At 45.9% G+C, this 57,671-nt stretch carries 41 protein-coding genes (2 of these 41 cut by a window edge); 19 read left to right on the top strand and 22 right to left on the bottom strand.

Annotated elements, in window-relative coordinates; all coding sequences use genetic code 11:
• The 7 genes from H6F56_RS05105 to cbiE all read left to right on the top strand — a co-directional run.
• Positions 1-1,353: the 3' portion of an ABC transporter substrate-binding protein gene (locus H6F56_RS05105; protein WP_190665757.1), read on the top strand. It extends 291 nt beyond the left edge of the window; the window shows 1,353 of its 1,644 coding nt (coding positions 292-1,644); its start codon lies off the left edge, out of view; the stop codon is at positions 1,351-1,353.
• An 86-nt stretch (positions 1,354-1,439) separates the two neighbouring features.
• Positions 1,440-3,089 carry an ABC transporter substrate-binding protein gene (locus H6F56_RS05100; protein WP_190665841.1) on the top strand — a complete coding sequence of 550 codons (1,650 nt, stop codon included), beginning with the start codon at positions 1,440-1,442 and terminating at the stop codon, positions 3,087-3,089.
• Positions 3,090-3,212: 123 nt separating this feature from the next.
• Positions 3,213-4,238 (top strand): ABC transporter permease, encoded by a 1,026-nt coding sequence (locus tag H6F56_RS05095; RefSeq protein ID WP_190665756.1) that lies wholly within the window; start codon positions 3,213-3,215, stop codon positions 4,236-4,238.
• A gap of 4 nt (positions 4,239-4,242) precedes the next feature.
• Positions 4,243-4,938, top strand: coding sequence for a Uma2 family endonuclease (locus tag H6F56_RS05090; protein ID WP_255513683.1), 696 nt, complete (start codon positions 4,243-4,245; stop codon positions 4,936-4,938).
• 264 nt (positions 4,939-5,202) lie between these two features.
• On the top strand, positions 5,203-6,012 hold the full coding sequence (locus H6F56_RS05085; protein WP_190665755.1) for a hypothetical protein: 810 nt from the start codon (positions 5,203-5,205) through the stop codon (positions 6,010-6,012).
• A 177-nt stretch (positions 6,013-6,189) separates the two neighbouring features.
• A complete protein-coding gene (locus tag H6F56_RS05080) occupies positions 6,190-8,271 on the top strand; it encodes a thioredoxin domain-containing protein (RefSeq protein WP_190665754.1) in 2,082 nt (693 codons plus the stop codon).
• Positions 8,272-8,452: 181 nt separating this feature from the next.
• On the top strand, positions 8,453-9,793 hold the full coding sequence (gene cbiE / locus H6F56_RS05075; protein ID WP_190665753.1) for a precorrin-6y C5,15-methyltransferase (decarboxylating) subunit CbiE: 1,341 nt from the start codon (positions 8,453-8,455) through the stop codon (positions 9,791-9,793).
• Positions 9,794-9,916: 123 nt separating this feature from the next.
• Here the strand turns inward: cbiE and H6F56_RS05070 are convergent, their stop codons facing one another.
• The gene (locus H6F56_RS05070) at positions 9,917-10,696 is read right to left on the bottom strand and encodes a CPBP family intramembrane glutamic endopeptidase (RefSeq protein WP_190665839.1); all 780 of its coding nucleotides are present in this window, start codon (positions 10,694-10,696) and stop codon (positions 9,917-9,919) included.
• Between the two features lie 194 nt (positions 10,697-10,890).
• Entirely contained in the window at positions 10,891-11,316 is a 426-nt protein-coding gene (locus H6F56_RS05065; protein ID WP_190665752.1) for an AbrB family transcriptional regulator, read from the bottom strand.
• A 314-nt stretch (positions 11,317-11,630) separates the two neighbouring features.
• Here H6F56_RS05065 and H6F56_RS05060 point away from each other — a divergent pair, with 314 nt between their 5' ends.
• Positions 11,631-11,822, top strand: coding sequence for a hypothetical protein (locus tag H6F56_RS05060; protein ID WP_190665751.1), 192 nt, complete (start codon positions 11,631-11,633; stop codon positions 11,820-11,822).
• Positions 11,823-11,888: 66 nt separating this feature from the next.
• Here the strand turns inward: H6F56_RS05060 and lpxD are convergent, their stop codons facing one another.
• From lpxD to rlmD, 3 genes are all read right to left on the bottom strand, one after another.
• Positions 11,889-12,944 carry a UDP-3-O-(3-hydroxymyristoyl)glucosamine N-acyltransferase gene (lpxD, locus tag H6F56_RS05055; RefSeq protein ID WP_190665838.1) on the bottom strand — a complete coding sequence of 352 codons (1,056 nt, stop codon included), beginning with the start codon at positions 12,942-12,944 and terminating at the stop codon, positions 11,889-11,891.
• 723 nt (positions 12,945-13,667) lie between these two features.
• Positions 13,668-13,982, bottom strand: coding sequence for a YkvA family protein (locus tag H6F56_RS05050; RefSeq protein ID WP_190665750.1), 315 nt, complete (start codon positions 13,980-13,982; stop codon positions 13,668-13,670).
• Between the two features lie 305 nt (positions 13,983-14,287).
• Positions 14,288-15,667: a 23S rRNA (uracil(1939)-C(5))-methyltransferase RlmD gene (gene rlmD, locus H6F56_RS05045; protein ID WP_190665749.1), complete on the bottom strand. Its 1,380-nt coding sequence runs from the start codon at positions 15,665-15,667 to the stop codon at positions 14,288-14,290.
• 285 nt (positions 15,668-15,952) lie between these two features.
• On the opposite strand from rlmD, the gene apcD reads away from it, so the two are divergent.
• Positions 15,953-16,438: an allophycocyanin subunit alpha-B gene (gene apcD, locus H6F56_RS05040; protein WP_190665748.1), complete on the top strand. Its 486-nt coding sequence runs from the start codon at positions 15,953-15,955 to the stop codon at positions 16,436-16,438.
• Between the two features lie 134 nt (positions 16,439-16,572).
• On the opposite strand, the gene H6F56_RS05035 is transcribed toward apcD, so the two are convergent.
• From H6F56_RS05035 to nirB, 3 genes are all read right to left on the bottom strand, one after another.
• A complete protein-coding gene (locus tag H6F56_RS05035; RefSeq protein WP_190665747.1) occupies positions 16,573-17,178 on the bottom strand; it encodes a tetratricopeptide repeat protein in 606 nt (201 codons plus the stop codon).
• A 223-nt stretch (positions 17,179-17,401) separates the two neighbouring features.
• Positions 17,402-17,761 carry a nitrite reductase small subunit NirD gene (gene nirD, locus H6F56_RS05030; RefSeq protein ID WP_190665746.1) on the bottom strand — a complete coding sequence of 120 codons (360 nt, stop codon included), beginning with the start codon at positions 17,759-17,761 and terminating at the stop codon, positions 17,402-17,404.
• A gap of 76 nt (positions 17,762-17,837) precedes the next feature.
• Positions 17,838-20,381, bottom strand: a complete 2,544-nt coding sequence (gene nirB, locus H6F56_RS05025) for a nitrite reductase large subunit NirB (RefSeq protein WP_190665745.1) — start codon at positions 20,379-20,381, stop codon at positions 17,838-17,840.
• Positions 20,382-20,670: 289 nt separating this feature from the next.
• Between nirB and H6F56_RS05020 the strand changes: the two genes are divergently transcribed.
• Positions 20,671-21,537: a DUF4351 domain-containing protein gene (locus tag H6F56_RS05020; RefSeq protein WP_190665744.1), complete on the top strand. Its 867-nt coding sequence runs from the start codon at positions 20,671-20,673 to the stop codon at positions 21,535-21,537.
• A gap of 22 nt (positions 21,538-21,559) precedes the next feature.
• Here the strand turns inward: H6F56_RS05020 and H6F56_RS05015 are convergent, their stop codons facing one another.
• The 5 genes from H6F56_RS05015 to H6F56_RS04995 all read right to left on the bottom strand — a co-directional run bounded on the left by H6F56_RS05015 (position 21,560) and on the right by H6F56_RS04995 (position 26,021).
• On the bottom strand, positions 21,560-22,348 hold the full coding sequence (locus H6F56_RS05015) for an ABC transporter permease (RefSeq protein ID WP_190665743.1): 789 nt from the start codon (positions 22,346-22,348) through the stop codon (positions 21,560-21,562).
• 35 nt (positions 22,349-22,383) lie between these two features.
• Positions 22,384-23,385 carry an ABC transporter ATP-binding protein gene (locus tag H6F56_RS05010; protein ID WP_190665742.1) on the bottom strand — a complete coding sequence of 334 codons (1,002 nt, stop codon included), beginning with the start codon at positions 23,383-23,385 and terminating at the stop codon, positions 22,384-22,386.
• A gap of 202 nt (positions 23,386-23,587) precedes the next feature.
• Complete coding sequence (locus H6F56_RS05005) at positions 23,588-24,421, bottom strand: hypothetical protein (RefSeq protein ID WP_190665741.1); 834 nt, start codon at positions 24,419-24,421, stop codon at positions 23,588-23,590.
• A gap of 192 nt (positions 24,422-24,613) precedes the next feature.
• Positions 24,614-25,807: an anion transporter gene (locus H6F56_RS05000; protein ID WP_190665740.1), complete on the bottom strand. Its 1,194-nt coding sequence runs from the start codon at positions 25,805-25,807 to the stop codon at positions 24,614-24,616.
• A 76-nt stretch (positions 25,808-25,883) separates the two neighbouring features.
• Positions 25,884-26,021, bottom strand: coding sequence for a hypothetical protein (locus tag H6F56_RS04995; RefSeq protein WP_190665739.1), 138 nt, complete (start codon positions 26,019-26,021; stop codon positions 25,884-25,886).
• Between the two features lie 162 nt (positions 26,022-26,183).
• Here H6F56_RS04995 and H6F56_RS04990 point away from each other — a divergent pair, with 162 nt between their 5' ends.
• On the top strand, positions 26,184-26,894 hold the full coding sequence (locus H6F56_RS04990) for a PEP-CTERM sorting domain-containing protein (protein ID WP_190665738.1): 711 nt from the start codon (positions 26,184-26,186) through the stop codon (positions 26,892-26,894).
• Between the two features lie 293 nt (positions 26,895-27,187).
• Here H6F56_RS04990 and argJ read toward each other — a convergent pair whose 3' ends face one another.
• Both argJ and gatB read right to left on the bottom strand, forming a co-directional pair.
• The gene (argJ, locus tag H6F56_RS04985; RefSeq protein WP_190665737.1) at positions 27,188-28,429 is read right to left on the bottom strand and encodes a bifunctional ornithine acetyltransferase/N-acetylglutamate synthase; all 1,242 of its coding nucleotides are present in this window, start codon (positions 28,427-28,429) and stop codon (positions 27,188-27,190) included.
• A gap of 426 nt (positions 28,430-28,855) precedes the next feature.
• On the bottom strand, positions 28,856-30,340 hold the full coding sequence (gene gatB, locus H6F56_RS04980) for an Asp-tRNA(Asn)/Glu-tRNA(Gln) amidotransferase subunit GatB (protein WP_190665736.1): 1,485 nt from the start codon (positions 30,338-30,340) through the stop codon (positions 28,856-28,858).
• Positions 30,341-30,626: 286 nt separating this feature from the next.
• Between gatB and H6F56_RS04975 the strand changes: the two genes are divergently transcribed.
• The 5 genes from H6F56_RS04975 (at position 30,627) to H6F56_RS04955 (ending at position 42,545) form a co-directional block, all read left to right on the top strand.
• Entirely contained in the window at positions 30,627-31,235 is a 609-nt protein-coding gene (locus H6F56_RS04975; protein WP_190665735.1) for a hypothetical protein, read from the top strand.
• Positions 31,236-31,298: 63 nt separating this feature from the next.
• Positions 31,299-33,995: an OmpA family protein gene (locus tag H6F56_RS04970; protein WP_190665734.1), complete on the top strand. Its 2,697-nt coding sequence runs from the start codon at positions 31,299-31,301 to the stop codon at positions 33,993-33,995.
• A gap of 51 nt (positions 33,996-34,046) precedes the next feature.
• Positions 34,047-34,580: a Rab family GTPase gene (locus tag H6F56_RS04965; protein ID WP_309236439.1), complete on the top strand. Its 534-nt coding sequence runs from the start codon at positions 34,047-34,049 to the stop codon at positions 34,578-34,580.
• Between the two features lie 42 nt (positions 34,581-34,622).
• Entirely contained in the window at positions 34,623-40,970 is a 6,348-nt protein-coding gene (locus H6F56_RS04960; protein WP_190665733.1) for a PAS domain S-box protein, read from the top strand.
• Between the two features lie 246 nt (positions 40,971-41,216).
• A complete protein-coding gene (locus H6F56_RS04955; protein ID WP_190665732.1) occupies positions 41,217-42,545 on the top strand; it encodes a sensor histidine kinase in 1,329 nt (442 codons plus the stop codon).
• Between the two features lie 68 nt (positions 42,546-42,613).
• On the opposite strand, the gene H6F56_RS04950 is transcribed toward H6F56_RS04955, so the two are convergent.
• Complete coding sequence (locus H6F56_RS04950; protein WP_190665731.1) at positions 42,614-44,350, bottom strand: putative bifunctional diguanylate cyclase/phosphodiesterase; 1,737 nt, start codon at positions 44,348-44,350, stop codon at positions 42,614-42,616.
• Between the two features lie 872 nt (positions 44,351-45,222).
• On the opposite strand from H6F56_RS04950, the gene H6F56_RS04945 reads away from it, so the two are divergent.
• The 3 genes from H6F56_RS04945 to H6F56_RS04935 all read left to right on the top strand — a co-directional run bounded on the left by H6F56_RS04945 (position 45,223) and on the right by H6F56_RS04935 (position 51,196).
• Positions 45,223-46,767 carry a sensor histidine kinase gene (locus tag H6F56_RS04945; RefSeq protein WP_190665730.1) on the top strand — a complete coding sequence of 515 codons (1,545 nt, stop codon included), beginning with the start codon at positions 45,223-45,225 and terminating at the stop codon, positions 46,765-46,767.
• A 29-nt stretch (positions 46,768-46,796) separates the two neighbouring features.
• Positions 46,797-49,280, top strand: coding sequence for an adenylate/guanylate cyclase domain-containing protein (locus tag H6F56_RS04940; RefSeq protein ID WP_190665729.1), 2,484 nt, complete (start codon positions 46,797-46,799; stop codon positions 49,278-49,280).
• A gap of 287 nt (positions 49,281-49,567) precedes the next feature.
• Positions 49,568-51,196 (top strand): glycoside hydrolase family 10 protein, encoded by a 1,629-nt coding sequence (locus H6F56_RS04935; RefSeq protein ID WP_190665728.1) that lies wholly within the window; start codon positions 49,568-49,570, stop codon positions 51,194-51,196.
• A gap of 100 nt (positions 51,197-51,296) precedes the next feature.
• On the opposite strand, the gene H6F56_RS04930 is transcribed toward H6F56_RS04935, so the two are convergent.
• From H6F56_RS04930 to H6F56_RS04905, 6 genes are all read right to left on the bottom strand, one after another.
• On the bottom strand, positions 51,297-51,695 hold the full coding sequence (locus H6F56_RS04930; protein ID WP_190665727.1) for a VanZ family protein: 399 nt from the start codon (positions 51,693-51,695) through the stop codon (positions 51,297-51,299).
• A gap of 52 nt (positions 51,696-51,747) precedes the next feature.
• Positions 51,748-52,008 (bottom strand): hypothetical protein, encoded by a 261-nt coding sequence (locus H6F56_RS04925; RefSeq protein WP_190665726.1) that lies wholly within the window; start codon positions 52,006-52,008, stop codon positions 51,748-51,750.
• A gap of 66 nt (positions 52,009-52,074) precedes the next feature.
• Positions 52,075-52,512 carry a zf-TFIIB domain-containing protein gene (locus H6F56_RS04920; protein ID WP_190665725.1) on the bottom strand — a complete coding sequence of 146 codons (438 nt, stop codon included), beginning with the start codon at positions 52,510-52,512 and terminating at the stop codon, positions 52,075-52,077.
• A 168-nt stretch (positions 52,513-52,680) separates the two neighbouring features.
• Positions 52,681-53,635 (bottom strand): IS630 family transposase gene (locus tag H6F56_RS04915; protein ID WP_190665724.1). Its coding sequence is split into 2 segments (ribosomal slippage): positions 52,681-53,293 and positions 53,292-53,635, totalling 957 coding nucleotides; the frame shifts between segments, so codons are not numbered across the junction.
• Between the two features lie 132 nt (positions 53,636-53,767).
• Entirely contained in the window at positions 53,768-56,401 is a 2,634-nt protein-coding gene (gene alaS / locus H6F56_RS04910; RefSeq protein WP_190665723.1) for an alanine--tRNA ligase, read from the bottom strand.
• Between the two features lie 817 nt (positions 56,402-57,218).
• Positions 57,219-57,671 carry the 3' end of a bifunctional acetate--CoA ligase family protein/GNAT family N-acetyltransferase gene (locus H6F56_RS04905; RefSeq protein WP_190665722.1) on the bottom strand. The gene runs 2,310 nt beyond the window's last position, so only the last 453 of its 2,763 coding nucleotides appear in the window; its start codon lies off the right edge, out of view; the stop codon is at positions 57,219-57,221.

Raw genomic sequence — 57,671 nt, 5'->3', positions numbered from 1 at the left:
CCCAAAATTAGCAAAGACGGTTTAACCTATCGCGTGCCGGTGCGTAAAGGCGTTGTTTTCCACGATGGCACACCCTTCGACGCCAAAACAATGGCATTTTCCCTGCAACGGTTCATGGACAATCAGGGCAACCCCTCAGCCTTGCTTGCAGACATTGTAGACTCGGTGCGAGCCACCGGCGAGTATGAATTAACCATTCAACTGAAAAAACCGTTTGCCGCCTTTCCCTCACTCTTGACCTTTAGCGGACTTTGTGCTGTTTCCCCCAAAACTTATGAAATGGGTGCCGGCAAATTCAAGCCAGATACCTTTGCCGGCACCGGCCCTTATAAATTAGTTAATTATGGGACTGATTCCCTTAAATTAGATATTTTTGAGCAATATTGGGGAGAAAAACCGGCCAACCAAGGCGTTGACGTGCAATTTTTCACCAGTCCCGCCAATCTTTATAGTGCATTTACAACCGGCGCAGTCGATATCGCTTATCAAGAACTCGACAGCGAACAAATTCAAAGTTTAGAAAAGCAGTCGCCGGCTCAAGGTTGGCAGACGATCAGCGCCCCAGGAAATTATGTTAGCTACTGGGTACTCAACACCAGCAAACCGCCTTTAAATAACCCAGAAATCAGACAAGCGATCACTGCAATTGTTGACCGGCAATTACTGATTGATCGTGTCCGTTACGGACAGTCAGAACCGCTTTACAGTATGATTCCCACCACGTTTGACGTTCACAAACCAGCCTTTAAAGAACGCTACGGAGACACAGATAGCGCCAAAGCCAAACAACTGCTGCAAAAAGCCGGTTACACCCCAGAAAAACCCCTAAAACTTGAAATTTGGTATCCTTCTCAATCCAATATCAGAGCAAGGGTTGCCGGCACCCTGAAAGCAATTGCCCAACAACAACTTGGTGGACGGTTGCAACTAGAAATCAACAGCGTAGAATCTGCAACCGCTTTCAGTAACTTAGAAAAAGGTATCTACCAAACCTTTTTACTCGACTGGTTTCCAGATTTTTTTGACGCCGATAATTACATTCAGCCCTTTCTTTCCTGTAGCCAAGGCACACCCAAAGCCGGCTGCCGGTTAGGAAGCAGTCAAACCCTCGGTTCATTTTATTACAGCAACCGCATCAACCAGCTGATTGATCAAGAGCGAAAAGAACTTAACCCCCCAAGGCGCAAAGCAATTTTTAGCCAAATTCAGGACATCATCGCCCAAGATGTCCCGTACATCCCTCTCTGGCAGAACAAAGATTACGCCTTTGTCCAGAAAGGCATCACCGGCATCCATCTCGATCCCACTCAGCAGTTACCCCTGTGGACAATTCGCAAATCCTCAGCTAATTAGGAAAACTAAAAGCTGATAAGCTCAGAGATTGCTGAATGTCGTACTATCGACTAGACTTCAGACTCCAAGGCATAGGTTTTAGGGAAATGTCGCACAAATATCTCGCAAAGTTTGCCCAACGCCAGTGGCGGTTCATGGGAAAATTCCTTAGTTTATTCTGTATTTGCTGTTTTCTCGCCGTCAGTTGCGGACAAAAACAGTCAACAACCCCAGCAAACACCGGCACCAATACAGGTCGCATTAGCATTGGCACAACCGCCAAGATCCGCACGTTAGACCCCGCTGATGCCTATGAAGTTGCTGCCGCCACCTTGCTTCACAACCTTGGTGATCGCCTCTATACCTACGAGTCGGGAACCACCGATCTCAAACCTCAACTCGCCACAGAGTTGCCCAAAATTAGTAAAGATGGTTTAACCTACACCATTCCCCTGCGTCAGGGTGTCGTTTTCCACGATGGCGAACCCTTCAATGCCGCAGCGATGGAGTTTTCACTCAAGCGGTTTATTGAAAACCAAGGTAGCCCCTCCGTATTGCTATCAGATACGGTGGATTCTGTCGCGGCAACCGGCGAGTATGAATTAACCATCAAGTTGAAAAAACCCTTTGCCGCCTTTCCCGATTTATTAACATTTTTTGGAGCTTGTGCAGTATCGCCAAAAGCCTATGAAATTGGAGCGGGGAAATTTAGCGATAAATTTGTTGGCACCGGCCCTTACCAATTAGCCCTTAACTATAGTAATGAGACAATCAAATTAGACGCTTTTGATCGGTATTGGGGCGAGAAGCCGGCGAATAAAGGAATTGATATTCAACGCTATACAAGTCCATCAAATTTGTACAATGGATTTCGCACCCGCGCAGTGGATGTTGCCTTCCAATCGCTCGATCTCGATCAAATTGCCGATTTACAAAAGCAAGCCGGTTCTGGCGGTTGGCAGGTGCTAGAGGGACGCAGTAATGGGATTTATTACTTAACCCTTAACATCAAAGAAAAGCCATTAGACAATGTGGCAGTGCGGCAAGCACTCGCTGCAATTATTGACCGAACTCAGTTGCAAGAGCGAGTCTTTCGGGGTCAAGTCGAACCGCTTCACAGTTTAGTGCCTCTCACCTTACCAGATGCCTATAAGCCGGTTTTTAAAGACCAATATGGCGATGGCAATGCGGTTAAAGCTCACGAAGCTCTTACAAAAGCCGGTTACTCTAGAAGCAACCCACTAAGATTAGAGCTTTGGTATCGCTCTAACTTAACCACGGATGGATTAGCCGCCAGTACGATCAAAGCGGCAGTTCAGCAAAAATTAGGCGGCGTGATGGAAATTGATCTGAAAAGTGTTGAATCCACCACTGCCTACCAAAATCTAGATAAAGGCATCTATCCCATGTTTTTGCTAGATTGGAGTCCCGACTTTTTAGATCCTGATAACTACATTCAACCGTTCATGGATTGTGTGAAAGGGTCAGCAGCAACAGGTTGTGAGGACGGCTCAACGAAAGCTCAAGGCTCGTTCTACTACAACGAACGAGTTAACGAATTAATTGACAAGCAACGTCAGGAACAAAACCCACAAGCTCGTCAAAAAATCTTTAGCGAACTGCAAGATATTCTCGCCAAAGATGTACCTTTTATCCCCTTATGGGAAGGTAAAGAATACTTGTTTGCTCAAAAAGGCATTGAGGGACTTCGCTTAGAACCGACTCAAAGAGTTCCTTTCTGGACAATCAAGAAATAGTTTTTCCCCAGGTAGGGGCGGGTTTTGTCTAGAAAATATCTGCCGGCCTAAAAAGCATTTCTACTAAACCTGCCCCTACTATTGTCTGAATCATTAACCCCAATCTAAAATCAAAAATTCCCAATGTCCCGTTCCAAAGCACTGCAATACTACATCGTTACCCGCATCCTTTTAGCACCCTTGATGCTGTGGACAATTACCTCTCTAGTATTTTTGCTCCTACGTGCAACTCCCGGCGATCCAGTGGATGCTATTTTAGGCCCAAAAGCCCCACAAGCGGTCAAAGAGGCGATGCGAGAACAACTCGGTTTAGCCGGCCCTTTGTGGCAGCAATACCTAAATTACATGGGAAATCTGCTGCGGTTTGATTTGGGAACTTCTCTTACAAGTCGTGGACAAAAAGTGTGGGACATTATTCAATCTTACTTCCCAGCCACAGTAGAATTAGCCATTTTTAGTATGGCGATCGCACTCGTCGTGGGAATTGGAGTTGGGATGATATCAGCTTCGCGTCCCAACACCCCTCTCGATGCCGGTGGCCGACTGTTTGGCATCATTACCTACTCAGTTCCTGCCTTTTGGGTGGGGATGCTATTACAGCTCATTTTCGCCGTGCAATTGGGCTGGTTTCCCTTAGGAACGCGCTTTCCTTTAACAGTGCCGGTGCCGGCCGGTCCCACCGGCATTTACACAATTGACAGTCTCCTAAGTGGCAATCTCATTCAGTTTTTCACAGCCTTGCACTATCTCACCCTACCTTGCCTTACTTTAGGCATTCTCATCAGCGGCATTTTTGAGCGAATTGTGCGCGTCAACCTCAAGCAAACCCTGCGATCAGATTATGTAGAAGCAGCAAGAGCAAGAGGAATTCCAGAATTTCGCATCCTCGTTGCTCACGCCCTAAAAAATGCCCTAATTCCAGTTATTACAGTGTTGGGATTAACGTTAGCATCCCTATTAGGTGGGGCAATTTTGACCGAAGTTACTTTCTCTTGGCCGGGATTAGCAAACCGTCTTTATGAAGCAATTTCTTTGCGAGATTACCCCACTGTTCAAGGCGTTGTCGTGTTTTTTGCCGGCATTGTGGTAATTGCTAGCATTGTAATTGATATTCTCAACGCCTATATCGATCCACGAATTCGGTACTAAAACAATGCAGACAACAGAAACACCTTTAGCACTTCGTCTTTTTACAGTCCATGACTATCATCGCATGGCAGAAGTTGGAATTTTGCAGCCAGATGAACGCGTCGAACTGCTTGAAGGGCAAGTTTTACTGAAATATACAAATGCCGAACCTCGCCTTTGGACTGTTGCAGAATACTATCGCATGGCAGAAGTTGGAATTTTGCAACCCAATGAACGTGTCGAATTAATTGAAGGACAAATAATTACCAAGATGAGTCCACAGGGAACCGCCCACGCTACGGCAGTCACGCTAACAGAAAAGTTGCTGGAGAAGCGCTTAGAAGCGCAGGTTTTAGTAAGAGTGCAACTGCCTATACAGTTAAATGATTTATCCGAACCAGAACCAGATATTGCCGTCGTCGTTGGAGATGCGCTACGTTATGGCGATCATCATCCCACGCCCTCAGAAATTTATTTAATCGTTGAAATAGCAGATACTACTGTCAAATCAGATTGCGAGACGAAAGCCAAAAGCTATGCCAAGTCTGGTATTGCGGATTATTGGGTTTTAGATGTGAATAACCGGCAGCTTCATGTTTTTCGAGAGCCGGCTCAAGATGGTTATCAAAGCGAGGTAGTTTTACCGGAACATTCCACTATTTCATCGCTCGCATTTCCCGCTGATATCTTCACGATTTCTGAAATGTTGCGTCCGCTGTAACAATCGGCTAAATCTTTGTTGCACCTGCATCTGTGTATAAAATCTACTTCTTATGAGGGATGCTGATAAAAATTGATTTTACTAATAAAACCTGTGAAAGTTATCATTTATTTTTAAAGGCAGGCACTATATTTTCTCCATAAAATTAAACAGTCAGCCCCACTCAGCCCTGGGAACCGGAATCTTATAAAAATAGTCTATCATAGCTGAGGTAGCCGATCAGGGTGGATTTTATTGCACTCCTTTCTACACAAAGAATAAGCCGTGAAAAAAGTTAGCCTGATAATTTTATCTTTAAGTATTGGTGTCGTCGGCATCGTTTATTACCAGTGGCAGCAATTTACAAATCTTCCGGAATGGTACACGCAACAAGCCCAAGCTTCCCCGAATCTGATAAACTTCAAAAATCCAGAAGAAGTTAAAGAAGCAAAAACTCAACTGGAAGGAAAAATAGATGCTTATCTAGTTTCCAAAGAAAGTCAGCCGGTTCTTGAAGAACCTAAAAATGACTCGCCTTTTAATACGCAGCCCATTGTTGGAAGTGCAAATGCCGCTGCCGGCAAAACTTTCGATCCAGACAGCGTAGCAATTAATCTTGATGCAACCGAGTTTAATACGCTGGTTGTTTCTAATCTCGTCGAAAACGCTCGATCGAGTCCTTTGTTAGAATCCGCTGAAGGGTTTAAGACTACGATAAAAAATGGAGCAATCGAAGCCGGCGTTGTCCTAAATATTTCACAAATTCCGACTGATCAACTTGCTGCCGGTGAACGAACTGCCTTTAACAAGGCGATTCAAACATTTCCGTTTATGGAAAATCGGCAAGTTTATCTTGCACTTGAAGGAAAACCAAGCCTAGAGCAGGGAACGCTCAAGTTTGATGATAATACAAAAGTCAAAGTCGGAAACTTGAGCATGACGCTCTCAGAACTTTCTCAAAAGTTAGGAATTCCTCAAGAGCAACTCAATCAAAAAATCAACCTGGAACTTTCTCTAGGAAGATTAAAAATAAACGACATAAAATTTGAGGGGGATCGGGCTTTAATTCGAGGCGCAGTTCAAGAAAACCTCTAAAGCAGCCGACTAAAACAGACAGCAAGAAGACTGAAGCGAGGGCGTCCGTTCAGTCTTCTTGCTGTTTTAATGTATCAATGATTCATCCATCGCCGGCAGTAGGTGAGGGTGCCGGCACTCACGCTAGACTGACAAAATTGCAACCACGCATCTGTTGAGTTCTAGCCATTATTTACTATGTCAAATCGCCTCGCCCAAACCCAAAGCCTTTACCTCCGCAAACACGCTGAAAATCCAATCGATTGGTGGCCCTGGAGTGACGAAGCCCTAGAAACTGCCCGCCGCGACAATAAACCCGTTTTCCTATCCATTGGATACTCTAGCTGCCACTGGTGCACGGTCATGGAAGGAGAAGCCTTTTCAGACAATGCGATCGCACAGTACATGAATGCCAATTTCCTTCCGATTAAAGTTGATCGCGAAGAACGCCCAGATATCGACAGTTTGTATATGCAAGCGTTACAGATGATGTCGGGTCAAGGAGGTTGGCCCCTCAATGTCTTTCTCACCCCTGATGAACTCGTACCCTTTTACGGCGGCACCTACTTCCCCGTAGAACCCCGCTACGGACGCCCCGGATTTTTGCAAGTATTACAGGCAATTCGCCGGTTTTATGACGTAGATAAAGCCAAATTACGCTCAGTAAAAGAAGAGATGTTAGAGAACCTGCAACAGTCTGCTGTGTTGCCGGCATCTCAACTGAGTGAGGATTTGTTGCACAAGGGTTTAGAAACCAATACGGCTGTTATTGCTTCCAAACATCCTGGGCCAAGTTTCCCGATGATTCCTTACGCAGAGTTAGTGCTGCGAGGGGTTCGGTTTAATTTTGACTCCAAATCTGACGCCAAACAAGTTTGCACGCAACGCGGGCTAGATTTGGCTTTAGGAGGCATTTACGACCACGTTGCCGGCGGATTTCACCGCTATACCGTTGACCCGACTTGGACGGTGCCTCACTTCGAGAAAATGCTTTACGATAACGGTCAGATTGTGGAATATCTGGCGAATTTGTGGAGTGCGGGCATCCAAGAACCGGCCTTTGAACGTGCGATCGCCGGCACAGTGCAATGGCTGAAGCGAGAAATGACTGCGCCGGCAGGTTATTTCTATGCCGCCCAAGATGCCGACAGCTTTGCAGATCAAAATGCTGTAGAACCGGAGGAGGGCGACTTTTACGTTTGGAGTTTCAACGAACTCGAACAGTTGCTTACCCGCGAAGAACTCGCAGAACTACAACAGCACTTTACCGTAACTGCCGGCGGCAATTTTGAAGGGCGCAACGTCTTGCAAAGACGCGATGCCGGCAAACTGAGTCACACAGTCGAAACTGCCCTCGCAAAACTCTTTGCAGGCCGCTACGGCGGATCACCGGCTTCTCTGGAAACCTTTCCCCCAGCCCGGAATAACCTAGAAGCCAAAACCCTCAACTGGCCGGGTCGCATTCCGGCAGTTACCGATACCAAAATGATTGTCGCCTGGAACAGCCTAATGATTTCAGGTTTAGCCAGAGCCGGTGCCATCCTTCAACAGCCAGAATACCTACAACTCGCCATAAAAGCCACCCAATTCATCCTCGATCATCAATGGGTTGAGGGGCGCTTCTACCGGCTCAATTACGATGGCCAGTCGGCAGTCATGGCACAATCCGAAGATTACGCCCTGTTTATCAAAGCTTTGCTCGATCTGCATCAAGCTGCGCTGGGAATGGGGAATCGTGAAGAAGTCGCACAATTGCCGATTGCCAAGTTCTGGTTAGAAAACGCCCTCAAAGTTCAAGAAGAATTTGACGAATTTTTCTGGAGTATTGAACTGGGAGGTTATTACAATACACCGAACGATTCCAGTCAAGAATTATTGGTTCGTGAACGCAGTTATGCAGATAACGCAACACCGGCAGCCAACGGCATCGCCATTGCCAACTTAGTTCGCCTCTCCCTGCTGAGCGAAAACCTGGAATATCTCGACAAAGCCGAGCAAACGCTGCAGGCGTTTAGCAGCATCATGAACCGCTCACCCCAAGCGTGTCCCAGCTTATTTACGGCTCTCGACTGGTATCAAAATCACACCTTAATTCGCACAGCCGGTGACTCTATTGCGTCTCTAAACGCTCAGTATTTGCCTTGTGCCGTTTATCACCAACAGACTGATTTGCCGGCAGGCATCGCTGGACTTGTTTGCCAGGGCTTAACCTGTAAAGAGCCGGCGCGCAGCCAAGACCAACTGTGGGAACAGCTACAGCAAAGCCAAATTAGGGGCTAGGAGCTAAGGGCTAAGGGCTAGGTGCAAGAAATGCAGCGGTCACCTTCATCCCATGCCCCATGCCCCATGCCCCATTCCCCATGCCCAATGCGCCGGCAACTGGTAGGATAATGAGCATCCTTTCTCCCGCTCCCCACTCTCTCCTCTGACGCGGAAATTTTAATGCTTATTAGCTGATGTTATGGTGCTTGTACACGTTGTTGGAATTGGCTTGGATGGGGTAGCTGGACTGACTCTGTCAGTCCAGCATCTGGTGGAGAAGGCGACGCTGCTGGTGGGGAGTGAGCGGCACTTAGGTTATTTCCCAAACCATCAGGCAGAACGCCTGGTTATTGGAGATTTAAATCTGGTAATTCGTGATATTCGCAAACGGCTGTCTAGCGAACAACCAGAAAGTGTTGAGGAAAATATAACGGCTGACTTCTCTTCTGTAGTTTCCCCGCCTACACAAATCGTGGTGTTGGTTTCTGGCGATCCGCTCTTTTTTGGTTTGGGACGCTTACTGCTAGAAGAATTGCCGGCAGACAAGCTAATATTTCACCCACATTTAAGTTCTGTTCAGTTAGCTTTTAACCGGCTGAAGGTGCCGTGGCAGGATGCGCGTGTAATTAGTGCTCACGGGCGTTCTGTGGATGAATTGCTCGAAGCGCTGCGCCAAGGTGTTGAGAAAATTGCGGTGCTGACGGATGGAACTCACAACCCATCTGCTATTGCACGCCTGCTGCTATCTCTAGATTTGCCCAGCAGCTATGAGTTATGGGTGTGTGAAAATTTAGGGGGTGCAAACGAACGGGTTCAGGGTTGGCCGGCTCTAGATCCGGCAGAACTGGCGCGTTTGCAGCAACAGCATTTTGAACCGCTAAATGTGGTTGTCTTACTGCGCCGGCCTAATTTCGCTCAAGGGAAAGTGGACGTGAAAAGTCTGCCAATATTAGGCTTACCAGACCACACATTTGTCAGCTTTAATGATCGCCCAGGACTGATGACAAAGCGAGAAGTTCGCATTTTGGTACTGGGGGAATTAGCTCTACAATCGGCTCAAACGATTTGGGATGTGGGTGCCGGCACAGGTTCTGTGTCAATTGAAATGGCTCGTTTGTGCCCGAACACTCAAATTTATGCAATTGAAAAAACCGCTGTCGGCACCACTTTAATTGAGCAAAATTGCCGCCGGTTGGGTGTAACAAATGTTGTGTCTATTAACGGCAGCGCCCCAGAAATTCTCTATCGCCTGCCGGCACCTGACCGAATTTTTATCGGCGGCACAGGGGGCCAATTGCGTCAAATTCTAGGCGTTTGCGGGGGTCAGTTAAAGGCTGGTGGGGTGATGGTGCTGGCTTTAGCAACGCTAGAGCATCTTAACGACGCTTTAATTTGGGTGAATGAGCGGATGCGGCGCGAACGCGATTGGAGTCATCGGCTGCTACAAGTACAGCTATCCCGTTCGGTGCCAATTGGCGGCCAACTAACCCGCTTATCACCCCTCAATCCCGTGACGATTGTAACAGTGAGCCGACGTTGAATTTGGGCATGGGGCATGGGGAATTGGGCATGGGGCAAGGCTGTGCCAACCTAAAGGTATGGGCATGGCTGTGCCAACCTAAAGGTATGGGCATTGGGCACTGTCCGACTCTGCACTGAGCACTCACAACTCAGGACTCAGCACTAACCAAAGTAGTGAGCTGGTAGCTAATAACAAGAGGATGCCAACGCCACCGGCTAAGGGTTTTTTCCCTAAGCCGGTTATCCAGGCGGGTACGGTGCCAGTGTAGGTCATTAGCTCGGCTGTATCCAGGCTGGCAATCGCCCAGATCCAGCCGGCATGAAGTCCCCATGCTAAACCCAAGCTGCCGCCATCACAAGCGCGTGCTAGCACCAAAACCATCCCCAGCAGCCACAGTCCGGGCAGTTGGGGTAGAGTCTCTCGAACTTCCCAAACCAGGTGGAGGATGGCAAAAATCACGCTAGAAATTGCTGCCGCCACCCAGATTGAGTAGTCTTGTAGCAGCTGGTTTAGCAGGAATCCGCGAAAGATTAACTCTTCAGTTCCACCCACCCACAGTCCTAACAACAGGGTGGGCAGTAGTGCAGAAGCCAACTTAGAAATGTCTGCCGGTTGCCAAGAAATCCAGCCTAGCGCCCATTGCAAACCAAACAGAATAGCTAAGCTGAAAACTCCCAATCCAAAACCTAGCGCTAAGTGAACTAACACAGAAGGTTCCCAAGCTAGGCCGTAATTGGAAAATGGCACGTTTTCGATGCCGACAGCCCCCCACACAATTAGTGGAGCTATCAGGTAAAGCGAAGCCATTAAAGGCAGCTTTTGAGCGACCGACATTGGCTTTTGGGGGTGCCACTTCAAAACAATTGCCAGAGGAATGGCTATCGGCAACCAGAAGCCCGCCCAGGTGAAGAAAAAAGCCATCACCTTAATTAATGCAGTTGCCTCTTTTATTGGCACAAACATTTTGACAGCGAACCATAAAAGGAACGGGCTGGTTACTGGATCAGAAATTACCAGGAGTCAAGCATAAGCATGAGCTAGAAATGCAGATACTAGCTCATTGACGCTTGTTTTTTAGATCCTTATTCAGTTGTAGGGATCTTTGCCGGCCCGGCTTACTCCTCGTCGTCTTCATCCTCCTCATCGTCTTCATCTTTCAGGGAGCCATTCTTATTAGAATCCACCTGGATCAGATGAATATGTTTGTAGCCGAGCTTGATTTCAAATTCATCCCCAGGCTTTAATCCCATCGCTTCTGTGTAGGTAGAACCGATCACAATTTGTCCATTTTTGTGGACACTCACGCGATACGTCGGTTCGCGACCCCGGCCATCTTTAGCTCCTTCTGGGCTTAAAGGAATTCCCCTTGCGGCCAACACAGCGTCATAGAAATCTGTGAGATTGACGCGGGTTTGGCTATTTTTTGTGACGGTATAGTACCCGCAGCGCTTTGCGGTTTCTCGCCTCGGTAAATGTGAGAGTTCTTTTACCTTTTGAAGCAGTGCCTTTCCGGTAAGTGGAGCTGTTGCAGTTTCTGTCATCGCCTCGTAAATACCCTTTAATTTTTTGGCTAGCAAATCGAGTCTGAGGTTATCTGGACTCTATAAAAAATATATCCTTAAATCTCTCAATTGTAAAAATTATTTTTACCATCAGGTAGAAAGTGAACATCATGAGGGGGGTAGCAGAGATTACCCTGTTAAGGTTTAACCCTTCTATCAGCTAAAATTTAACCGTGTTCACATCCAGGTTCGATAACAAAAAACAGGTGAAAGCCGATCTGTAGAGTCATCTGTCCGAAGAAATAGAGAGTTGTCCTAAACAGATCGCCGACAACAGAGGGACAGATGAGGAGATGAGAAAGAATTCGTTTCACCTCAACCTTGAACCGGCAAGCGCCTCTTATGTAGTGTGCGCCTTCCTACAGCATTCACAGCGGATGATTGCGCTTACCAGTGGGCGAAATTTTCCGCACAAATGCAAGCGTTCTTGCTCAACTGGACGCGTGATTTTAAATACCGACGAACAATCTGCCGCTGGAATGTAGCACCCATAAATAAGCGTACTCAACGCGCCAGCAATTGCCGAAACATTAGAAATTTGCCAGCAGCGCTTAGAGATTGTTGCGGGAGTTTTTAAAGTAGCGCTGAATTTGCTTAATAGATTGATAAATTTCCGGCAGGCGAGCGGAAATAGCGGAAGCCTTCAAAAATAACTTATGAGGAACAGCCGGCGTCCCAGAGTATATCTCGCCGGCAGGAACATCGGTATGAATTCCTGATTGGGCTGATGCAATCGCCCCATCTCCTATTTTTACTTGATTCACTATCCCCACTTGGCCGGCCAAGATGACATTGTTGCCTAGTTTGACACCGCCGGCAAGCCCAACTTGACCGGATATTGCACAATTTGTGCCGACTTTACAGCCATGACCAATTTGTACCAAATTGTCAATTTTTGTGTTGCGACCAATCCGTGTTTCTCCGACAGCCGGTCGGTCAATATTAGAATTACACCCAACCTCTACACCATCTTCTAAGATTGTGCGGCCTGATTGCTCCATTTTGAACCAACCTGATGGTGTTGGCACAAAACCAAACCCCTCACTACCAATCACTGAACCACTGTGAATCACACAATTTGCGCCGATTAGCGTGCGTTCTTGAATGGTGCAGTTCGCGTGTAAAACTGTGCGATCACCGATTTGGACTTCGGGATAAATTACCACATTTGGATGAATGCACACGCCGTTGCCAATCTTCGCGCCGGCTTGAATAACTACATGAGCACCGATGTAGACTTTCGCGCCAATTTCGGCGGAAGGATGAATCACGGCAGTGGGATGAATTTCTGGTGCCGGCTGAAAAGGTTGGTAGAATAATGCGATCGTTTGGGCAAACAACAATCGCGGATTATGGCCGGCAATCCAAGCAATACCCCGTTGGTTTGCTTTGGCTTGTAGGGCATCATCCATCGATAAAATTACAGCACTCGCTGCTGTTTTTTCCAACTGGGAGGCATATTTTGCCCCTTCTATATAACTGATGGTACTGGCGGTTGCCTCCTCAATCTGTGCCACCCCTATAATTTCCAGATCGTCACTTGTAGACGTCAGGCTATTTTTACCGGCAGCTTCACCAAGTTTTTCTACCAGTTCGCTAAATTTCATAGATGGGTATTGAGGCATAGACAAACACCGAGAGGCTTAAGCTTGGAAGTAATACGGGCAATCCCGTCAAATCTCCGGCTAACATACTCTATTAAAATAATGGCAATTTTAAAAGTACCACCAAACTCGCCTCACAATAAGCTTGCACTCCACTAAATTTTTCTGCCCGGATTCAGGGAGAGAGTGGGCGAGGGGGAGAGAATTTTAATTTGTTCCCATAGAATCGCAAATGAGATGGGCTTTAGCCTAGCACCCAACTTTTCTCAGAGTGCTTCACACCCTTTAACAAACTTGGTGAGGGGGCGACTAGCTGAAGACGTGTAATTGCGGAAATTTATTGCAAATTAAATTAATATTTCTTTTATTTGATAACTTTTTGTAGCCAATGAAACAGGACGGCAGCCTAAAAATCTCTTCCTTAAGGGGGTTTTACTGGATATAAGCGCTTTAGAAATATCCCAGTTGCTACTGCTTGGCCTTCTTTTGAGGCAATGGGTGAAAAACTTCTGCCGGCTTGCCCTTATTGCTCCTGTTTAGTCACGGATGGATAATAAAACAATGGCTGCCGAAATAACGCCTTGCATAAATCCTCGTAAGATGGTACTCTTTTTCGTTAAATTTCCCATAAAAGAAACCCATTTCCGAGAAGAAAACGGGTTTCGACAGACTATGGTGATTTGACCCTTGTTAACAAACTTGCCGGCTTTGAAGTTTTGTTGCCAACTATTTAATGGTTGCAGCATCGACATCAATGGTGCCGGCACCGGCAGTTGAAGTTTCGCCGGCTGAAGCCGTTTCAGTCGGATTCTCGCCATTACGAGCTTTGTAGCGATCAATCAACAGTTGGGACACTTCGGAAACGAGCAACGTCACCAGGGCAAGATCGTCAATTTGTCCGACAATGGGCAGAAAATCTGGGGCAATATCAATCGGGCTGAATAAATAAGCGGCTGTGCCGAGAATAAGCCACCAGCGATACTTGGGATTGCGAATCGTGCTGCGATACCAGGTGTAGAGCGATTGAATTGAGAAGTTCATTTAGTTACCCTCCACTTACTCTTTAATAGTGACAAATTTGCCGGCAAACATCCGGTGCAGATAACCCCCCTAAAATTGTCGAGAGAATTCTACTCACTGAGGCATCCTCAGCTGATCCACATAAAAATTGTGAGGTAATGAGGGGAAAGAGGGGGAGAGGGAGAAGGATCAAGAACTTTTGTTGGCCACACAAATCAGCAAATAAGGGTGCTCATTTACTCATCGGGCCGTATTCAGCAATCCCCTAATCCCTTAATCCCGGCTGCCACTAAATCCGATTTGAGCGCAACTCAGTATCAACTGACTCAGCGCACTAAAAAAGCCGCACATTCAACGTGTGAGGTTTGGGGGAAAAAGTCTGCCGGCTGTACGCGGGTTAAACGATAGCCACCGGCATTGCAAAGAAACTTGAGATCACGCGCCAGAGTTGCCGGTTTGCAACTGACATAAACAATGCGTTCCGGTTGAATCTGTACCAGCGTTTCCAGAACAGTGCGATCACATCCCTTGCGCGGCGGGTCAATTAGAACAATATCGGGTTTGACTCCCAATTGGGGCAGTAAAGTCTCAACTTCTCCATCACGAAAACTTACATTTGTCAAGTTATTCAGTTGGGCATTAAGCTGGGCTTGCTCGACTGCCGCCGGCTGCATTTCCAAACCAATTGCTTCCCGCACTCGCTTCGCCAGGGGCAACGTAAAGGTGCCAATTCCGCAGTAAGCATCGACCACCACCTCATCGCCTTGTAAATCCAGCTGATTGACCATTGCCTCTAACAGCGCCTCTGCTGCCTCTGTATTCACCTGGAAGAAGGTATCCGCCCGCAGTTGGAACTGCAAACCAGCAAATTCCTCGTGTATATAAGGAAGGCCGGCGATACAGTGGGTTTCTTTGCCAAAAATAGCGTTGGTTTTGGCTGGGTTGATATTCAGGCAAACTCCCACCAGTTGCGGGTAACGCTTCAGCCACACCTGCGCTTGGGCCTCAATTTCCGCTAATTCGCCGGTTCTTGCCACCAAAGTCAGTAAAATCTCACCTGTCCGGCGACCGATCCGCAGCGAGAGGTGACGCACTTCTCCCCGGTGATACTTTTCGTCATACACCCGCCACCCTTGCCGCTGAATGTCCTGTTTGACTTCTGCGAGCAGTGGATCTAAGCGGTCATCTTGAATGGGACAGCGGTTGAGGTTAACCAGCCGGTGGCTATTTTTTTGGTAGTAGCCGGCCTGTACGTTACCAGTTGATGACATTCCCAAGGGATAGGTGGCTTTGTTGCGATACCCCAAGGCTGCCGGTGGGGCCAACACCGGCTCAACCGGCGGTAGAGAAATTCCCCCAATGCGTTCTAAAGCTTGAATAACCTGATTGCGTTTGGCTTCTAACTGGTACGAGTAATCGATATGCTGCCACTGACAGCCGCCGCATTTATCCGCCACAATGCAGCTAGGGCGAATCCGGTGGGGGGAAGATTCGAGAAGTTCGTGGGTTTTGCCGGTGGCATATTGGGGCTTGACTTGCACCAGTCGGGCGAGGAGGCGATCTCCGGGAACGGTATCGGGCACAAATACCACGCGCCCGTCAAATCGACCGACTCCTTCGCCGGTGTCACTTAAATCTGTGATGGCCACTTCTACCAATTCACCCTGTTGCCATCGTTTGTCAACGGTCTGCTCTAATTTGTCCATTGTCAGTTGCGAGTTGTTAATTGCGATCTGGCCGGTTCACGGTTCCCGCTTATCCTTACCCTATCCATGAACCCCGACAACTGACTACTCATAATTGACAACTGACCTCAAATTGCGGCTTTAACCGTAATTTTCCAATGCCCAATGCCCAATGCCCCATCCCCAATCCCAACCCCCAATGCCCAAACTTACGTTTCTAATTGCAACTTGTTATGAGCACTCTTTATTTGTGTCCCTCAGAATCGATAAACTACTTAATGATCTTCTGAGACTGCAGTAATAACCATGAGCGTAGTTAGCCAAGTTATTCTCCAAGCGGACGACGAGCTTCGTTATCCAAGCACCGGCGAACTTAAGAGCATTACACAATTCTTTCAAACCGGCGAACAGCGGGTTCGCATCGCCAGCACACTGGCAGAAAATGAAAAGAAAATTGTAGAACAAGCAAGTAAACGGCTTTGGCAGAAACGCCCAGACTTTATTTCTCCGGGCGGTAATGCTTACGGACAGCGTCAGCGGGCGCTTTGTTTGCGTGATTATGGCTGGTATCTGCGTCTAATTACCTACGGGATACTTGCCGGTGACCAAGAACCGATTGAAAAAATTGGGATCATTGGCGTGCGGGAAATGTACAACTCTCTGGGTGTTCCTGTGCCTGGTATGGCTGAATCCATCCGCTGCTTGAAAGAAGCAGCCCTAGCACTGCTTAGCCAAGAAGACGCCGCTGAAGCCGCCCCTTACTTCGACTACATCGCTCAGGCTATGTCATAACGGCAACCTGTTCACTGTTACTGAGTGCCCTCTGGCAGCGTTGCTAGAGGCTCTCACTTTGTTCAGCGATCAGTTGTCAGGTGCCGGCTGTGATGCGCGGCTGACGGCTGACGATTGATCGCTGACCATTTTATTTAGTCAACAAATAGCTGTTTTATTTGTTCAGGGGTGAAGGGGTTTTGACCCCGGCGCAGGGAATTGATCCAACTTTGGCGTTGGTATTTGCGACTTTGGTCTTCCGTCGTGTCTACAAATACCTGAAAATCTTCAATAGCACCCTCAATATCGCCGCTAAGCGCCCGTGCAAGACCCCGGCTGTCCCGGAACTCTTCTTGTTTGGGTGCAAGCTCTATAGCCTTGTTACAGGCATCTATCACATCCGCTGCTTGACCCCAGAGGCTGCCAAACCAGCACAGGGTGTTCCAGTCGCCGGCAGAAACCGGGAGTGGGGAGTTAAGTATTTCGGCTTCAGCATAAACGGAGAGTGCGCGTTTGACTTCTCCTCGCCTCACCAAGTTTTCTCCTTCTTTTAGTAGCGCCGAGCTTGTCTGTTGTCGCGCTTGCAGTGTGAGAGAGTGCACCGGCACTGTGGTTGCGCTTTGCCGGCTATTCGCGCCGGCTTTGTCAATAAAGGTGATAGCAGCTAATGTTACGACGGCGGTTGTTAGGCTTAAAAGTTTGAGCCGGCATTTGTTGGTTCTGCGTGCTGTCCAATTTGCTTTTGCTTGAGTCGTCGCCATTCTCTAATTTGCCTCTGTTGCACAAACCTCTTCCTAATCTAAGTTTAAACGGTGTTTTCCGGGTGATATTTAACGATTTTGAGGTTGTCGGTTTAAGGTTATAAGAATAACTCTCCGATTAAGCAAGGAAAGTCCATTTGTAGATTTGGATAGATACAAAAAAAACCGATTTCTTCAAGAAACCGGGCTTCTGGCTCTATGGCAACGATAAATCACCGCAACTTTAACCGATTGCTACCTGCACGCGCTCATCAACAACTCTGGCAGGGAAGGCCGGCACCTTCACCGTTTCATCATCTAAACATTGCCCTGTCGCTAAATTGAAGTTTTGCTTGTAAATCGGTGAAGCAACTTTTTTAACACCCTTACGATCACCTACAATTCCCCGCGATAAAACATGGGCTTTGCTAAACGGATCGTAGTTACCGAGTGCATAAACTTCCGAACCATTTCCTATCCGAAAAACCGCGACTTGTTTACCTTCAACTAGGGCACAAACTCCTGTATTGGGTATAATTGCTGACACTGGACAGACATCAATCCATTGGGTAACTTTCTCACGAACTGGTAAAGCTTGAACCACTTTCTTTTCTCCCTATTGATTTCTGGTTAACGATGTTTTTGTAATGCCGGCATCTTACCGGCACCACACGGGCAACTTATTCAGCAGCACCCACTAAAGTTTTCTCGTGTTCCTTAGCTGGGCGTTTTTGCCCGCGTTCATCTACATATTGCAGACTTGGATCTGGCTCATCCGTATTAACAAAATGCCGGAACCGCTGTACTTTTTCTGGATCTTCAATGGTTGCCTTCCACTCACATTGATAAGTGCTGACAAGGTGTTCCATCTGTTCTTCCAACTCAGCACCAATGCCAAGGGAATCTTCAATAATTACTTGTTTCAGGTATTCAATCCCGCCTTCAAGTTTGTTAAACCAAGTTGCCGTGCGTTCCAGTCGATCAGCAGTACGGATGTAGAAAACTAAGAAGCGATCCAGATACTTAATCAGCGTTTCTTTGTCAATATCCGCTGCTAGTAAAACGGCGTGTTGGGGCTTCATGCCACCATTGCCACACACGTACAAATTCCAACCATTTTCTGTTGCAATAATGCCAAAATCTTTGCTTTGCGCTTCTGCACATTCGCGGGTGCAACCGGAAACGGCAGATTTTAATTTGTGGGGGGCACGTAAACCTCGATAGCGCAATTCGACTTCAATCGCCAAACTTGTAGAATCCTGTACGCCAAACCGGCACCAGGTACTTCCCACGCAAGATTTTACGGTACGGAGTGCTTTTCCATAAGCGTGTCCTGATTCAAAGCCGGCATCTATCAATTGCTTCCAAATTTGGGGCAATTGATCCACACGCGCCCCGAATAAATCAATCCGCTGCCCGCCAGTAATCTTGGTATAAAGCCCAAATTCTTTGGCAACTTTTCCGATAACAATTAGCTGATCGGGTGTAATTTCCCCGCCGGGTACTCGCGGGACAACTGAATACGTTCCATCCCGCTGAATGTTAGCAAGATAGTAATCATTCGTATCTTGCAAACTGACGTGGGGAGTTTTTAAAATATGCTCATTCCAAGTAGAAGCAAGCATAGAAGAGACAGTCGGCTTACAAATCTCACATCCTAAACCGCTGCCGTGCTGTTGAATTAACTCATCAAAGGTTTGAATTTTATGAACTCGCACTAAATGATACAGTTCCTGGCGGGAATAGGCAAAATGTTCGCAGAGATGATTTTTGACAACCAAACCGGCTTTCTTCATCTCAGACTTGAGAATATCCGTTACCAATGGCACGCAACCGCCGCAGCCGGTGCCGGCTTTTGTGCATTTTTTCACAGTCGGCACATCGGTGAGGTTGCCCTCGCGGATGGCGCTACAAATCTGCCCTTTTGTAACATTATTGCAGGAGCAAATTTGCGCCGAATCCGGCAAACTTTCGACTCCCATTGCCGCAGATGCCGGCTTGCCTTCCCGTGGTGGCATTAACAAATCTTCGGGATAGGGAGGCAAGGCAATCCCATTTTGGACAAATTGCAGCAAAGTGCCATAGGCGGAAGCATCTCCAATGAGAATTCCCCCTAAAAGCCGGCTGCCATCCTCATTTAAAACCAGCTTTTTATAAACACCTTGAACCGTATCTGTGATGGCGATTTCTTTAGCACCGGCAGTTTTGGCAAAGGCATCCCCGAAACTTGCTACATCCACTCCCAATAACTTGAGTTTGGTGGACATATCCGCGCCGGTAAAGGTACTCGTCGCTGTATTGCTCAGGATATCCGCTGCGACGCCTGCCATCGTATAGCCGGGGGCGACTAATCCGTAAATTCGATTTTGATAAAGGGCGCATTCTCCTACCGCATAAATGTCTGGATCGGACGTTTGACAGTAATCATTGATAATAATCCCGCCACGTTCGCCCACGGCAATTCCGCAGTTTCTGGCAATGTCATCGCGGGGACGAATGCCGGCAGAAAAAACAATCATGTCGGTTTCTAACTCGCCGCCATCTGCAAACAGCATTTTAGAAACTTTGCCATTTTCATTGAGAATTTCTGTCGTGGCTTTGTTGGGGTGAACCGATACTTCTAACGCTTCGATTTTGCTGCGGAGAATTGCACCACCGGCTTCATCAATTTGCACCGGCATCAAGCGGGGCGCAAACTCAACAACATGGGTTTTTAACCCCATGTTTTTCAGGGCATTTGCACATTCCAATCCTAATAAACCGCCCCCAACGACTACGCCAACGGTGCAGTTTTTGGCGTATTCATACATTGCTTCCAGATCATCAATGGTCCGGTAAACAAATGTACCTTTCGCGTCATTACCTTTAATCGGCGGCACAAAAGGATAAGAGCCGGTGGCGAGAACGATTTTGTCGTAGGGAACTTCTAACCCATTAGCTGAAGAGACGGTTTTTTGTTCCCGATTAATCGCAACTGCTTTATCGCCAATGTGAATTTCAATTCCGTTTTCTTGATAAAACCCAGGTTCAACTAACGTTAAATCACCCGCAGTTTTCCCAGAGAAAAAGCCACTGAGGTTAACGCGATCGTAAGCAACACGAGGTTCTTCGCAGAATGTAATTATATTCCATTGCTGTGTCGCTCCTTTTGCAACCATCAGCTCTAGGAATTTGTGACCGACCATACCATTGCCGATAACAACGAGGTTCTTTTTGGCTGTCATTAAATTTTTCAACGCCTATATCTCAGTTATCCTAATTAGAGATATAAAGAATTCCCATGTTATTTTGTAGCTATTGTTACTAAATATAGATTGTTATGCAGTCTTGGAATGATCCCCATTTTGTTTTTGCATTTTGGGTTCAAAAATACCGCAAATTGACAAAATATCGCCATAGCTGAGGAATGCCAACTGAGTGAGATGTGAAACCCTGGGTGAGTTCTCCCTATCGTTCTAAGCTAGTCTAAACAACCTTTAGCCATCCTATTGAGGAACGCAATATAACGCGTCTATGACTGAGCCGGCAGATATTGGCAGCAAACGTTTAATTAGCCTCGCGCCTGAAAGTTGGGTGCGATGGGTGACACAGTTTCCCGATGTGGAAGTGCGAGATATCATTAGTTCAGACTTTCAGTGGGTTCGCCGCGAGAGTGATGTCTTGGTACGAGCTTACACTCCTGAACATGGGGAATTTCCGCTACTGAACGAATTACAATTGCGTTATAAGCCAGAAATGCCTAAGCGAGTGCGGGCTTATGCAGCACTGGCAGAGGAAAAATATAATCTGCCGGCTTATCCGGTATTAGTTAATATTTTACAAGAGAGGAATGTGGCAATTCCTACTCGTTATGAATCAGAGTTTGCCGGCTTACAGGCGCGTCAAGACTATCGCGTGATCAATCTTTGGGAAGTGGATGTTGAAATCGCCTTTCAACAATCTATTAAAACCCTGCTGCCATTTGTACCAGTGTTGCGCGGGGGTGCTGAGGAATCTACCGTGCGACGCGCTTTGCAAACCCTCCGCGCCGATGAGCAACTGAACCAGTTAGAAACGCTCCTGGCATTTTTTGCTACGTTTGTATTAGACAGCGCTTTAGTTCAACAAATAATGAGGTGGGATATGGCAATATTATCAGAATCTCCCTGGTATCACGAGATACTAGCACAAGGGCGAAAACAGGAAGCGTTAACTATGATTGTGCGCCAACTCACTCGCCGGTTTGGTTCCGTTTCTCGTGAGTTACAAGAGTCTTTGCACCGGCTTTCCTTGGAGCAATTAGAAGAATTGAGTGAGTTACTGTTAGATTTTGCTGCGATCACTGACTTAGAAACCTGGTTAGTTACGCAAGGTGAAAATCAACAAATTGTTGAGCCTTAGTTGGCAAATTTGGGGCAATTTTTTAAGCACCCATTCCCGAATAATGCTTCAAACCTCGACGCCATAACCAGCGGTTGCAGATAAAAAATACAATTGTCCAACCCAGCATCACTAACAACCCACCAACTACATCCACCGGCAACCCTACCAGTATCGCAGCGGGAAAATGCACCAAATAGGGAAAGGGCGTCCACTGCACAACTTGGCGCACCGATTCTGGAAACATTTCTAAAGGAGCAATCATGCCGGAAAAAAACAGGTAAAACAAATACCAGAATTGCTCAATTGCCGTTGCTCTCTCTATCCAAAAAGCAAATAAAGCAAAGGTGTATTGGATCAGAAAGCGCAAGATAAAGGCAAAAACAATAACGAGCCAGAATAGTAAAAATCGTCCAGGATTTGGTATCCAAAACGATTGTGGATAGAGGGCAAAAAACAGTAAGACTAGCCCAAAAATAAATGGCAAACGGGCAAATCGCTCAGAAATATGACCAGCAACGTGGTGCCAAACTGGATCAAGCGGTTGCAAAAGTCGCGGAGAAAGCTTTCCCTGCACGACTTCTTTCTCAAACTCAAAAATGACCCAAACTACATTTGTTTGCCGGACAATAAAAGCTGCTAGAAAGTAGCGAGCGAAATCCACCGGCTGTAACCCAAAGTTCCCACTCTGAGAAGCTTTCATCCAAATTCCCATTAGGATAAATGGCAAAGATCCAGATAGCGCCCATAAAAATAATTCTGCTCGATATTCGAGCATATAGGCGTAGTAGGAAACTAGCAAAGTTTTAGCAGTTCTGATGGCTTTATTCATGAGAAATGGGATGAGGGAAAAATTTGAATTAAAAATTAGGTGACTTTTCCGGTGCGAAAAACTCTGCCAATTACTTCTTCAATAGGTGGATCGGTAACGGTTAAATCTAGCACTTCTAACTCAGCTAAAATTCTGGCAACACTCGTTGTGAGTTCTTCGCGCTTTACTAGGAGACGCACGGACTGCCCTTCAACTGATTCCAATTCACCGTAGGAAGATAGCATAGAGGTTGCTTGCATGGTTTCCACCGGCAGCGGATGAGCAAGTTCTACCTGCACTTCCCGATACGGCGCAAAACGATCTAAAAGTCCATCGAGACTGCCATCATAAACCAGTTGCCCCTCGTGAATCAGCAAGACGCGCCGGCACAAGGCTGTGATATCTGCCATGTAATGACTTGTCAGCAGTATTGTTGCCTGATAACGCTGGTTATATTCGCGCAGGAATTGTCGCACACTGACTTGAGCGTTTACATCTAGTCCCAGCGTCGGTTCGTCTAAGAATAACACTTGAGGCCGGTGAAGCAGTGCCGCCATTAACTCAGCTTTCATCCGTTCCCCAAGAGAAAGTTTTCGCACCGGCTGGTTGAGTTTGCCTTGCAGGGAGAGCATTTCCGTAAGTTCTCCCAGACGCAAGCGGTATTCTTTATCAGAAATGCCATAGACTGCTGCGTTTATTTTCAGCGAGTCAAGTGCCGGCAGATCCCAGATCAACTGCTGCTTTTGCCCCATCACTAAGGTAATTTGTTGCAAAAAGGAGGCATCGCGTTGGAAAGGAACCATGCCGGCAACGTGCACTGTGCCGGCAGATGGATGAATTAAGCCGGTGAGCATTTTCAGCGTCGTGGTTTTACCGGCACCATTTGCCCCTAAAAATCCCACCACTTCGCCGGCTTCAATTTCAAATGAAACTTTCCGAACTGCCTCCACCATTCGGTAAGTGCGGCGCAGAAAGTGGTTCAGAGTTCCTTTTAATCCGGGTTCTTTCACTGCCACGGGGTAGACTTTGCTCAGGTCTTCAGCCACGATAATAGACATACCAATCTGTTACCCTATTTTTCTGTAGACTTGCATGAAATTGCTGATCAAACTTCTTACAAAAATGATTTCTATTCGCAGCTATTAATGATAGCCTGCCGTCAGGCATCCACAGATGAATTAATGGTCTATTGGATAAATAAATTAGTGATTATTGATTTTTACCTCAAATTTTAATATTTGAATAGACGATTGGAAACTCTTATTCTCCAGCAATTTCGATGCGACTATCTCCAATTCGCGGCCTAACATTATTGCCCCACCATTCCCTCCATTGACTTTTATCTATTGTAATTTGTCTTTCCGTTTCGACACTCTGATTATATAAATCTATCAGTTTCATCACCGAACTTGTATATTCCTTAAGTAAGGTTTGGCACTCCGACAGTAAATCCCCTCGAATAATACTAATTTCATGCCATTGCTTCGCTTCTCGAATGGATGAAATAAACCGAATAAAGCCGGCATCTGCCACTTCTTCCATTAAATCAACGATTTCTGAATCCAAGTAATAGGAGTATCTGTCTACGACTTTCCCTAAAGCTAAACTCAGACTGGTACACTCTGTATAAAGGTAATCCAGCCAGTCCATTTCTTCGCCACGCGATGTTAAAATAGGAGCCGGTTTCAGAAGGTCTAAAAATCCCAATTCATAGAAGTAGGTTTCATCAAATAAATTTTCCAATTTTTCGTAAGGTTTAGAAGGTTGCATCTCTATCGAGGCTTTAAACATATTAAAAAACAAAATAACTTGTTTATAAAAAACCCTTTTTAACGGCCTAAAAGCAATTTCTCTAAATTTCTTGCGTTCATTTTCTTTGTTAGCTTTTACCGTTCTATTCACTAAAAATAAAACTAATAATATTCCAATAATTTCAGCATTTATATTTAACAAAAAATCTCTAAGCCAGAGATCGCAAACATTTTTATTTATAAAACCAATTGTACAGCCATAAAACAAAGCGGTGCAAATTAATAAAGAAACAAATAATAATACATAATAACGCTTACCAAACTCTTTAATTGAATTCCACATCAAAATGCGCCCACTGAACTTTTCTAGAATTTAACACTGAACTCAAACCCAACTCCATAATTAAAAACTTAAACAAAATAATAATTGTGACATTCCATCCAAACCATTATGACTCGATCCATTCTCCCCTGCTAGAGGAAGCGCTCACCCTCTCTTCATTAATTCTGGGCAAGTCTAAATTGTACCTACAATTTAATTGAGCCAAAAATAAGCCAAAACCAATGTTAGCAGCGTTAGCGGCAAACCAAACCGCAAGTGATCCCAAAACGACAGCTGATAACCTTGCCGGCTAGCAACCTCAGCAACAATCAGATTCGCTACCGATCCCAACAAAGTTAGATTGCCGGCAAGCGTCGAGCCGGCAGCTAGCAACAACCAAGCAGACGTATCCTGCTGGGGGATAAGCGGTTGCAAAACCAGCACCGCCGGCACATTGGAAATCAGGTTCGACAACAGCACTGTCACGCCTAGCAAACCAGCCGGAGTATCGATAAAACCCGTAAACCAATTTAATAAACCCAGCCGCTGCGTTGCCTCAGTGATGATAAATAAACCGGCAAACATCACCAAGAGGTTCCAGTCTACCGCAGCCAAGAACCGCTGTGTCTTCACCCGGCGAGAGAGCAATAAGAGACTGCCGGCAACCCAGGCAGATTCGGCTAAGGGGAAGCCGGCAAGGAATGCTGTTAACAGTCCAACAGTTACCAAAAGGCTTTTTATCAATAAAGGTTTAAACAGCCGGTGCGTTATCGGCAAAGGGGATTCGTAAGGTTTAAGTGAACGCACTTCCGGGTAAAGCCACCATAACCAACCGATTTGAACAAGCAAACTGAGCAGTGCTACAGGAGTCAGCGCTTTGGCAAAAGCTAAATAACTGATGCCAGAAAAAGAACCGATTACCAAGTTTTGCGGGTTTCCACTGATGGTTGCCACAGAACCCAGGTTTGTTGCGCCGGCTAATGCGAGAAGATAGGGAATTGGGTTAAGTCCGAGCGATCTCGTCAGTGTCAAAGTTCGCGGCGTGAAGAGGATTGCAATCGTGTCATTGAGGAACAACGCAGATAGGAAACCGCTGCTGAAAGTGAGTGCGACTAATAGCGCAAAAGGACTGCCGGTGTGACGCGAGAGGAATACTAAAGCTAATTGAAAAAAACCCGATCCAGCCAGACCGGCATTCACAATCATCATGCTTAATAAGAAGATGATAATGCCGGGATCGATGGCAAGCCACGCTTCTTTAAGGTTCAAAACACCCAAAGCAACGGTAAAGCCGGCTCCGATTAAAGCAATGCCGGTGCGGTTCAGGCGTAGGCTAGGGATGTATCCTAATCCTAACCCCAAGTAAGTCAGCGCCAATACGGTAGATTGGAAGACTTTTAAATACATTGATTCAATAAAATTCTAAAAAACTGTTCAGCTATAGCATCGGCTATAACTTCGCCTCATTTTTCCACATGACCCGTTAGAAATTCGTTTTCGCCGGCACTTCTTGAATCGTCCAAATAACAATTTGCAACAAAACGCGTTTCTGTAGCCGGCAGTCAATATTTCCCTTGAAATTTTCCGCTACACCCACTCTAATAGCAGAGCTTGTTTGCACAAACTTTACATTTAGCCCCAAACTTTGTGAAGTTTTAATGAAACTTCCGTAAATATACAGGCATATATTGAGAGAATTAAGTTAAACTCGCTCGCTAGCGTAAAAACCCTTAGCCGTCAATAGACCTCAAACCCATCACCCTGCACCCTAAAGTAGAAAAAAATGTTTACGAACCTATACCAAAAATTAGCAATTGCCACCGCCGGCACCGCTTTGAGTTTATTTGCCCTCGAAGTTACCCCTGCCGAAGCCGCCATCATCACCTATGATTTCACTGTGGATATAACGAGTGGACACTTAAGCGGCAATCAGTACAATGGCTTTTTCAGCTACGATGACACAGCAACCTCAGCAGCCGGTGAACCACTAGAGCCTTATTTTGACGTGACCGAATTCAATTTTGACTTTGCCAATACAGCATTCCAACAACAAGGGCAGAATAGAACCTATACAAAGAGTGACGTTCGCTATGACGGACGGAGCCTTCCCTATTCGCTTCCTTTAGAATTTGACGGCGGTGAAGTGGTTGAAGATGAGTTTGGAAACATACAACTGACTCCGCGAGGAGGTGAGCTGGTTCGTTTTGCATTTTCTACTTTCGATGCGTTTAACTATGAGAATCAGGATGGTTGGTGGTCAATGTTTGCTAATAGACAAGGATCTTCATCATTTAACTACTATTTCGGTTGGGACGACTTGTTAGGTGATCCCGGGCTGAGCGGAGCGGGAAATGTGAGCTACGCATTGCGTTCCGTACCGGAACCGAATACTGTTTTTGCGCTGGGTCTTTTGGGTGCCGGCTGGCTGTTAAAGAGAAAGAACTTTTCTTCCCGTTCCTCTGGCTTAACCGCGCCGGCAAAGTCGAATTCCTAGAAAGAAGTTGGCGAGGGCAAAATGATCTTTAAAGATCATGAATATCCGATAAAGCCGATTGAAGAGAAAACTTTATAAGTCGGTAATTTCGGGCTACGCAATTTTGTTTGTCTAACAAACGTATAGATCGCAGCGCAAGGAGAATAATAATTGGGTTATTTAAAATCGCGGCTAGGCTGACAAAACCTGTTTCTGCCGGCTTAAGAGGTTGACTTAGTCCGCGCCGGCAGACTGGGTTTGTGTAGCCGCGATAGCGTAGCGCCAGCAATTTTCAATTGCTATTCGATTTCCGCTTAAGTCGTATATTCGGCGTTAATCTTCACATAGTCATAACTTAAATCACATCCCCAAGCAGTCCCAAAACCGGCTCCATTTCCCACATTCACGGAAATTAAAACCGTATCTTCTTTCAAATACGCCCCCGCAGCGGCTTGTTTCATATAATTACTCGCCGCCGCCCGATCAAATGGCAAAGGTTGACCGTTTTCCATTAATAAGAAATCCCCTAACTGAATGCGGAGATCTTCTTGCTCAAAGGGCACGCCGGCACGTCCTGCGGCTGCTGCAATTCGTCCCCAATTTGGATCGCGTCCAAAAATTGCAGACTTGACCAAAGAGGAACCGACAATCGTTTTGGCAATTTGACGTGCCGCCGCTTCATCTTTTGCACCGGAAACTTGCACTTCAACCAAGCAGGTTGCCCCCTCTCCATCCCGTGCAATTGCCTTGGCTAAATACTGACAAATTGCCGTCAGCATCGCCTCTAATTTGTCCGCCTCTGCACCGGGTTCTGTAATCGCCGGCGTCCGAGATTGCCCATTTGCGAAAGCGATTAACGTGTCATTTGTACTCGTATCACCATCAACGGTAATTTGATTAAAACTTTTATCTGCGGCACGGCTTAACATATCGTGCCAAAGATGAGACGAAACAGCGGCATCGCAAGTAATAAACGCCAGCAGCGTCGCCATGTTGGGATGAATCATGCCTGATCCTTTGCACATTCCACCCATTCGGACTGTGCGATCTCCAAACTGTGTCTCGAAGGCGATTGATTTTGGCACTAAATCCGTGGTGCAGATCGCCTTAGCCGCAGCATCGCCTCCATCTGTTGAAGCAGCCGCTACTAAGTTGGGAATTCCCGCCCGCAAGCCGTCCATTTTAATTCGTTGCCCGATCACGCCGGTGGATGCCAGCAAAATCGTGTCGGAGGCAATATTCAGTTCTTGTGCCAACAACATTGCACTTTCTATCGCATCCAGCCAACCTTGTTCGCCGGTGGCAGCGTTGGCTTGACCGGCATTACATAAAATTGCTCTAGCACTGGCTTTGGCTTGCAAACGTTGCCGGCAGTAATCCACACACGCCGCCCGCACTTGAGAAGTGGTAAACACCCCAGCCGCAATCGCATCTCCCTCAGACACAATTAACGCCAAATCCGGCGCACCCGAAGGCTTTAAGCCCGCTGCAATTCCTGCTGCCCGATACCCTCTAGGTGCCGTCACTCCACCGCTAATTTCCTGCCACTCTGCCATAGTTTCTCCCAACCCTCTTTAGCCCGACTGAGAGGCGATTATATCAGGCGAGTGGGAATTGAATGTGTGAGTGGAACTATCTTACCGGCAGCGCGTCCTCAAAAAAAATATCGCCGCATCCACAAAAAACAATTCGCCAGATATAAAATTTCGAGTTTCAATGAATTAAGGTACTAAAAAAATCCTTTTGCCGGCTTAGCAAAACTCTCCCCCATGCCCCATGCCCTATGCCCCATGCCCCATGCCCAAAACAAAAAAAAGGGAGAGCCTTGGGGGACTCTCCCTGCCATCAGGGTGCATCTACTTATCACAAGATAGCATCTTGAGGGTGAGGGGTCAAACCCCTCAAGAAAAGTTGTAAAGAAACTACAAAAAAAGGTGGTCATGAACCACCTTTTCCGATCACAGCGCTCAGTTTTTCAGTTCCTAAGCGTTCAACTTACGCGCCAGCAGTTGGTTGGTGAGCTTAGGATCGGCGCGTCCCCCAGTTTGTTTCATCACCTGTCCGACAAAAAAGCCCAGCAGTTTCGTTTTACCGGCACGATATTGTTCCAGTTCCTTGGGATTCGCCGCCAGCACTTCATCAATCATGGTTTCCAAAGCGCCGGTGTCGGAAATTTGGCTCATTCCCTTGCTTTCCACCAATTCCTTGGCAGATCCGCCGTTTGTTAGCAACTCTGGCAGCAGATCCTTCGCCATCTTGCCGCTAATCGTGCCAGCTTCGATCAGGGAAATCAGTTCGCCTAAACTTGCCGGTGTGAGGGGAATTTCTGCAATGCCGAGTTTTTCCGTTTTCAGGTAAGCGACAATATCCCCCATAATCCAGTTAGCCGCTTGCTTGGCATTCGCGCCGGCATCCACCGCCTGCTCAAAATATTCTGCCACCTGCCGGTCCTCCGTCAGCACCCGCGCATCGTAAGCAGAAAGCCCCAATTCAGTTTCGTAGTGGTGGCGTTTGTGCGCCGGCAACTGGGGCAACTCAGATTTCCACTGCTCTAACTGTTTCGTTGATACTTCAATCGGAGATAAATCCGGTTCTGGGAAATAGCGGTAATCGCTAGAACCTTCCTTCAAGCGCATACTAATTGTGCGCTGAGCGCCTTCTTCCCAAAGCCGCGTTTCTTGATAAATTCGCTCACCGGCTTCGACGGCTGCAATTTGCCGCTCAATTTCATAATCAATCGCCCGCGCAATTGCACTGAAGGAGTTCATATTTTTAATTTCCACCTTCGTGCCAAACTTCTCTTGTCCAACCGGACGAACAGAGATATTCACATCACAGCGCAGGGAACCTTCTTGCATATTGCCATCGCTGACGCCAAGATAGCGCACAATCCGCTGCAATTCTTGCGCGTATTCAGCCGCCTCTTGCCCAGAACGAATATCGGGTTCTGAGACAATTTCAACCAAAGGAATACCGGCTCGATTGTAATCCACCAACGAGTAAGTCGAACCCGACAGACGTTCGCTGCCGGCGTGCACTAACTTGCCGGCATCTTCTTCCATGTGCAGGCGCGTGATACCAATGCGCTTGCGTCTGCCATTGCCTTCCTCATCCACCAGCTCAATCTCTAACCAGCCATGCTCTGCAATCGGCAAGTCGTATTGAGATATCTGATAGTTCTTCGGCAAATCTGGGTAAAAATACTGCTTCCGGTCAAATTTGCTGTACTTAGCAATTTCGCAGTTAAGCGCCAAGCCGGTTTTCACGGCATATTCAAGCACCTTCTGATTCAGTACAGGCAACACCCCGGGCATTCCCATGCAAATTGGATCAATATTTGTGTTGGGAGGTGCTCCAAATTCCGTCGAGGAACTGGAAAAAATCTTAGTTTTGGTACTAAGCTGACAATGGGTTTCCAGCCCGATAATCGCTTCGTACTGAGTTTTAACCGATGCAGCTGTGGTCATGGGCGTTACAGATTGCTTCTCTCGCAACGATTTGCTCCTATTGTAGCCCTGTCTCTGTCCCCTCAGCGCTTAAATCACGATTGCCGGCACCGCCTTACCCACCCAAAAGGCGAGCCAATATTAAATTTCTCGTACTCGTTAACAAAAGTAACCTGCCGATTACCCTATCCTCCTTTCCTCCGGTTTTCTGTGGATCGATTGCCTCCCCAAACCGAGCTTTAACATCCAAACAGAAACGTGACACAATAGAATTAAGTGAGAATTTTTGCAATTAACAGAGGCAAACATGGCTGAAATTACAAAAGAGGAAATGCGTGAAAGGCTGGGGAATATCGATCAGATACGCGATATCATCTTCGGCGCTCAGTTGCGAGATTATAACAATCGCTTTGAAAAAATAGAAACTGAATTATCACTGCTCCAGCAAGAAATGCACGATTATGCTGAGCAGGTTAAAAGTGTTCTTTCCACAGAAGTTCGAGCGGCTGTTGATTCTTTTGAGAAAAAACTTAAGTCTGTTAATTTAAGCACCCAAGAAGAAAGCGCCGATCTTCGTCAGCAAATCGACCGGATTAATCGCAAGTTTTCCAATCACTTGGAAGCACTTGATGAATCGGTTGATAAACAAACAAGTTCCATGCGTGATGATCTTTCACAAACCAGAGACAGGCTTCAAGACGAAGTTCGCAATCTCAGAAATCAAGTTTTTGATGAGCTAGACAAACGTCTATCTTTGCTGCGAGATGTCAAGGTTTCCAGAGATGACATGGCAGAAGTTTTGTTTGAGCTGGGGATGCGGATAAAAGGTACAGAGTTTGTCCCTGAGCTTAAAGAAGCTGCTGATACGAATATGTATACGGATGTGCGGTTGATTGAACCAACCCATAACCAATAGAAAATTCCAAGACTTACTCAGAGTCAGCACTGAAAGTAGCTTGATTTTATGGATTAGCAGATCATGGCTTTATCGGAAGAAAATTTAGGAAGTAGGGAACAGCCGGATGGGTTGGTTTCTGAATCTGTTCAGTTACCAGAAGATTCAGAAGCTCAGCTTGAAGTGTTGCTGGATCTTTTGATGGAACTCAACATCATTGATTCAGATGAAAAACCCGTTGCTGAAACCCTTTCATCCCAAAATGATTCCAACGGTAAAGTTGCGGAGGCTGAGCCTTTGGCAAATGTCACCCCTCAGCCTCCACTGCTAGAAAACTTACCGGAAATGTCAGGTTTGCATCAGCCAGATGTAGCAGATTTAAATGGTAGTATCGAAGACTTAAAAAGTTGGTTGCTGCTGCCGGCATCAAAACCAGAAGCGCCGGCACAGCCAGAGCCAGAGAATTTAGAGAGCAACCACGAGGATAAAAATGTTGCTGAATTTTCAACACCGGCACAGGCAGATATCGCTGATCTAAATGCCACCATAGAAGGATTAAAAAGTTGGTTGCTGCCCTCAGTGGGACAAAAAGAACCAACAAAATCCGCAGCGCCGACAGAACCAGATATTCTAGATTTAGATGCCAACCAAGAAGATGATAATCCTGCCGAATCTTCAGTGCCGGTGTCACCGAATTTTGCCGCTTTAGACGCGACACTTGAAAAATGGCGAAATCGGCTAGATCAGCGTCAGCAGCTTGAACATACTCCTGAAGAATCTCTCCCCGCACAGGAATCAGAGGAGCCGGTTAATCCTGTTGAAAGTTTGCAAAATCTTCTATTCGGCTCCCAACTCACGGAAATAGAAGATTTTAAAAAGCTACTGACTGAATCAGAACTGCCGGGAGTTCACAATCAACTTTCAAAAATTAAAGATAAACTGGAAAATATTGAGCATCAGCTCTACGATCCTGAACAGCTAATGAAACTTTTGCTGCCTTGGATCGCTCACATTCTTAGCCTCAAAATTTCGGACTCTAAAGAGGAAGTTATTCAGGCAATTGTTCCAATTATTGATGAAGTCATTAAAAATAGAACCCAACAAAATAAGCTCGCAATGAGTGCGGCAATTGCCGATTTGTTACCGGGAGCAATTTCTCAACAAATTAAGAACTCTCCCGAAGAAATGGCTAATGCGATCGCTCCGGAAATTGCGATTGCGATTAAACAGCAAATTCGGCTAGATCGAGACGCAATTGCCGAAGCGTTAGCACCCGAAATGGGTAGAGCCATTAAAGAACAGATTAGGCTGGAACGCGATGTCATGGTAGATGCGCTTTATCCTGTTATTGGTAACACCATTACACGATACCTGGGAGAAGCCATTCGCTCTATCAATGAAAAAGTTTCAAACTCTTTTAGTGTGGAAGGAGTTCAGCGCAAAATCCGTGCCAAAGTGCAGGGAGTCTCCGAGGCAGAATTAATCCTCCGGGAAGCTTTGCCGTTTAGTGTGCCAGCCATTTTCTTGATTCACAAAACATCCGGACTGATTATTTCAGATGTTCAGCATTCTGGCAATCAAAGATTAGAATCTGAAATGGTGGCGGGGATGTTAACGGCTATCCGCAGTTTTGTGAATGAATGTATTATTCAGTCGGGAGAGATTTCTGAACTTAATGAAATTGAATATGGTGACTCTAAAATAATTTTAGAAGTAGCAGGATACTGCTATTTAGCCGTAGTTGTTAAAGGAGATCCTTCCAAAAAATATATAGAAAAAATCCGAAAAACCCTGAGCATTATCATTTTAGATTACGGTCAGCCTATCGAATTTTTTAATGGCGATCCGGCAACGATACCAGAACCAGTACCGGCACTATTAGAAACATTAATGAATTCTGCCGCAGAGAAGCTGCCGGCGAAACAACCCCGCGCCCTTCTAGGAATCGGTTTACTTGCTTTAAGCCTGATTTTAGTGCCTTGGGGAATTTCTTTTTACCGCAACAAAATTGAACGGAGCATTGAAGCAAAAGCCGGCTCAGCCTTAGCTTCCGCGCCACAATTAGCGGTTTATCGTTTGAGCGTCGATGCTGAGGGAAAAACTCTGAAATTGACAGGAAAACTGCCTAATCAAGAACTCCGGGAAAAAGCCGGTCAAATTGCCAAAGCAGCAGTTCCTACCTTGAGGTTAGATAATCAAATTATTGCCGTTGATGTACCTCCCGATCCAGTATTAGTCGTTGCCGAAGTGAAACGAGCAACAGATGTTTTAAATCAGATGGAGGGCATTTCTATTTCAACGAAATATGCCGAACGTAAAGTCACAGTAGAGGGAACGGTTAGGGAAAAAACAGACACCCAGAAAATCGTCCAAGCTCTCAAACAAATTCCGGGTGTTCAATCTGTTATCAGCACCATACAGCTCAATCCCCTCCAGATTACCAGCCGAATTTACTTTGAGCCTGGATCTGCCGCACTCAACCCAGCCTATCTCAAAACTATTATCCAGATTAAAAGTTTTTTACAGCAATACCCTCAGAAAAACCTTAGGATAATAGGTCATAGTGATACCCTTGGCAATCAAACCAAAAACCAGCAGTTAGCACGACAACGGGCGATAGCTGTGCGAGATGCGCTTGTGAGTCAAGGTGTCGATCCCAAGCGACTACAAGCGATAGGGAAACCAAAACCCCCTGCGGGTGTCGAGTCCAATCAACCGTTACTATTAAGCAGATGCGTGGTGTTTGAACCGGCAACACCGACAGAGATCAACAGTCAGTGATGGCTGCAAACGGAGCAACTACGTCAACGACAGTCGATAAATTAACTGAATGTGTCAATGATATCAAAAAAAATGTGCTTAATCGGCGATTTTGGCGTTGGAAAAACCAGCTTAATTCGTCGTTTTGTTGATCGCCAGTTTAGCGATCAGTACCTTTCAACCGTAGGCGTTAAAATTTCTCGAAAAAATATTGAACTGGTTGAGGTGAAGCAGCAGGAAAAGCTAGATTTACAGATGTTAATATGGGATTTAGAAGGGCATACTAAATTTAAGGCGATTGCTCCAAGTTACTTACAAGGATCTAGCGGTGCGGTAATCGTTGCCGATGTGAGCCGGCAAGAAACCATTGAGCGAATTCCAGAGCATCTTCAGCTCTTTGCATCCGTTAACCCCAAAAGCTCTGCCATCATCGCTTTAAATAAATCTGACCTCGTTGACGAAGACAAACTGGCTAAACTTTTTGAGCTTGTTCAGGATCTCCCTCAAGAGGAAATACTAGGCATCTATACTACTTCGGCAAAAACTGGCAAAGACGTAGATGCAATCTTTCAAAAATTAGCTTACAAAATGGTAGAGCCGGTGTAACTGAACTTTGATTTCCAACAAGCGCTAAAACTCCACGCCTTCATGAAATACCAAGTTTTAAATCAGATTTTCCATAAACCCTCAGCCATCAACCAGATGGAATACGTGGTAGTAGATGAACGCTTCAGCATCATAGAAATATCTGAGGGAGCCAAACACTTTTCTGATCGTCCCGATGAAGCCATCCTCGGAAACGATGTTCGCGCCGGCTTTCCCGAACTGATTGGCATAGAAGATTATCTGAGTGCCATCCTTCAAGGGCAGCAAGAGCTTTTTGAACTCAAAGGCATTGATCGCTCTGTTGAAGCGAGTTCTCCATTATATATAGATGTTTTCGTTATTAGGGATGAAGACGAGAAATTTTCAAAAAATCGATTGCTCGTCCTCATGGAAAACTCTACAGAAAGGATGGTCTTAAAACAAACATTAGTTCAGCGAGAGAACGAATCTTATCTTTTATTGAGTCAACTGTCAGCCTCCAAATCTTATCTAGAAAAAATCTTATTAGCCACGGCTGATGCTTTATTTGTTGTGAATCAAAGTGGGATTATAAAAAAAGTTAATCGAGCTACCGTAGAGTTGTTTGGCTATAGAGAAGAAGACTTAATAGGTCAGCCGCTTGCGATGATTCTAGCTGAACAGCAAAGCGAGAATGAAGCAACATCAGTTAGAGAATTTTTACAGCCGGCAACAACCCTATCTAGAGGGGAATTTTTGCAGAATGTAGAAGTCACTTGTCAGACCAAAGCAGGGGAAGAAATTTTTATCTCCTTTTCGGGTTCAGCCATCCAAACAGACTTAGAAATCTTGGAAGATTTTGTCTATGTCGGTCGTGATATAACCGAGCGCAAGCGCACAGAAGCTGCCGTAGCCAAAATGAACGCAGCCCTCGCTCAAAAAGTTAGCGAACGAACCGTCGAATTAAGGCAAACTATCCAGCAACTAGAAACCCAAATTGCCGAGCGCCAGCACATAGAAACAGCCCTGCGAGAGAGCAAATTGCGCCTCAGCAGCCTGATGAACTCGCTTCAAGATGTGGTGTGGTCAATTTCAGCAACAACCTTTGAACTGCTTTACCTTAACCCAGCCACAGAGACACTTTACAACCGGCCCGTGGGGGAATTTTATAACAATCGTCAACTCTGGCTTGAAGTAATTCACCCAGAAGACAGTGAGCGAGTTTCTAACTATGTTCCCACAATTTTAAAAACCGGCAGCGCCGAAATAGAATACCGCATCATCCGTGGCAACTCAGAAATGCGTTGGGTTTATGATCGAGGTCAGTTAATTAAAGATGCCAAAGGCAACAGCGTCCGAATTGAAGGCATCATCACCGACATTACCGAACGCAAACAAGCCGAAGCCATCCTACAACAAACTAATGAAGAATTAGAACGCCGAGTCGATGAACGCACCGCCGAATTAAAAGCAACCAACGAACAATTACTCAGCGAAGTTTGGGCACGGCAGCAAACAGAAGAAGCACTCCGCCAAGCTCACGATGAATTAGAAATTCGCGTGCAAGAACGCACCGTCGAACTTGCTACAGCCAACGCAGCATTACAGGCAGAAATTAGCGAACGCCAGCGAGCCGAAGAAACCCTACAAAATATCGTTGCCGGCACAGCTTCCGTCACCGGAGAAGAATTCTTTCCCGCACTGGTGCGCCATTTGGCAGCCGCACTCGACGTTCGCTACGCCCTCGTCTCACAAGCCAAAGGCGACCCAATTGAAAAATTGCAAACCCTCGCCTTTTGGGCCGGCGATCAACTGGAGGAAAACTTCGATTACAACCTAGCCGACACTCCTTGTGAAGTCGTTACCAACGAAGCCCATCTCTGTCACTTTGCCGATCATTTGCTAGAACGCTTTCCCAAAGCACCGGCACTCATTTCGCTCCGTGCCCAAGGTTACTTAGGCGTTCCCCTATTTGACAGAGCACACAAAGTCATTGGCACTCTGTGCATTATCCATGACAAACCCTTGCTAGAAGACCCGCGAGGCGTCATGCTAATCAATGTTTTTGCCGCTCGCGCAGCAGCAGAACTCGAACGCCAGCAAGCACAAGAAGCACTGCTAAAATCTCATGAGGAATTAGAAGTTCGAGTCCAAGAACGAACCGTTGAATTAATAGAAACCAACGAATTTCTTCAAGAAGAAATAGCCGAGCGCAAACAGGCCGAAGAAGCGCTACAAAGCTATACAGATGAACTTCAAGACTTGTATAACAACGCTCCCTGCGGCTATCACTCCCTCGATTCAGAAGGAACATTCATCCGCATTAACGAGACCGAACTCAATTGGTTTGGTTATACACTCGATGAAATTCTCGGAAAAAAGAAGTTTTCTGATATCCTGACCCTTGAAAGTTCGCGAACTTTCCAAGAAAACTTTTTCCACTACAAAGAGCAAGGGTGGGTGAGCGATCTTGAGTTCGACATCATCCGTAAAGATGGCACAATTCTGCCTATCCTCTTGAGTTCAACAGCAGTCAGAGATAGCGCCGGCAACTATCTAATGAGCCGATCCTCGGTTTTTGATATCACTGCTCGCAAGCAGGCAGAACAAGCACTGCGCGAAAGCGAAATTCGGCTCAGAAGACAACAAGCAGGACTGATGGCACTCGCCAAGTGCCAGCCCCTGTACAGTGGCGACGTAGAGGCAGCCTTGCAAGAACTCACCCAAATTGCAGCCGGCACTCTCAACTTAGCGCGAGTTAGCGTGTGGTTCTACAACGAAGATCACACGAAAATTCACGCCCGCGACCTATACGAAATGAACGAGAATCGGCATTCCAGCGGCTTAGAACTTTCTGCCCAGGACTTTCCCGGTTATTTCCAAGCTCTAGAAGCAGACCGCATGATTGCCGCAGATGACGCTCACACCAACCCCCACACTCAAGAGTTTAGCGAGTGTTATCTCACACCCCTAGGCATTACCTCCATGCTGGATGTGCCCATTCGTCTAGGTGGGCGAACAGTCGGAGTACTTTGTCACGAACACATCGGAACGGCGCGCCGTTGGGCATTAGAAGAACAAAACTTCGCGAATTACTTGGCCTATATGGCATCTCTGGCAATGGAAGCCGGTGATCGCAAACGAGCAGAAGAAGAACGGCAAAAATTTGTTTCCCTCGTCGAAAACAGCAGCGACTTCATTGGCATGGCGACACTAGAAGGCCAAGTCTTTTATCTCAATGAAGCGGGGCGTCAGCTGGTGGGACTCGACAGTCACGAACAAACCTTGGCTCCTAAAATATCCGACTATCTTTCTCAAGACACTTGGGTGCAATACCAAAAGACGTTGTTCCCCACCATCGAAAAAAACGGTCACTGGGAAGGAGAAGGCACACTGCGCCACTTTAAAACCGGCCAGCTCATCGACACCCAAATGACCATGTTTATCGTCAAGCACTTAGAAACTGGCAAACCTATGTGCTTTGCCACGGTTCAGCGCGATATTACTGACCGCAAGCTAGCAGAAGCTGCACTTTTAGAAAGCGAGAACAAATATCGTTCGGTTGTTAACAGTTTACATGAAGTTATTTTCCAAAAAGACGCAAATGGCTTGTGGACATTTCTCAACCCAGCGTGGACAGAAATCACCGGCTTCACTGTTGAAGAAAGCCTAGGCAAAAACTTTATAGAATTCATTCATCCCGATGACCGCCAAATAAATTTAGGGCATTTTGAAAGCCTGATTACTCTTCAAAAAGAAGTCATCCGGCACGAGATTCGTTACTTAACAAAAAATGGTGGCTGCCGCTGGATTGAGGTTCAAAAACGCTTGAACTTGACATCAGACGGCACAGTGCTCGGCGTTTCTGGCACCCTCAACGACATTACCGACCGCAAGCTAATAGAACAAGCCCTAGAGCAAGAGCGTCAGCAGCTGCGGCAAATTATTACCAATGCGCCGGTAGCAATGGCGATGTTTGATACCGAGATGCGCTATCTCGCCCACAGCAATCAGTGGGTGACAGATTACCAACTAGAGGGGCATTCTTTGATGGGACGTTCCCACTATGAAGTTCTGCCGCATCTCTCATTGTCTCAAATAGACATTTATCAGCGGGCGCTGCAAGGGCAGGTCATTTCCAAACCAGAGGAAATGTTTGAGCGTTTAGATGGCTCCCAAATGTATCTGCGCTGGGCTGTTCAACCTTGGTACAGCTCAGAGGGAAAAGTTGGGGGAATTGTCATCGTTACTCAAGTGATTGATGAATTAGTAGAAGCGCGAGAATCTGCCCTGGAAGCCTCGCGGATGAAATCACAATTCCTCGCCAACATGAGTCACGAAATCCGCACCCCGATGAATGGCGTCCTGGGGATGACCGATTTGCTTTTGTCAACGCCGCTTAATGCGGAACAGCAAGACTTTGTACGAACCCTGCGCGTCAGCGGCCAAAACCTGCTAACCCTGATTAATGATATTCTCGACTTCTCCAAGCTTGAAGCCGGTGAAATGCGGCTGGAAACCCTGGACTTTGACTTGAATACCTGTGTGGAAGAAGTCACAGATTTGTTAGCAGCACAGGCTAATGCCAAAGGACTGGAACTGTTTACTTTAGTGGAAAGTGATGTGCCGGCAGCCCTATCAGGAGATGCCAGCCGGCTGCGTCAGGTGTTGATTAATTTGGCCGGCAACGCGCTCAAATTCACCTCCCAAGGGGAAGTAGTGATTCATGTCCAGAGGTGGGGGAAAGAACAGGAAAATGAAGAAACCTTCTCATCCTCTCCTGAAAACGTAAAGCTACGATTTACCGTCAAGGACACCGGCATTGGTATCGCACCGGCAGACTTAGACAAACTCTTCCAATCTTTTTCGCAAGTGGACGCCTCCACTACACGCAAATATGGCGGCACCGGCTTAGGGCTGGTGATCTGCAAGCAGCTGGTAGAGCTGATGGGAGGTGAAATTGGTGTTGAAAGTGTAGAGGGAGGAGGTTCAACTTTCTGGTTCACCGCCACCTTAGAAAAACAAGCCGCCAGCGGAATTTCACAGCCAGTTCAGCATCCAGAAATTAAAATCCAACATCGCCGGATGTTAATCGTGGATGATAACTCCACCAATCGCCAAATATTGCGCTCTTATGCCAACTCTTTTGGCATTGAGGTGAGTGAAGCCGAAACCGGCACCACTGCTCTGACGATTCTGCGCCAAGCTGTAGCCAGTGGTAACCCCTATGATGTAGCTTTGATTAGCTTGGATATCCTGGGGATGAATGGAGAAGTGTTCGGACAACTGATCCGCTTCGATCCCGCCCTCGTTCAAACCAGGTGGATTTCGATCACTTCAATGCACCAGCGGGATCGCGCCATTCGCCTGCTGGATCTAGGGTTCTCTTGCTATTTAATCAAGCCGATAAAAGCATCCAAGCTGTTAAATTGCCTAAAGCAAGCCATAAGAGGTAACAACATCTCTCCCTCAACAGAGGAAGCACTCGCTGCCGGCTGGGGGCTGCCGGCACGTGTTCCGCCATTGGCGCTCAAACAACCAACACAGGACAATCCACAGCCGGTAATCACCTCCACCGACGCTTCTGTCAAGCAGCCAGCACCCACTAATCATGCCCAGGATCTACAGCCACCAGAAACGCCGGCGCAACCCCCGGCAACCCTGAAAATTCTGCTGGTGGAAGATACCCCCATTAACCAAAAGGTTGCCCTGAGTCAACTCAAGGTACTGGGTTATCAGGCTGATTGTGTCAGCGATGGGCAGCAAGCCCTTGACCGGCTCGCCCAAACAGATTACGACATTATTTTAATGGATTGTCAGATGCCGGTTCTCGACGGCTATAAAACGACACAAGCGCTTCGCCTCCGGGAAGGTGAATCTCGCCATACGATTGTGATTGCCTTGACGGCTAATGCCTTAAAAGGAGATCGAGAAAAGTGTTTGGCAGCCGGCATGGATGACTACATCAGCAAACCCATCGATCTCAAATCCTTGGCGGCTATTCTCAATCGCTATAAACCTGTAAAAGAACAGCATCAGGAGGAAATAACGCCGGTTCTCTCTTCTAGCAGCCCTGTGTCTGCAACGCCTCTTGAGGTGCCGGTGGATCTGGAGCGACTGCGCGAACTCAGCAGAGGAGATACAGCATTTGAGTTGGAATTGCTAGAAACCTTTATGGAGGATGCTCCCACTTATGTGGAAGAAATTAAGCAAGCTGCTGAAACTCGCGATGTCGCCACTCTTTGCCGGCGTGCTCACCAGCTCAAAGGTGCAAGCGGGATGGTTGCGATCCGCAAGATGCCGGCTCTGGCAGCTCAATTAGAGAGTGTGGCTCAAGAAAATCACCTTGAAGGAGCGGCGGAGTTAGTCACTGAACTAGAAGCAATTCTACAGCAGGTAAAAGCTTTGATTGCTAACTGGCCAGCTCATTAAAAATGGCCCTGCCAATTTCATCTGGAAAAGTTAATCATTTCAGGTTGAGCTTGGGAATATTAACAAAGCGACGGTCGTCTTATCAGTCTTGGGTGCAATAGTATAACATTAGAATTTTCCCGTTTTTGGCGCGTTCAGACATTAGGATGCTGCGATTGTGTGAAGCTAAAAACAGAAAATCATCATTGTTAAGGTGCAAACTATTGGTTCTCCCTATCCTTTGCTGTGTCTGGTGATTAACTTTTTATGTCAAAAATTCTTGTCGTCGAAGATGATGCGGCAACTCGGTTATTTCTCAAAAGAGACCTCCAACTAGAGGGGTATGATGTCACCGTGGCAAAGGATGGTGCCGAAGGACTTCTGCAAGCAAAGCAGTTACAACCGGCTCTAATTATTTGCGATTGGATTATGCCGCTGATGGATGGGGTGGAGGTGTGCCGGCAGATTAAGGCAGATCCCCTTTTGGCGACCACTTTTTTTATTTTACTCACCTCCCGTGAGTCTGTGGCTCACCGAGTCGAGGGACTGGATGCTGGGGCGGATGAGTTTCTTTCTAAACCGATCGATCCGAATGAATTGTTGGCACGAGTACGAGCCGGTTTGCGCCAGTACCAATTAACTCAAGAATTGAGTCAGTCTAACCAGCAGCTTAACCGAGCGATGCAAGAGTTGCAACACACCCAGATGCAACTGATTCAAAGTGAAAAAATGTCTGGTTTGGGGCAAATGGTGGCCGGCATTGCTCATGAAATTAATAACCCAGTTACGTTTATTGATGGCAATCTCGCCCATGCCGGCCACTATCTCCAAGATTTACTAAGGTTAGTAAAGCTCTATCAGAAACACTACCCCAACCCGGTTACAGAGCTTCAAGAGGAAATTGAAGCGATTGATTTTCAATTTCTGGCAATGGATTTGCCCAAAATTTTATCTTCGATGAAAATGGGTGCACAACGCATTCGCCAAATTGTGCTGTCATTGCGTAATTTCTCCCGCCTGGATGAAGCTGAAAAGAAGAAAGTTGATCTGCACGAGGGACTTGATAATACTTTATTAATTTTGCAGCATCGTTTGCAACCGAGTGACAGTTATTCTGGGATTCAGATTTTAAAAGAGTATGGAGAATTGCCCTTGGTTGAGTGTTATGCCGGCCAGCTCAACCAGGTATTTTTAAATATTATTAGCAATGCAATTGATGTGCTAGAGGAAGCGAAAAACCATCCTTTAGAGGCGGCTGAGTGTCTCTTGCCGGTGATCCGAATTCACACAGAAGTGAAGAATCATCGCTGGGTGGTAATCCGAATTGCGGATAATGGATTAGGGATGACAAAGGAAGTTGAACGGAAATTGTTTGACCCTTTTTTCACAACTAAACCAGTCGGTAAAGGCACTGGAATGGGTTTATCTATCAGCTATCAAATTGTGGTAGAAAAGCATGGTGGCACGTTAACTTGCATTTCTGAACCCGGACAGGGTGCTGAGTTTATTATTGAAATTCCGCTACAGCAATCCAAATCATTACTTGCTTCCCATCAGGAGCATACTTCTGATGTAGCAGGGCTGCGTCCTAGTTAAGGTATTTAAGCTGTTAGGTATTTAATTTTTCTAGGGAAATTGAGGGTGAGAGGGAGATGAATTTAAAATTAACCCGTGTCTGTTGAGTACAGATTGCGGGCTTGTTCTTTGAGCATTTTTTCTAAGGCTGTAGCCGGCACCGGCGGACTGAATCCATAGCCTTGCATAAAATCACAGCGATAGTGGCGCAGCAGGGCCTCTTGCGCCTTCGTCTCAACGCCCTCCGCAACCACTTTCAAATTCAAACTGTGCGCCAGTTTAATGATGCCAATGATAATGGCGGAATTTTTATCTTCATGACTGAGTTCGCTGACAAAGAAACGGTCTATTTTCAAAGTGTCAAACGGAAATTGTTGTAGGTAACTTAAGGAAGAGTAGCCGGTGCCGAAATCATCTAAGGACAGATGAATTCCTAAAGCTTTAAGTTCTTTTAGCGTAGCAATCGCTCTTGTTGGGTTCTGCACCACCGCACTTTCTGTCAGTTCTAACTCTAAAAAACGAGGCTCTAGCCCTGTCGCCTCTAAGATTTGAGCAACCCGATCGCTTAAACCCGGTTCATTGAATTGAACGGCTGACAAGTTCACCGCAACGGGTAAGAAAAATCCCGTTTCTTGCCAGTCTTTTGCTTGCCGGCAAACCGTCCGCAGCACCCATTCATCGATGGGGACAATTAAGCCGGTGGCTTCGGCTAGGGGAATAAATTCTGCCGGCGAGACTGAACCCCGTTTTGGGTGGTGCCACCGAATCAATGCTTCGGCAGCCACAATTTTTCCGCTCTGGAGGTCAACTTGGGGCTGATAATGTATTTGAAACTCAGACCGTTCTAAAGCATGGCGCAAGTCGAGTTCTAGCATCAACCGCTCATAAGATTTCTCCTGCATTGCTGCGGTGTAAAGCTGATAGCAATTACCACTCTGTTCTTGCGCCTCATGCATGGCAGCTTTGGCATTTTTCAGCAGACTATCGAGGTCTTCGCCATCATTCGGATACAGCGCTATGCCAATACTGCTGGTGATAAAAATTTTATATCCAAGCAAGGTAAAGGGTTGAGATAATTCATTAATAATTGTTTGAGCCATCTGGGTTGCTTTTTGCCCTTCTCCAACAGGGGGCAAAATTAAAGCGAGTTGCTGGCTGTTTAATCGGGCCACTGTGCCGATTTCGCTCACATAAGGAACAACCCGTTCACTAATTTCTTGTAGTAATAAGTCTGTATAGTCGGTTCCCAAACTGTGGCTGAAACGGTCGAGCTGATCTAGACTGAGCACTGCGACCGGAATGATTTGGTTTGGGAACAGTTGAAGACTAAGAGCCTGGTGAAATCGCTCGCGTAATAAAAGTCGATTGGGAAGATTTGTCAGGCTATCGTAATAAACTAAGTCATTGAGCTGGGAGATCGCTTGTTGAAGGGCTGTATTCTGCTGCTGCTTGAGCATTTCTTGCTTGCTCAACTGCGTTTTAATGGCACCGAGAAGTTCGCTTCTAGTGAAGGGCTTTGTCAGAAAATCATTGGCTCCTAGTTCCATTGTCTGACGCTGTGCAGCTCGATCTCCTCTAGCCGTGAGGCAAATAACCGGAATCATGGCAGTGGCTGGATTTTGTTGCAATGCAGCCAGTACGCCGTAACCGTCGAGTTCTGGCATCATAATATCGCACAGAATTAAATCGGGGAATTCTGTGCGTGCCAACTGCACTCCGATGCTGCCATTTTCGGCTCCTATGACGTTGAACTCCTCAGCCGTCAAGAGTGCCAGCAGGTTCTTGCGTATGGAGCGCTCATCTTCTATGACTAGAATTTTTTTCATCACTATTTACAGCCCGACTTAACAGTTTGGCACCCCAATCTCATGGCCTAATCGTAGCGAAATGCGCCGAAAACTGTTAAATCGACGCGATTTCTTAACGTTAATTTGCGAAATCCTAACTGGAAGGATTGACAAGGGTCTATGATGTTTAATTATGTTAAGTTTAAAGTATTCTGCAACCTATGCTACCAACACTCTCGCCCTCACTCCACGCCTCTCGCTACCTGACCTCTATCATTCTCACGATGGAGTGGCACCTTGCTTAAACTTCTATTTCTTAGGCAACTTAAATCCAAGTAGTTTAAAATTTGATATTACCATATATTAGTACATTTTTCTCTTATGATTAAACAAATATCTGCAATTTAAGCCAATTCTACAGGAGGCAAAAGGCAAAATCATGTATGCCATCTCACACCAATTATGCCGGCTCCTACCTTTGGACAAACCCAACCTGTTTAGTTGCTTAGGAAACGGTAAGTTTAGTCACCCGTATTCACTAAAAGTCGGTATTTTATTCTTTCAAAGCTATTCATCACTTAAGTTATATATTTTAAGTAATCTGATTTTATCGTTTGTTCTTTGGGTGATTAGACAGAAAAAACTGCAAATTCGTGACACCAGCCTCCATAAAAATTGCATTTTGCTTGTTCAATACCGGCTACCGCTATGGCGTTTTCAAGGAATTGCTGAGAATATAATTTTTTTTTTACATTGGTCAATGAACATTTTTTAGAATATTTTTGAATGAGAGATATCTATGAAATAATTACAGCTCAAAAAAAATCCGTTTTTAGCAAAAATGATAGTTTTGCTCGGACAACAATAATTTGTTTGATTTTTCTAAACTTATTTTACGGATAGGAGCCGATATGAACACCCTTTTAAAAAAACTATTAGGCCCACGCCGTATGGAGTATCTAACAATGGATCAAGACTTGATTGTTTTAGAAACTTCTGCCGGTGTCAAACGGTTTGCTGATCGTCCCGATGAAGTGGTTCCTGGCAATGATGTCCGCGCCGGCTTTCCTGAACTGATAGGAGTTGAACATATTTTATCAGAAGTTTTACAAGGCAAACAGGCGGGCTTTGAATTCAAGGGCATCGCTCGGTTCTCAGATCGGGAATCTCCTTTATATATCGATCTTTTCGTAAGTGAGTTTCAACATGATGAAACGCTAGAAAATCAGTTAGTCGTGTTCTTTGAAGATGTTACGGAAATGATGGTTTTGAAACAAACATTAGTTCAAAGAGCGAATGAATCTGGTTTATTACTCAGTGCGCTGGTTAGTTCAAAAGATTATATAGATAAAATCATTAAATCGATGGCCGATGCTTTATTGGTGACAACTTCTTCCGGCCAGATTAAAACGATCAATCAATCAAGTCAAGAATTATTTCAATATAGCGAAGAAGAATTAATTGGCCAGCCCATTTCGTTGATTATACCTGAGAAAAAACTTCTTTCTCCAATCATGGAGCCATCAGATTTATGCTTTCAATCTGAATTGTTGCAAAATATAGAAGTCGATTGCTATACGAAAGCCGGCGAAAAAATTTCTGTTGCGTTTTCCTGTTCAGTCATTCAGACAGATATAGAAGGCGTGCAAGATTTTGTTTATATCGGTCGGGATATCACCGAAAGTAAGCGTGCTGAAGCGGAAATTCGTTCTGCTCTGGAAAAAGAAAAAGAACTTAATGAAATGAAATCTAATTTTGTCTCGATGGCATCTCATGAGTTTCGGACGCCACTCACGATTATCCTAACTTCAGTAGAATTATTAGAAGATCACTATTATAGTCCTAAAAGATGCGAAAAAAAGACTCAACAATATTTTCAGATGATTCACTCAGCCGTCAAACAAATGACAAACTTATTAGATGATGTGCTGACGCTCGGAAAATCTGAAGCCGGGAGATTAGAATTCGATCCCAATTTCATTGACTTAGGAAAATTTTGTGGCGATCTGGTAGAAGAGATGCAACTCAGTGCCGGCAAAAAGCACGCCCTTACCTTTGTTAATGAGTGCGAAAATATTAATGCTTGTATGGATGAAAAACTCCTGCGCCATATTCTCACTAACTTGCTTTCCAACGCGCTCAAGTTTTCACCGCCAGGGAAGCCAGTTGTTTTGAACCTCATGTGTAAAGATAAAGAGGTAATTTTTGAGATTCAAGATCAAGGGATTGGTATTCCTTTAGAAGATCAAAAACGATTGTTTGAATTATTTCATCGGGCCAGAAATGCCCGAAATATTTCTGGCACCGGCTTAGGATTGGCGATTGTCCACAAGTCTGTAGAATTACACGGTGGCAAAATTATGGTAGCAAGTGAAGTTGGAGCCGGCACAACCTTTAGAGTCATGATTCCCTGGAATAACTCTCCCTTTTCAAATGAATATGAAAAGAAAAGTTAACCCAATAAATTTAAATTAAGAGAGTTGATATGAATAAGCATTTCAAAAAACTCTTAGTCCCGCGTCACCTGGAGTATCTGATCATAGGCGGGAACTGGATTATCTTAGATATATCCCCCGGTGTAGGAAGATTTGCGGATTGTCCTGATGAAGTGGAACCGGGAAAGGATGTCCGCACCGGCTTTCCTGAATTGATAGGAACTGAAGAGATTTTAACGGCAGTCTTGCAAGCACATCAGGAAAGCTTTGAGCTAAAAGGTATTGGGCGATTTTCCGAATTGACTTCTCCTTTTTATCTCGATTTTTATGTTAATGAATATACAGCCGATGAAGAAAGTTTTGAAAAAAAGTTGATTATTTTTTTTGAAGATGTCACAGAAAAAATGCTCTTAGAGCAAAGATTAGTACAAAGTACAAATGAATCAAATCTTTTAGTCAGCGCCCTCTCTCATTCAAAAAAATATAACAAACAAATTATCACATCAATGGCAGATGCCTTGATAGTTACTACATTTTCTGGCGCTATAAAAATAATTAACAAAGCCGCTCAAAATTTATTCAAATATGGGGAAGAAGAATTAATCGGACAGCCAATTTCAAGAATAATTGCTGATCGAAATTTTTTAAACTTAGTTTTTCAGGAGAAGCTTTTATCAAATGGTGAACTTCTGAAAGATATAGAAGTTGTTTGTCATACCAAAGCCGGTCAAAAAATTTTTGTTGAATTTTCTTGTTCGGGCCTCCAAACTGATATAGAAAACTTGAAAGATTTCCTTTATATCGGTCGCGATATTACGGAACGTCAACGCACCCAACAACGCTGGGGGGCGCAGTATGCTACAGCCCGGGTTTTATCTGAATCTGCGACATTAGAGCAGGCGATCCCTAAAATTTTGCTAGCAATTTGTGAAAGCGTGGGATGGACAGTTGGGGAACTTTGGATGGTAGAGAATGAAGAAATGAGAATGAAGCATGAAGAAAAAATTCTCACTTCTCATTTAGTTGGTGTACGCTCTCAATTGCTACGATGTGTGGAAATTTGGTCAAGACCGGCAGCAGTCAGCACAGAATTTATCGAAGTCTCCAAACAAACTACGTTTGCCTTTGGCGTTGGTTTACCCGGTCGTGTGTGGGCAAATCGTTCCCCGCACTGGATGAGCGATGTCGCTAAAGATGTTAACTTCTTGCGATCACAACTTGCCGCCCGATCTGGATTGCATGGAGGGTTTGGTTTCCCCATCCTCAGCAACGCTGAAGTGCTAGGCGTGATGGCATTCTTTAGCCGAGAAGTGCAGCAACCCGATGAAGACTTATTACAGACAATGGCTGCGATTGGCAGTCAACTGGGTCAGTTTATTAAGCGTAAACGAGCGGAAGCTGCGCTTTTTGAAAGTGAAGAAAGATATCGAGAATTGTTTGAAAATGCGAGCGATTTAATTCAATCTGTTACTGCCGGCGGTCATTTTATTTATGTCAATCGAGCTTGGCAAGAAACCTTGGGATATATAGCAGAAATTTCAGAATTAACCGTTTTTGATATCATTCATCCCGATTGTAAAGCTCAATGGTTACAGATATTTAACAGAGTAATATCTGGTGAAAAAATAGAGCGGTTTCAAGCTGCATTTCTTAGCAAAGAGGGTAAAAAAATTTCAGTAGAAGGAAATGTAAACTGTAAATTTGTAGAAGGAAAGCCCGTGGCCATTCGGGCAATCTTTCGAGATATCACCGAGCGATTGCAGGCGGAAGCGGAACTACGCCAAGAAAGGGAACAAACTGAACGCTTGTTGCTCAATATATTACCAGCACCCATTGCCGAGCGCCTGAAACAGGGGGCAAGTACGATTGCGGAAAACTTTGCCGAAGTGACGGTTATGTTTGCAGATATCGTAGGCTTTACGCAGATAGCTTCTTATCTGTCACCGATTGAATTGGTAGACTTGCTGAATCAAATTTTCTCAGCCTTTGATCGGCTGAGTGAACAGCACGGTTTGGAGAAAATTAAGACGATTGGGGATGCTTATATGGTGGTTGGCGGACTCCCCAATCGGCGGGCAGATCATGCTCAAACAATTGCTGCAATGGCCCTTGATATGCAAAGCGCAGTGGCCACATTTAATCAAGAGAATAATCAAGCATTTAGCATCCGGATCGGAATTCATAGCGGGCCGGTTGTGGCAGGAGTCATTGGCATCAAAAAATTTATTTATGATCTGTGGGGCGACACGGTGAATATCGCTAGCCGTATGGAATCACACGGTTTAGCAGGGCGAATTCAAGTGTCTGATGCCAGCTACCAACTCTTGCAGGAGTGTTATTTGTTTGAAGAACGGGGAACAATCTCAGTGAAAGGCAAAGGAGAAATGAAAACTTATTTTCTCTTAGGCAGAAAAGATCAGGACTGTGGCGAAATCGCGCAAATCCAAGGCCAAAATTCTGTATTGGGTGTGCGCGAGGTAACTCAGCGCCTAGTAGAACAGATTGAAGATAAACTGAGAGAAACTTTTGAGTAAATCCTCTGGATGCCGGTCAGGACGTGAGCGAGATTGTCAAAAATATTCACGATGAGCGAGAAGCGGTTTTTAACCGAATGAAAGGTAATTTAAAAGAAGCGAGAACGCTGTTATTTTTCCGGTTGGTCTGGAGCAAGCTTAGAAAATGACAAACAGCATTAAGAGACAGCCTGTTAGGGAGTCGTAAGGAACAAGCAACCGATGTACAGGAACTTTCCAGATATCGATTGCCTTGCTATCATTGGCATTGCTGTTTAGGGCTATATAAATCCAGGCGCAAAAATAACATGAATTTGATGGCTATTATTGTTCGAGTGCTAAGCCGGCTACGGCTTGCAGTTAGTAATTTCAGTGCGAAAGAGCAGAAAAGCTCACGCGCTGCCGAGTCCCCTCCATCTGCCGGTAAAGCAATCCGGCAAAAAAGCAAGTTATTAATATTTGTTTTGTCCCTACTATTCGGACTGAGTGTGACTCAGGTTTACGCCGCTTACCCACCCAGGCGCGTTGTCCAACAATCTCAAACACCTTCTGAAATGGTTACGGTTGGCCATACGCGAGAGTTTCGCGGCGTGTGGACAGCAACGGTAGCCAATATTGATTGGCCTTCAAAACCCGGAATGCCGGTGGAACAGCAAAAAGCAGAATTGCTGTCAATTTTGAACCGGATGCAGGCGTTAAACCTGAATGCTTTAGTATTGCAAGTCAGACCGGCAGGCGATGCTTTATACGCCTCTCAATTAGAACCTTGGAGTTATTGGCTAACCGGCACCCAAGGCAAAGCGCCGACACCCTATTATGACCCGCTAGAGTTTGCGATTGCAGAAAGCCACAAGCGCAATATCGAACTTCATGCCTGGTTCAACCCCTACCGTGCCAAGACACCGGATAAATTCTCGCTTGCCGGTAATCACATGGCAAAAGTTTATCCACAATACGCTTACCAATATGGCGATTTGCTGTGGATGGACCCAGGTGCGAAGCCAGTTCAGGATCGGACGTATGACGTGATCATGGACGTTGTGCGTCGCTATGACGTGGATGGGATTCACCTCGATGATTATTTCTATCCCTATCCGAAAAGCGGCATTTCCTTCCCCGACTCCAGAACTTACGGCGCTTACAAAGCAGCCGGTGGCACCTTTTCTCTTGCTGACTGGCGCAGAGACAATGTCAATCAATTGATGCAGCGTCTTGCTAAGGGAATTCGCGCCGAGAAACCTCACGTTAAATTTGGCATTAGTCCCTTTGGAATTTACCGGCCCGGACAGCCTGCCGGTATTGTCGGACTCGACCAGTACAATGAACTGTATGCCGATGCCAAGAAATGGTTAGAAGAAGGTTGGGTGGATTATTTAGCCCCACAACTTTACTGGCGCATCGATCCACCCCAGCAGAGTTATCCGGCATTGCTGACTTGGTGGACGCAACATAACCCCAAACGCCGCCACATTTACGCCGGTAACTATCTCAGCCAACTCAACGGCGGTAGCTGGACAGTTTCTGAGTTTAAACGACAAGTTGAAATTACCCGCAAGATGGCACCGCAACTTTCTTTAGGGAATATCTTTTTCAGCATGAAGGTATTCAAAGAAAATCGTTTGGGTGTAAATGAAGCTTTCCGATCCGCGCTTTATCCTTCGCCGGCATTGCCACCCGCCATGCCTTGGTTAGATAACGAACCACCGGCACCCCCAAGTGGAATAACGGTGACTTCTAACTACGTGACATGGGACAAGCCGGCTGCCAATGATGTTCGTTCTTGGACGCTTTATACCAAGGCCGGTAATACTTGGAAACTGCTGCGAGTGATACCCTCGAGCATAACGGCTTTTAAAGTTGAGCGCGGAACTTATGCCCTATCCGCCGTCGATGATACCGCCAACGAAAGTCAGGCAGTTGTCGTCTCCATACGGTAAAAACTAGGGGCATGGGGCATGGGGAGAGCATTCTCTATTATTCATTAACCATGCCCCTACCTTTAGGTTGGCGCAGCCTTGCCCCATGCCCGATTCCCCTCTATTTCTGCCTTTTCCGATCCCAAATTTCCCCAACCCAATAAAAAACTATAATGCCGGCCATGCTAGCAGCAAAATCCAAAAAACTCGCGCTGCGATTCGGTAAAGTTGCTTGCAGCATCTCTTCAAAAGCTGTAAATAAACTAAAGATAAATGGCCCTAGCGGAATTGGGTAATTAAAAATTGCCATCATGCGCCGGTTTATCGCACGATGGCTAAGAAAAGAAGCAATCCCGTACAAGAAAAAATGCCCAACCTTGTCAAAAGGCTCCTGCTGAAATAGTGGCAGAGGTAGCCTTCCTAAGTCCGCAAGCAGCATGATTAACAGCAGCAGGGCGAAAAAGCCAAAAAAGGCAATAATCCAGCCAAGATTTGATTTTTTGATTCCGCGAACTTTCATAGGTGCTTAGCCGGCTCACAATAGGGAAAAACAATCTAAACCTGTAGCCGGTTTAGGCATGACTATTTAATTCTTTTTGCAACCATTCATCCACCGGCTGTCCATCTTTCCGACGCAATTCAATATCAACTGCTATGACTTCCTTTGAACCCGGAGGTGCCGGCTTTTGATGAAAAATAATCTCGTAGTCTGCCGGCTCGTGATTCCGTTCCCGCAGCCAATCTTGCACCTTCATCGTGGCAAAAAATGACTGCCCTTCGGCAAACATCCGGTTAATTTGCATGTGGATAGTAAAGCGTTCAAATCTCGGCATAATCTACTCCTTTTAATTAATTTTAATTACCAAGGGTTGTCTTGTAACGAAAAATAAGCTAACGCATTAACCTTGGCGTCGCATTAACCTTGTTGCCAAATAGCTATCAAAAACATCAGATAAATATTCCTCCGCAACAGCTTCTTTGACTTCGTCTGAACTAAATTGTTGTCGGATAGCCGCTAATTCACCGGCATCTAACCAAAAACCCCCGCATTTTGGACATTCATCAACTAATACTTGCCGTTTCACGCTGAAAAAATGTCGCATCATTATGATAGTTTCACAGCGAGGGCAGTGTCGCTTCTTATTTTGATCAACCTCAATTGCTTTCGTTCTATCAATCGCTAAAAGAACTTCGCCGGCTGCCTCATCTGGCTCATCGACTTTTTTTAGCTCAAAGTTATCGAACCAAATTCCGCCGCACCCACCTTCGCAGGCATCTACTGTAATATTTCCTGCTACTTTTTGGCTTAAAGTTTTATCGCAAGCTGGGCATTTCATGTTTTTAACTCCTGATGTTTTGGTTAAGTTGAATTTTTAACTTTTGGCAGTGTTTTTTTTAACTCCAGATTAACGCCGATGAGTTTAACGGTTGGATGCAGTTATAATTTAATTTTAAAATTTTGGCAAGGGGTTGATTTTGTTAAAATAGAAAAATTATAGCATTTCTCATACCCGTGAGGTATGATAGCAACAATGAGTAAACCAGTGACGAATATCCTTCTTAGTTACCTGAAGCATAGCGCTAATAATGGAGTTGATTAAATCTTTATAGGTTCTGGCTGCTGTCTTTTTCAAGAGGGCTTTAACTTTTGACCAAAAATTTTCAATTGGGGAGAACTCTGGGGAGTAAGGAGGTAAATAAATCAGTCTAGCTCCCGCTGCTTCAATAAGTTCTCTGACCATTTCACCTTTGTGAATTTTGGCATTATCCATGACAACACACGCATTTTTCCAAAGTTTAGGGATTAACTTTTTGACAAGGAAAGCTTCAAACGTCGCTCCGTCTACTGCGCCATAAATATTGGATGAGGCCAAGACTTCTTTCAGCGACAGCGCAGAAAGCAAAGAAATGTTTCTGCCTCTTTTTTGGATTTTTTTACCTCTCGCTCTTTGGCCTTTTAAAGCTCTGGCATATAGCCTAACCATTGCGAGGTTAACTCCGGCTTCATCTATGAAAATCAGGTCTTCAACTCGGATATTTCTGATATTTAACCAAAAATCGACTCGCTGCTTTTGGACTTTCTCTCGCTCTTTTTCGGCAGCATAAAGAGTTTTTTTTTACGCTATAGTTGAGTTTTTGCGTGAGTCTCCCCATTGTGGCTCGACTGACTCTAACGTGAACCTTCTGTTCAAGCAAGTCACAAAGTTCTGCCAGAGTGGCATCATTATGAGTTTCGATGATTTCTATTAAATCAATTAATTGCTCGGCCTTGAGTTTAGGTTGAGGACTGCCTCCTTGAGGACGAGGATGAAGATTGCCAGTGTCTTTATATTGTTTGAGTAATTTTTGAACAAAGCTTGGGGCCACGTAAAAACGTTGAGCAAGCTGACGAATGGAGAGATTTTCTTTGTTATAGACTTCAATGATTTTTTGCCGAAACTCAATTGGGTAAGGCTTCATAGCTAATTTTTATAATTGATAGACTTGCCTCCGATTGTATCTCATAGCTGCGAGAAGTGCTATAATATTTCAATGCTTGTAAGGTGGGCAATCTGTGGTATATCACCAGGAGAAATTGCCCACCCTATAAGACTATTGCAAACCTTCAAGCAATTGAGTTCGAGCGCTTTCTAAGGCTGCTTTTAATTGGCTCGGATCGCGTCCACCGGCTTGTGCCAAATTCGGACGTCCCCCACCGCCACCGCCGCAAATTTTGGCAATTGTGCCGATAAATTTGCCGGCTTGTAAGCCTTTTTTATTAACATCTGCACCAAAGGCTGAGACTAAACTGACTTTGTCAGATTCGGGGACGGAACCTAACACAACAGCACCACCGGCACCGAGTTTCTGCTGCAACCGTTCTGCCGCTGTTTTCAACGCTTCGGCGTCAACATCATCTAACTGAGCGACAATAAATTTAAACTCACCAACCGACTCAGCTTTAGCTAACAATTGATCAGATTTTACAATCGCTAATTCTCCTTTAGCGGCTTCCAACTGCTTCTGGGTATTTTTCAGTTCCGTTTGCAAGCCGGTGATCCGATCTGGGATTTCTTCAGGTTTAACTTTGAAGCGATCACTCAAATCTTTAACCACCTTATCCCGGACATTTAGATATTCTAAAATAGCCGGGCCGGCAACCGCTTCAATGCGCCGCACGCCAGACGCAACCCCGGCTTCTGAAATGATTTTAAACACCCCAATTTCAGCCGTGTTGCTGACATGAGTGCCGCCGCAAAGTTCCATCGAAACGCCTGAATAATCAACGACGCGCACCTCGTCGCCATACTTTTCGCCAAACATGGCGGTTGCTCCTTTTGCCTTGGCTTCAGCGAGTGGCATAACTGTCACTTGAGCGCTGTGAGCTTCGGCGATCCAAGTGTTAATTTGCTCCTCTACTTGTTGCAACTCATCGGCTGTTAAGGAACGCGGACAATTGAAATCAAACCGCAGTCGGTCAAAGTCTACCAAAGAGCCGGCTTGAGAAATCGATTCATCCACAATCTTTTTCAGCGCCGCTTGCAAAAGATGCGTTGCTGTATGATTTGCCTGAACCCGCCGCCGGCAAGCGCGATCGATTTGTGCTGTTACGGGATCACCAACTCGTAACACACCCCGTTCAACGCGTCCAAAATGCACAAAGAAATCCGATTCTTTTTTCACATCTTCAATGCGAACTAGCACTTCATCGCCGCTGAGGTAGCCGAGATCGCCAATTTGTCCACCAGATTCCGCATAAAATGGCGTCTGATCTAAAACGACTTGTACCAAGGTGCCGGCTTCTGCCTCATCGACAGATTTACCGCTCACTAAAATAGCCGTGACATCTGCCTCTGCAACCGGCTCTGCGTAACCAACAAACTCTGTGGCTTGAATATGTTCTGCCAGCTTATCTAAGGAACCCTGCACCGTTAAATCAATCGTTTCGTGGGCTTCTTTTGCCCGTTCTACCTGCTTTTTCATTTCCACTTCAAAGCCGGCGGCATCAACGGTAATGCCTTGTTCTTCCGCAATTTCTTGCGTTAGTTCTAAGGGGAAACCATAGGTGTCATAAAGGGTAAAGGCATCGACCCCAGAAATTTGTTTTGGCTGCTTTGCCAGAATATCTGCCAGCAATTTTTCGCCGCGTTCCAAAGTTTTAAGAAAGCGAGTTTCTTCCCGTTGTAATTCGGCTTTAATTGCATCACCCCGTTTGCGGACGTTGGGATACGCCGTTTCAGAAAGCTGAATGGCTGTTTCTGCAATTTTTGGGGTAAATTCACCTTCAATGCCAATCAAACGCCCATGACGCACGACGCGACGAATGAGCCGGCGCAGCACATAACCTCGCCCAATATTCGAGGCGCGAATTTCATCAGCAATCATGTGAACCACTGAACGGACGTGATCACCAATCACTTTTAAAGAAACTTTGGTTTTCTCGTCTGCTGCGCTGTAGTCAATACCGGCAATTTCAGCAGCCGTTTGAATAATCGGAAAAATCAGGTCTGTTTCGTAATTATTCGGCACCTTCTGGAGGATTTGCGCCATCCGTTCCAATCCCATGCCGGTGTCAATGTTCTGGCTTTGCAGCGGCGTGAGATTGCCCTCTGCATCGCGGTTATATTGCATGAACACCAAGTTATAAAACTCGATAAACCGGCTATCGTCTTCTAAATCAATGCCGTCATCACCACGTTCTGGGTGGAAGTCGTAATATATTTCCGAACAAGGGCCACACGGGCCGGTTGGGCCAGATGTCCAGAAATTATCCTCCTCTCCCATGCGTTTAATTCGAGCTTCTGGGACGCCAATTTTATCGCGCCACAGGGCAAACGCTTCGTCATCTTCCCGAAACACGCTGACGACAAGACGTTCTGCCGGCAACCCAAATACTTTTGTAGACAATTCCCAACCCCAAGAGATTGCTTGCTCTTTGAAGTAATCCCCAAAGCTGAAATTGCCCAGCATCTCAAAGAAAGTGTGGTGTCTTGCCGTGCGTCCGACATTCTCAATATCATTCGTGCGGATACACTTTTGGGAAGTGGTGGCGCGGGGAAATTCCGGCGTTCGCTGCCCCAGAAAAATCGGCTTAAACGGCAGCATTCCGGCGATCGTCAGCAGTACAGTGGGGTCTTCCGGCACCAGGGAGGCACTTGGCAGCACTTGGTGCCCCCGTTCGGCAAAGAAGTCGAGGAATTTCTGTCTTATTTCGCTGCCGGTGAGGTTCTGGGGAGAGGAAGGCATAAAAGTTCAAACGCAACAAATAGGGGTTCAACGTTTTATCTATTGTTACATTCACTGTAGAACACAGCTACTTTTGGGTTTGGGTTTGGGAATTGGGCATGGGTCAAGGCTTCGCCAACCTAAAGGTAGGGGCATGGGGCATGGGATGTTCGATGATAGTTTCCTAGTTGGGCGGGTTGAGACGATAAATTTGGGTTCAACCTATACTTGCCCGTTAACTTATTGTCAACCACGTTGAGATCGCCTTGGTAGCCTAGAGGCCGGTTTGAATTTCCTTGCTCTGTGGGGAATTGAACGGAAATTCAGTCGGCAAACATTTAAGTTAGATTGATTAAAAGTTGCCTTTTGTAAACACTCCTAAACTTAAGTAAATAGCCCTTGGCAGTTACGAAATGCGGTGATAACTTAAGAATAGATACCAAACAGGTAGATGAAACAAATCAAAAACAAGTGTGTGGCGAACGACGCGGTATCTCCTGTCGAAAGCCTTGATGCAGCGGAAGCCCAGCGAGCATAGCAAAAAAAGTGGCGGAACCCTTTTGTTAAAGGGAATAAGCTAAACCTAATGTCTGGAAAGATGTGACTGTGCGGAACTGTTGAAGTTGAAGCTGCGAAGTGTAAACCCTAGTAAGTAGACTGTTCTTTTTCGGAAAACTAGCTCGTTGAACAATCAAATTTTCGCAATCCCGAGGGTCTAGTCATTGTTGACTAGGCCCTAAACTTTTTCGGGAAGCTTTGAGGGGAGAGTGGGAGAGGGGAGAAAAGTATTGATAGCCCTCATCCCTTGTTCTGTGATCTTCCCCGGATGCCTTGGCGGTTAGAGATCGATCTCTGCTTTCACCACATCTACAGAACGATTGAGGCGCAAGCCAAGTTTCTCACTGACGCGCTGCATTTCCAGATTTTCTGGCAAGATATCAGCACAGATGCGGCTGAGGTTCTCATCACGTCCCACCTGTAGCAACCGGCTCAGTAATTCAGTGCCTAAACCTCGATGTTGGTACTTGTCACTGACAAGCAAACCAAACTCAGCTTCATTCGCACCGTGCAATTTGCTTAAGCGTCCAAAACCCAGAATCTCGCTTTCGCCCGTCTGCGGGTTAGTATACTCAGCAACCAGTGCCATTTCCCGGTCGTAGTCGATAAAGCAAATGCGTGTCAGTCGTTCGTGGGAGACGCGCCGGCTCAACTTCAAAAGGTGGAAATACCGGAAATAAACACTACGATCACTGAGGGTTTCATGGAACTTAACCACCAGTGGCTCATCTTC

Source organism: Microcoleus sp. FACHB-672 (genome assembly GCF_014695725.1).
Taxonomy (GTDB): domain Bacteria; phylum Cyanobacteriota; class Cyanobacteriia; order Cyanobacteriales; family Oscillatoriaceae; genus FACHB-68.
Note: the sequence above shows the minus strand (reverse complement) of the source record. Positions and strands in the feature narration are given on the sequence as shown.

What these genes read in the sequence shown, in the direction of transcription:
- H6F56_RS04920 (WP_190665725.1), bottom strand. Translation starts at nt 52,512, where the DNA reads ATGAAATGCCCAGCTTGCGATAAAACTTTAAGCCAAAAAGTAGCAGGA.
- H6F56_RS05005 (WP_190665741.1), bottom strand. Translation starts at nt 24,421, where the DNA reads ATGTGGAATTCAATTAAAGAGTTTGGTAAGCGTTATTATGTATTATTA.
- H6F56_RS04925 (WP_190665726.1), bottom strand. Translation starts at nt 52,008, where the DNA reads ATGCCGAGATTTGAACGCTTTACTATCCACATGCAAATTAACCGGATG.
- nirB (WP_190665745.1), bottom strand. Translation starts at nt 20,381, where the DNA reads ATGACAGCCAAAAAGAACCTCGTTGTTATCGGCAATGGTATGGTCGGT.
- H6F56_RS04955 (WP_190665732.1), top strand. Translation starts at nt 41,217, where the DNA reads ATGTCAAAAATTCTTGTCGTCGAAGATGATGCGGCAACTCGGTTATTT.
- argJ (WP_190665737.1), bottom strand. Translation starts at nt 28,429, where the DNA reads ATGGCAGAGTGGCAGGAAATTAGCGGTGGAGTGACGGCACCTAGAGGG.
- H6F56_RS05090 (WP_255513683.1), top strand. Translation starts at nt 4,243, where the DNA reads ATGCAGACAACAGAAACACCTTTAGCACTTCGTCTTTTTACAGTCCAT.
- H6F56_RS05015 (WP_190665743.1), bottom strand. Translation starts at nt 22,348, where the DNA reads ATGAATAAAGCCATCAGAACTGCTAAAACTTTGCTAGTTTCCTACTAC.
- H6F56_RS05050 (WP_190665750.1), bottom strand. Translation starts at nt 13,982, where the DNA reads ATGAACTTCTCAATTCAATCGCTCTACACCTGGTATCGCAGCACGATT.
- cbiE (WP_190665753.1), top strand. Translation starts at nt 8,453, where the DNA reads ATGGTGCTTGTACACGTTGTTGGAATTGGCTTGGATGGGGTAGCTGGA.
- H6F56_RS04990 (WP_190665738.1), top strand. Translation starts at nt 26,184, where the DNA reads ATGTTTACGAACCTATACCAAAAATTAGCAATTGCCACCGCCGGCACC.
- H6F56_RS04950 (WP_190665731.1), bottom strand. Translation starts at nt 44,350, where the DNA reads ATGAAAAAAATTCTAGTCATAGAAGATGAGCGCTCCATACGCAAGAAC.
- H6F56_RS04935 (WP_190665728.1), top strand. Translation starts at nt 49,568, where the DNA reads ATGAATTTGATGGCTATTATTGTTCGAGTGCTAAGCCGGCTACGGCTT.
- lpxD (WP_190665838.1), bottom strand. Translation starts at nt 12,944, where the DNA reads ATGAAATTTAGCGAACTGGTAGAAAAACTTGGTGAAGCTGCCGGTAAA.
- H6F56_RS04940 (WP_190665729.1), top strand. Translation starts at nt 46,797, where the DNA reads ATGAATAAGCATTTCAAAAAACTCTTAGTCCCGCGTCACCTGGAGTAT.
- H6F56_RS05035 (WP_190665747.1), bottom strand. Translation starts at nt 17,178, where the DNA reads ATGGCGACGACTCAAGCAAAAGCAAATTGGACAGCACGCAGAACCAAC.
- H6F56_RS05010 (WP_190665742.1), bottom strand. Translation starts at nt 23,385, where the DNA reads ATGTCTATTATCGTGGCTGAAGACCTGAGCAAAGTCTACCCCGTGGCA.
- H6F56_RS05070 (WP_190665839.1), bottom strand. Translation starts at nt 10,696, where the DNA reads ATGGCTTTTTTCTTCACCTGGGCGGGCTTCTGGTTGCCGATAGCCATT.
- H6F56_RS04960 (WP_190665733.1), top strand. Translation starts at nt 34,623, where the DNA reads ATGAAATACCAAGTTTTAAATCAGATTTTCCATAAACCCTCAGCCATC.
- rlmD (WP_190665749.1), bottom strand. Translation starts at nt 15,667, where the DNA reads ATGGACAAATTAGAGCAGACCGTTGACAAACGATGGCAACAGGGTGAA.
- H6F56_RS05100 (WP_190665841.1), top strand. Translation starts at nt 1,440, where the DNA reads ATGTCGCACAAATATCTCGCAAAGTTTGCCCAACGCCAGTGGCGGTTC.
- H6F56_RS05020 (WP_190665744.1), top strand. Translation starts at nt 20,671, where the DNA reads ATGACTGAGCCGGCAGATATTGGCAGCAAACGTTTAATTAGCCTCGCG.
- alaS (WP_190665723.1), bottom strand. Translation starts at nt 56,401, where the DNA reads ATGCCTTCCTCTCCCCAGAACCTCACCGGCAGCGAAATAAGACAGAAA.
- H6F56_RS05060 (WP_190665751.1), top strand. Translation starts at nt 11,631, where the DNA reads ATGAGAAAGAATTCGTTTCACCTCAACCTTGAACCGGCAAGCGCCTCT.
- H6F56_RS05065 (WP_190665752.1), bottom strand. Translation starts at nt 11,316, where the DNA reads ATGACAGAAACTGCAACAGCTCCACTTACCGGAAAGGCACTGCTTCAA.
- H6F56_RS04930 (WP_190665727.1), bottom strand. Translation starts at nt 51,695, where the DNA reads ATGAAAGTTCGCGGAATCAAAAAATCAAATCTTGGCTGGATTATTGCC.
- H6F56_RS05095 (WP_190665756.1), top strand. Translation starts at nt 3,213, where the DNA reads ATGTCCCGTTCCAAAGCACTGCAATACTACATCGTTACCCGCATCCTT.
- H6F56_RS04945 (WP_190665730.1), top strand. Translation starts at nt 45,223, where the DNA reads ATGAACACCCTTTTAAAAAAACTATTAGGCCCACGCCGTATGGAGTAT.
- H6F56_RS04975 (WP_190665735.1), top strand. Translation starts at nt 30,627, where the DNA reads ATGGCTGAAATTACAAAAGAGGAAATGCGTGAAAGGCTGGGGAATATC.
- gatB (WP_190665736.1), bottom strand. Translation starts at nt 30,340, where the DNA reads ATGACCACAGCTGCATCGGTTAAAACTCAGTACGAAGCGATTATCGGG.
- H6F56_RS05000 (WP_190665740.1), bottom strand. Translation starts at nt 25,807, where the DNA reads ATGTATTTAAAAGTCTTCCAATCTACCGTATTGGCGCTGACTTACTTG.
- H6F56_RS05080 (WP_190665754.1), top strand. Translation starts at nt 6,190, where the DNA reads ATGTCAAATCGCCTCGCCCAAACCCAAAGCCTTTACCTCCGCAAACAC.
- H6F56_RS04970 (WP_190665734.1), top strand. Translation starts at nt 31,299, where the DNA reads ATGGCTTTATCGGAAGAAAATTTAGGAAGTAGGGAACAGCCGGATGGG.
- apcD (WP_190665748.1), top strand. Translation starts at nt 15,953, where the DNA reads ATGAGCGTAGTTAGCCAAGTTATTCTCCAAGCGGACGACGAGCTTCGT.